The organism is Mycobacterium sp. (genome assembly GCF_050700595.1).
Lineage (GTDB): Bacteria > Actinomycetota > Actinomycetes > Mycobacteriales > Mycobacteriaceae > Mycobacterium.
In genome coordinates, this window is the sequence record NZ_JBOHHI010000058.1 from 1 (window position 1) to 55952 (window position 55952).

Consider the following 55952-nt stretch of genomic DNA (forward strand, 5'->3'; position numbering starts at 1 on the left):
GCTGCGGCCCGCGCCCTCGCTGGGCCTCCCGGCTCCGTTCACCGAGCTGGCGGTGCGCTCCGAGGAGTTGGCACAGCTGCGGGTTGAGCCGCGAATGGCGACAATCGTCGAGAACGAGATCAGCTATCTGAGTGTCGAGGTCCCCGACGACGGTGTTGTGATCTGGGGGAAGGGCTTCGACGTCGACAGCGTAGGCCGGCTGCGATGGCTGGCGGATGCCGACATCCTGTACTGGGGAGATATCGATACCCACGGATTCGCCATTCTCGACCGTCTACGGGCGTGGCTCCCACGAGCACGCTCGGTGTTGATGGACCGCGAGACACTGCTCGCCCACCGCGACCGTTGGGTGACCGAAGACCGTCCGGCCAAGTCGGTTCTCACACGATTGACGCCTGACGAGCAGGACCTCTATTCGGAACTTGTCGGGGACGGATTGGGGGAACGAGTGCGGCTCGAACAGGAGCGAATCGACTGGCATTGGGTCGAGCAGCGGCTACCAGGTGTCGACAGCGCGCGGATTTCGAATTGATGTCAGACGATGGGTAAGCATTCAGATGGCGCTCGGCGGCGGGCTTCCCGACCTCAGCGTGATAGGCCGCAGCTTGGAGGACCATCGCGGCGTGGACGTCGGGCCGGATGATCGAACCGGCGATCCCGTTGATGCTCACCGTCTGGCGCGGTTCTCGCGACTCACGTGCGGTCATCCCGCGCGCGCTCGAATGATCCCCTCGGCGATGCCGACAGCGCGGGGGTCGCCTTCGTCGAGCAGGTCCATCGCGGCGACCACCTCGGCGGCGGCATGCTCGTTAGCGGGGTTGCGCGGCACGGCGTCTAGGTCCGACACCGCCCACACGATGGCATTCGGGAGCTTGTCGCCGTTGACCCTCCTTAGTCCGTAGTCGGCGATCAGATCGTCCACATCGGCGGCGTTGGCGTAGACGCGGAGCTGGCCGGACGGTTCCAACTGAGGGACGATGCGGTCACCACTGACGACGACACGGTCATCCTCCTGTAACCGGTCGAGAGCAGGCTTGAACGCCCAGACGCGCACAGGCTTACCGCGGGCGGACACCCAGGACCGGAGGCGCTGCTGAGCGGCCGGGGCGTCGTCGAGGACCTTGATGCGGTTGCGCAGGCGCGCGGGTAGCGCAGCCTTCGGTTCCTCGTCGGCCAGGTGCTGCATCACCGACCACACCGACCGTTCCGCCATGGGACGTCCCACGATCTTGGAGCGGTACGCGGAGACGGCATCTGCGGGAATGATCCAGCGACCCATCATGCGCTGTGCGGGGAGCTGGCCACTGGCGATCATCGCACGAACACGACGCTCGCTGACACCGAGGTGCTTGGCCACCTCCCGTGTGCTCCTGACGTTGTCCATGAGCACAATGGTTCCGTTAGCGGAATAATTGTGTTGGAACCCGCGCGTGCAATGTGGCTGGCCGGGGTATTGATTTCTGCCGGCTGCCTACTGGCGACGCGGCGTCAGGAAGAAGGCGCGCCGGTGCGTTCGCTGCCGCATCAGTCGCGGCGTCCGCCCAGACCACCGCACCCAAGCGCGAGATATGCGGGCCGCAGGAGCTCGGCCAGCCGCCGACCGCGCACCGCGATGGTGAGATCGGGAAGCTGATCGAGCAGGGCCGTCGTCGAGGTCGCCGGCGGGCTCGGCGTGCTTGTGTCGGCCTGTCTGGCGAAGTAGGAGTCGAGGCAGTCAGCGAGCGGTCGGCCCGGCAGCTCGGCCCCGTCGGCAGCTGGGGCGCCCGAACGGGCCGCCTGTAGGTTGTCCAGCAGGTCCTCGCGCTCGCGTCCGCGCCAGGCAAGGATGGCGAACGGGTCCTCGTCGAAGGACTCGGCGAGCAGATAGAACGTCGCGGCCAGATGCTTGCACGGCACCGCATGGTCCGGGCAGGAGCAATCGAGTGACAGTTCCCGCGCGGTCATCGGGAACAGTGAAATCCCAAGCGCGCCAAACACATCCTCGATGTCGTCGGGCATCTCCCCGGCGAGCAACGTCGCCGTGTACCAGGCGTTACTAGCCAGGGCACGTTCGGCCTGTGCCCACTCCGTCTTGTCGAACGCGGCGATCCCGATCCGAACGCGGTATGGGCGCGCCCTGCTGCCCTGAACCTGCGCGGTGACCGAGCCCGGGCCCACATCCATCGAGATCACTTGTCCCTTGCGGGCGTAGTTTCGGCCGCGTTGCAGCCGGTTGCCGATCCCGATGTCTTCCAGCACCTCGATGAACCGTTCGGACCACCACGTCTGGGCGATTGCTCCACGCGTGCTCCTGGCCCTCAGTCCGCCCTCGACGTTACGTGGGCCGGACGGCGGCGGGAACCAGTTACTCACCGACGGCTCCCTCGGACAGCGCGAACACCTTGCGCAGATCGCCGGTGGACAGTTCCGTCAGCCATCCCTCGCCGTCGCTGACCACAAGATCGGCCAGCGCCTTCTTCTCTTCGATCATGTCGTCGATCTTTTCCTCGAGGGTGCCCGTACAGATGAACTTGCGCACTTGCACGGTCCGCTGCTGCCCGATCCGAAACGCGCGGTCGGTAGCCTGGTTCTCGACGGCGGGATTCCACCATCGGTCCAGGTGCACAACGTGATTGGCCGCGGTGAGGTTCAGACCGGTGCCGCCGGCCTTCAACGACAGCACGAAGATTGACGGACCGTTGCCGGATTGGAAGCGCACCACCATTTCGTCCCGCCGTTTCTTCGGGGTGCCACCGTGTAGATACAGTACGTCCTGACCGAAGCGAGCAGCCAAGTGCGGCACCAGCATCTCGGCGAACTCGGTGAACTGGGTGAAGCACAACACCCGGTCCCCCTCGGCGTGAATCTCCTCCAGGATCTCCTCGAGCCTTATGACCTTCCCGGACCGCGCGCCGATGGGAGACCGGTCGTGGAGCAGTTGTGCCGGATGGTTGCAGACCTGCTTGAGCTTCGCCATCGCTGCGAGCACGTTGCCACGCCGCTCGATTCCCTTTGTGTTCTCGATCTTTTCCAGCATGTCGTCGACGATGGACTGATACAGCGACGCCTGTTCGGTGGTGAGCTGGCAGTATTGCTTGATCTCGATCTTCTCGGGCAGGTCATCGATGATGGTGGGATCGGTCTTGAGTCGGCGAAGGATGTAAGGGCGGGTGATCGCGCGTAGCCGCTCGGCCGGCTCGGTCTGGCCGTGCCTTTCGACTGGGATCGCATACCTCGTCCGGAACAGCTCGGACGAGCCGAGCAATCCTGGGTTGAGAAAGTCCATGACGGACCACAGCTCGGCGAGCCGGTTCTCCACCGGGGTTCCGGTGAGTGCCACCCGGTGTCCCGCCTCCAGCCGCCGCACTGCCTTAGCTCCTTGGGACAAGCTGTTTTTCACCGCCTGCGCCTCGTCGAGCGCCACCCGGTTCCACTCGTGTCCGCAAAGTTCGTCGATGTCGCGGGTGGCCGTGGCATAGGTGGTAACCACCAGATCGGTATCCGCGAGTTGCTCGCGCAGCGCGTCGCCGCACAGCCGGGTGCCGCCGTGGTGGGCGTAGACCCGCAAGTCCGGAGCGAACCTGGCAGCCTCCCGTTGCCAGTTGCCGACCAGTGACATCGGACAGAGTAGCAGCGTGGGTCCGATATTCGGATCCTGGTGGCGCTGAAGCGATTCCATGGCAAGCAACTGCACGGTCTTGCCCAGCCCCATGTCGTCGGCCAGGCAGCTGCCCAGCCCCAGCGAGGACAGGAACGTCAGCCAGGACAGGCCACGCTGCTGGTACGGGCGCAGTGTCGCGGTGAATCCAGGCGGCGGCTCGACAGGTTGCAGCGATTCGACCGCGCCGCCGCTGAGCAGGTCGCCAAGCCAACCGTCGGCCCGTACCGTGGTGACCTCCAGCGGGGTGTCGGTGTCGTCGGGATGGCGGGCCGCCAGCACGAGGATCTCGGCAGCGGTCGCCTGCCCCGGGGGTTCGCGCGCCAGGAACTCCAGCCCCCGCCGAAGCTGCTCTGGATCCACCGCCACCCACTGGCCACGCAGCCGGATCAGCGGGGCTTTGGTCTCGGCGAGTGCGGCGATCTCGTCAGCGGTGAGGGTGTCGTCACCGACGGCGAGCTCCCAGCGGAACTCGACCAGCTGATCCCGACCGAACCTGCTCTTCTTGCCGACTACACCTTCGACCGGGGTGTACGCGGACAGGGCGAGCCCAAGCTTGCGGCGGCGGTCCCACCAGGACGGCAATAGAACACCGAACCCCGCCTCGTCGAGCAGCGGAGCCGCGATCGCCAGGAAGTGGTAGGCGCCTTCGGTGTCCAAGCACAGCTCCGACGGGCGAGCCGTACGCAGCGCAGTGGCAAGCTCGGGGTAGACGCGGGCGGCACGACCGAGCTCGGCCAGCAGCAGTTCCTGCGGCCGGTCCAACCACCGGCGCAGGCCGCCGTCGTCGTGCCAGGCCTGCTCGCCGGGAACGAGCAGGCTGAGGTCCGCCACGGATTGCAGCAAGAACTCCAAGCGCCACCCCGACGCCTCCTCAGCATCGGGATCCGTCTCGTTCTCGGTCAGCCGGAACGTGGCCCTGGCCGGGCCCTGCGAATCCATCCCGACCTCGTCCCACGGAGCCAGCGCCTCGACCAGCGTGTCGAACTCGCCGGGATCCGCCTCGAACCGGCCGTCCGGTGTAGTCAACGCCGTCAACCACGCCTCGGTGGCCGACACGCGTTTGGCGCGACGGCCACGTCGCGGCGGCAGCAGATCGATGCCTTTCGGCAACGCCGCACGCGCGGCCGCGTCCACCAAGGCGTGCAGCGCCGACGTGGCGAGCGCGTGCGCGTCGTGTGCGCCCGACTCGGCCCGGCACACCGGCGGCAACGCGGCGATCAGCGAATGCATCGCCACAATGTCGGGGCCCTGGAGCACCGGACGCCACAACGCAACGGGCCCATGCGCGTCGGACGCACACGCAGGCAGGATCCGACCGCGCTCGACCAGCTCCCGCGCGAACGCCGCGAGGTCGGCCAGGTAAGTCACGGACGCGCCGTAGCGCACATCGGCGGCGGGCTCGTTGAGAGCGGTCATCGCCGACGCGGCGTCGATGCACACCACGGGAACCGTCCACTGCAGCAGAGCCGGGTCCGTGCGTGGTATCGGCCGTGGCGTGAGCCGGAACAGCTCCGGCGAGTCCAGCGGCGCCATCCGCAGCGACGGCAACAGCAGAGCCGCGGTACCCGGCTTGCCGGCATGGATGCCGGCGATCACGTCGGCGCGCGCGGCGAACGGATGCGGGCGGGCGGCGCGCAGCGCCTGGCTCGCGCTCTTCACGGCGAGGGCGGAATCCTCCGCCCACCAACACAGACCGTTGGAGGCGGACCAGAACCCGTGCAGGACCAGCATTCAGTTCCTCTTTCGCGGGACGCGGCGCCAGGTTATCGGGCGAGGGACGACGGACCACGCAGCCACGCCGACGCCTACGGGAAGTCAGTGAACTCGTCGTCGTAACAGCCGAATGGAGCACCGCCGGGTGTGTAGCCGACGACAAATATTCGCCGGTCACCTGCCCAGACCCAGTCAGGGTCAGCGTCGTCGACCTCATCAGTGCGTCGGCGACGTTTGCGCGGCACAGGCGGTGGTCGCTGCGCCCATTTCTCCGCGCTGGCTGGCAGCGGAAACCCGATTGCGGTGAGTTCGTCGTGTGCCGTGTATCGGTCGACGCCATAACGCTTTCCATATGCCTCAACGGTGACCTGGGCCCCGGAGCGAACCCACTGCCGCGCGGAGTCCGAGCGGGCCGGCTTGCGCATACGACGACGGCGCGGCTGCATGTTCACGATCCTGGGATTGTGGTGGTTGCCAGGCGGCAGCGACGATAACGACACGGTGAAGCGGCGACGAAGCTGCCAGAGAGACTTTACAAGCGGGCAAACCGATCATGTCCACGACTGGCTGCCCCACTCCATGGATCCTTGGCCCGCGGCGCCGTTCCAACCTTGCCGTTGCCGTAAGGCAATTGGGTATGCGACTACAGGCCGGCGACGGATTGTCCGTTCCAGAGGAGATTGATGGGTAGAGCCATCAATCGGTCGCCGAACGGCAGTGCCCGGGCACCGGTGTAGAAGACAACGCCGGTGACGAACTGGTCGCCGAGTCGGTCACGCGCGAATGACAGGTGTCGAAAGTCATGGACGTTCACTGTCGTCGAGGCTTTGACCTCGACACCGACGACGCGACCGTCTGGTGTCTGGAGGATGCAGTCGATCTCCCGACCGTCTCGGTCGCGAAAGTGATATAGGTCAATCTCGATATCGGCCGCCGCGCGCAACTTCATCAGCTCGTTGATCACGAACGTTTCCATGATCGGGCCCGCACCCTCCGCGGTTGGCCTGGCCAGAGAGTCGGCACTTTGCCCGCGTAACCAGGCCGCGAAACCACTGTCGACGACGTGGATCTTGGAGCGCTTCTTGATCTTCGCGGTCAAATTCTGCGACCAGGCTGACAGGCGGTGCACCAAATAGACCGTCTCGAACAACGCGAGATCCGAGCGGATCGTCCCCGCGTCGACCCCGATGACCCGCGCCGCTTCGGCCAGGTTCAGCTCCTGCGCGGTGATCGCGGCCAGATAGCGCATGAACCGAGGTAGGCGCTCCATCTGTTCTATCTGCTTCAGCTCACGCACGTCGCGCTGCGTCACCGTGCGTAGATAGTCGGAGAACCACCGGCTGCGGGCGCGACCCGCGGGCCGCTGTACAACTTCCGGAAAGCCACCGGCGCAGGCTAGCTGCAGATACTCATGGCGCGTGACGGGCGCGGCCTCGACGCCCAGGAACGTTTGGGGTTTGGTGAGCAGTTGCGCAATGATCTCGGGCCGGACCCCTGCCCGCTCGGCGACAGATAGCGGCCACAGGTCGAGGATCGCTACCCGTCCGGCCAGTGACTCCGACAGCGTCGGCACCGTCAGGAACCGGGTCGACCCCGACAGGAAGAACTGTCCGGGCCGGCGGTCACGATCGGTCGCCGTCTTGATCGCCAGAATCAACGCATCCCCGGCGCGCTGGACCTCGTCCAGGAACGTCGGGCGCGGTGCGGACATGACATATCCCTCGGGATCGGCTCGCGCAGACGCGCGTTCGACGTCAACATCCAACGAACGCAGCCATCCACCCAACTCGGTGTGGAGCTGTTCGAGTAGCGTGGTCTTACCAGCCTGCCGTGGACCATTGATCAGCACGACACGGGTGTACTCTGCAACCTCGCGTAGCTGTCCTAGCATATGCCGCTCAATCAGCTCGTGACCAGCAGCATCTAACATCATATTCGACATCCTACTCCTATTTTGCCGACTGAATGATCCTGATTTATTGACAGGTTTATCCTGTTCTGCCGGGTTGCGGTTCTTGTTTTGTCGCCGCCGTGATCCTGATCTGCCGACCGTCGTCGGCTTGCGGCCGCTCGGGTGGGTGGCCACTGGCCGCTCGCGCTAGCCGTCGTGTGGTGGAGTGGCATACCCAGCTGTTGGGCGCGCTCTTTGCGCGGCGCGCCCGTCGGGTCAGCCCGATACGTGACGGCGCGATGGTGCGCCTGCCGAGCGCGTTGGTTGGCGTCGAATCTGTCCGCCGATTATCCGCCGTCAGTATCGGAACCGGTGGCACAACGAACTCTTGCTGGCCCAGTTCGTCCTGCCTGGCCAGCACGAACGGGCTGTCCCGCGAACCACTCCCGCCTGAAAAGCGGAAGGTCGGCGGTTCGATCCCGCCCCTGGCCACCACGGTAGGTAAACCATGAGCGTTACGGGCTGGGTTCGGCTTCGCACCCGACCGGCGGGCGATTCCCCGGCTGGTATTCCTCAGTTCTCCACAAGGTCGGGCAACGGCTCCGCACCCGTCAGCCAGTGGCGGCCGGCCTGGCGGGCCGCCTCCCACTTGGGGACGCTCACCGCATCGTCCTGGCCCAAGTCCTCAGGGGTCGGACCGATGCGCTCGGCCAGCGGAGTGAGAGCACCCAGATCGAAGTTGTACAGCTCGGCCGCCGCCAGGCCCAGCATCTGCCGGGTCTCCTCGACGGGGACGTCCCAGAACGAGCGGCGCAGCCATTCGCGGGTGTGCGGCCAGGTCCCCTCCGGATGGGGAAAGTCGTTGCCCCAGAGCATGTTCGACACGCCGATTTCGTAACGCCGCGCCAGCTCTCTGCGCTCCGTGGTGGTCGCCCCGATAAAACAGTTCCGGTCGAAGTAGGCCGAGGGCGGCATCGTCAGATCGCCCTCCATCAGATGGCTCATCTTCTTGGCCGAGTGCTCACGCAAGTACCGCGTGTCCATCAGCCAGAGCAGGTCGTTGGCCCAAAACGCACCGCACTCGGTGACCCCCCAGCGCAACCGGGGGAAGCGCTCGAACACGCCCGACCACAACGCGAACCACAAGGGCCGGGCCCCCCACCAGCGCACCTCGGTCACGTAGATGCCCAGGTACTCTCCGTACTCCTCCTGCGGGGCGGGACCGGAGTGGGTGTGTACCGGCATCTGCAGGTCCTGACATGCCGCCCAGACCTTGTCGTAGCGACGGTCGTGGTAGGGCGGGTAGCCAACCCAGCGCGCCGGGATCAGGATCCCGCCCCGCAGCCCGGACTCTGCGGCTCGAGTGATCTCGGCCACCGCCGCGTCGATGTCCGCCAGTATCGGCACGACCGCGACCCCGGCCCGCCGCTCGGGGCTGTGGCTGCACAGCTCGGCCAACCAGCGGTTGTGGGCCCGCGCCCCGGCCATGGCACGCCCCGGGTCGAGGTCGCCCGACTGGCCCAGGCCGGCCCCGAACGGCGCCCCGGCGACCCCGCTCACGGCGTCGGCGTCGGGGAAGATGACCTCGCCGACTACCCCGTCGCCGTCGAGCTCTTTGTCCCGCAGCGCGACATCCCATCCGCCGGCGATACCGTCACCATGCTCGGCAAACCACTGCTCGGCGAACTGCTCGTCGATGAATCCGCCGGCCTGCGACGCAGCAGCCTTCTCGGCCAGGTAAACCTCAAAGTCCTCCCGGTATTCGGGGTCGACGTATTCGCGGTACCGCTCGGTCGGGAGCTCGGCGTGACAGTCTGCGGAGATGATGACGTAACGGTCCACGGTGGTCCTTTCGCTACCAGGTACGGATGGGGTCGGGCTCGAAGACGGTGCTGCTCGCGTCGGCGGGCACGGCCGCCAGCGGCTCGGCGACCTCGGCCGCGGTCGGGCCGATGCGGTCGGCCAGCGGTGCGAGGGTCTCGAGGTCGAAGCCGTAGACGGCCGCCGCAGTCCCGCCGACCATGGTCGCCACCTCGGCGGTCTTGACGCCACTGAAGGTGTGACGCAGCGCCTCCCGGGTGTAGGGAGCGGTCCCCTCGAAGTGCGGGTAGTCGCTTCCCCACATGATCCGGTCGACGCCGATTCGGTGGCGCTCGGCACACTCGACGGGTCGCATGAAGCTGGCACCGACGTAACACTGGCGGGACCAGTACTCGCTGGGCTTGTGGGTCAGCGAGCCGGCGGTGGGCCCGGCGAAGCGGGCGATCGCCGAGTTCGGTCGCGCGTAACGGGCCGCCGCGACGTCGAGTGAGTCGAGGGTCGCCGGTATCCACCCGGCGCCCTGCTCGGTGAAGACCACGGTGAGGTCCGGATGGCGATCCAGTGCGCCGCTGAAGATCAGGTGCCACAGCGCCCGGTGCGCAAACCAGTGTGTCTCGTACACCCACACCGCGAACGAGCTGCCCCAGCCGTCGGTCGGGGTCGGTCCGGCGTTGCCGCCGTGATGGTTGACCACTACGCCCGCCTCGTCGCACGCTGCCCAGAGCGGGGCCCAATGCTCGGCGTAGAGCTGGGGGATGCCGGCACCGGGGGCGACTCCGGGCAGCAGCACACCGCCGCGCAGCTCCAGCTTGGCGATCTGCGCTACCTCGGCGATGGCTTCGTCGAGGTCTTCGAGCAGGATCTGGCCCACTCCGGCACGCCGCTCGGGCGACAACGAGCAGAAGTCGGCCAGCCAGCGATTGTGCGCACGCAGGCCGGCGCAGCGCAGCTCGACCTCCCGGGCGGTCTCCGGCGGCGGGGCGACCAGGCTCGCCTGGGGAAAGAACGGCGGCACGGTGTTGGGGAAAATCACCTCCCCCGCGATGCCTTCGGAATCCAGATCAGCGTTGCGTCGGTCGCTGTTCCAGTTTCGCTCGGCGTCGGGCTCGGTGAGATCGCCGAACGGGTTGACGTATGTCTTTGCCCAGCCGTCGAATTCGTCGCGGTACTGCGGATCGAGGTACTCGCGGTAGTCGAGCAGGTCAGCGCCGGCGTGGCAGTCCGCCGAAATGACCGTGTAGCGATCCATGCGCTATGCCCGCGCCGGCTCGGGCCTGGGGGCCGCGAGCAGGGCCACGTCGTCGTAGCGCTGGTGCACGTACGGCAGCAGCCAGTCCTGCGGCACCCGCGCCGCGATCCGCCCCACCTGGACGGTGCGCCGGCGACACCAGGTGATCGACCTGATCTGGCGGATCACGATGTCGGCCACCGGATCCAACGGCGACTCGCCCAACTCGAGGGTGCCGTCGATGCTCTCCAGCAGCTCGTAGTGCCGGTGGTACTCGCCGTAGACCAGGTGCGGGTCGGTGATGCCGCTGCCGTCGGGGGCACGCAGGAACTTGAAGTAAAACTCGGTGTTCATCTGGTCGGGCGGCAACTCCGCCGGGCCGGTGATCTGGCCGTGCACTCTGATGAGCTGATAGCCCAGCCGATCAACGGTGGCGGTGACGCGATCGCGGTCGCGTTCCACCTCGATGTGAGCCAGTTTCTTTGGCTCGCCGAATGTTTCGCGCCCGCCCGTCACCGACTGTTCGGTGGACTGCGGCATGAAGAGGGGATAGTCGCCCTGGAGTTCACCGTGCTGCGCGGTCACCGAAAACACCGCCGACCCGAACGGCGGCATGCCCGCTATCCGGACCCGCTGCAGCTGGACTCGCACCAGTGGTTCGGCCGCCGGCTCCAGCGGCTTGGGCAGCACGGTCGCGACAATCTCCGGATCGGTGAGGTACGTGACGGTCACCGCCTCGGTGGCGATGGGCGCCTTGGTGGCGTCGATCTCGTGGTCGACTTGCGCCTCGGGTGGGCGAGGACCATAACGAACTACGTTGGTGCTCAACGGTTTCCTCCTTCGGTTTCCGGTTCGCTCCCGGCATGCTGGGCGAGGACGTCGACCAGGTAGTCGGGGGTGCCGCGAGCGAGGATCGACGCCGCCTTGCGGCTCACGACCTCCTCGGCGGGTGTGGGTGGGCCCATCATCCAGAAGCGGTCCGCCCGAATTCCGTCCACCACCTGGTCAGCGACCGTCTCGAGCGGGGTGAACTCGACACGTGCGCCGGCGGCCTCGAAGCGGGCCACAACTTTTACCAGTGTCTGGTCGGGGGTGCGACGTTCCTGGGTCGCGGCGTAGCGCTCCGGCCGGTGCCGCCACGACTCCCAGATGCCGGTGTTCAAAAAGCCGCCGGGGAAAAGGACGTGCGCCCGAACCCGCGTTCCGGTCATCTCCAGGTGGGTGTAGAGGCTTTCGGTCAGGCAGAGCACCGCGGCCTTGGTCATCGGGTAGACCGCCGTTGCCGGTCCGCCCATGGCGCCCCGGGCGATCGGCGCGAACCCGCCGTTGCCCGAGCAGGTGTTGACGATGTGTCCGTCGCCCTGCTCGAGCAGGATGGGCGCGAAAGCCTTGATGCCGTGGATGACACCCAACACGTTGACGTCGATCCCCCAGCGCCAGTCGGCCAGGTCGTGTTCCCACATGTAGCCCTCGGAGACCCCGCCCGTACCGGCGTTGTTGCACACCACGTGCACCGCGCCGAAGCGATGGAGCGCCTCCTTGGCCAGCGACTCGACCGAGGAATAGTCGGTGACGTCGGTGAGCACGCCGGCCACCTCGATGCCCTCGCCCGCGAGTGCCCGGGTCGCGTCGTCCAGTGGTTCGGCGAGGACGTCGGCCAGCACCACCTTCATGCCCTGCTGGCCGAAACGCCTGCCGATGGCCTGGCCGATGCCCCCGGCTCCGCCGGTTACGACCGCCACCTTGCCTTGAAGGTCTTTCATCAAGGGCAATGGTCACATGGTCGCGTATGTCGACTCAAGAGGTCGCATTATGCGACTACAATCCGGACCGATGGCGCCGCGTCCCTCCCCGCAGACCGAACGGGTCGTGAACCTGTTCGAGCATCTGGCAGCCGACGGGAGCTTGGGGATGACACTGGCCGAGGTGTCGCGCCACTTGAGCGTCCACAAGGCCAGCTGCCACTCGATGCTGTCAGAACTGCTCCGGGCCGGCTGGCTGCTGCGCGACCCGGTTCGCAAGACCTACCACCTCGGTCCCGCGCTGGTCCGCCTCGGCCGAGAGGCGGCGGGGCGCTTTCCGGCCCTGCTGTTGGCCCGCCCCGCGATGGCCGAACTGTCGGCCGCGACGGGCGCCCACTGCATTGCCTTCTCGGTAAGCGATGACTACTCCACCGTGGTCGATCAGATCCGGAGCCGTCGCGGCGGCGGTCACCCGATGCCGATCGGTACCCAGTTCCCGCACCGCCCGCCGTACGGGGCGTCGATCATTGCCTGGGCCGCGCGAGATGTTCGGGAGCGCTGGCTGGCCGCCCTGCCCGAGGACGTGCGCGATCGCTACCGGCAGGCCCTGGCCGCTGCCAAGCGGCGTGGCTACGCGGTCGGTCTACACATCCTGCCCAATCTGCGCCTGCAGGAACTGGCGCTGATCGTGCGTAGTGCCGAGGTACGTTCCACCCGGCTGAGCCAGCTGGCGCAGGCGTTGACCGACGAACTGGTCCACCGGGAGGAGTGGTTCCCCGTCAGCCTGGCCCCGGACCGCACCTACGAGGTGAGCCACGTCGACTCCCCGGTGCTGGAACCCGAGCGCCGCATCGCCCTGATGCTGAGCCTGGTCCCCAGCGCAGAGCCGATGAGCGGCGCGGCGGTCACCCGCCTGGGGGAGCAGCTCGCTGCTGCGACCCGACGACTGAGCGCCGCTTTGACCAAGGAGTCCGCGGGCCGGCGGGCCAAATAGACGCGCATCGGCCGGCAGCTTTAGTGTGCGACAGTTAGCACATGGCTTCGGTCGGTGTCCGTGAGCTCCGTCAGCGGGCCTGCGAACTCCTCCGGCGCGTCGGGGCCGGCGAGACGATCGAGATCACCGACCGCGGTAGGCCTGTCGCCCTGCTTTCGCCGATGCCAGAGGGCGGTCCCTACGAACAGATGCTGGCAAGCGGCCAGATCGAGCCTGCGACACACGACTTCGATGATCTGCCGGAACCGTTCGAACTCGAACCAGGCGTTGAGCTGCCGTCTGTGACGCTTGCGCGCCTGCGTGAACGCGAGGGTTGATGGCGGCCATCTATCTCGACTCGTGCCCTGGCGCGCACCGAGGTCATGCGAGCTCTTCTCGACAAGGGGGGATCAGCGCGGAAAGCCGGACGCCGGGCGCTCGCTGATCTCGACCTGATTCGCATCGACAATCGGGTGCTCGAACTCGCCGGTGGACTCCTGCCATTCGAGTTGCGCACGCTCGACGCCATTCACCTGGCGACAGCGCAGCGGCTCGGCGTCGATCTCGGCCGGTTGTGCACGTACGACGACCGGATGCGCGAGGCCGCCGGGGAGTCCGGCATGGCCGTGATCGCGCCGTCTTGATCACGTACCACGCGTGGGATAGCGATCAGACGCGCTCTGTCTCGGCGATCTCGGGCTTGGGGGCGTGGTGCAGCCAGCCCGTCACAAGGGCGGTGAGGACTATCCACCCGGCGACGGTCATCGGGATCGCCCATAGGCGGCGAATCAGCAATGCGGTGCCGCATTGTGCGACCAGACCGTCGCTGCCCGCCTGAGCGGCCTGCGAGGTGTTTGCGGTGTAACCCCTCCCACAACCGATCTGGATGCCGTACTGGTCGTACTGGCTCAAAAAGACCGGCCACCAGAGCGCCAGAAGTCCGATCAGTACCAGGAGTGCGCCGGCGATACCGAGCAACAGGTGGTGATTCTTCACTGTGCTCCTTTCACGTCCTCTCAAAGCAGCTTGCGGCGCCGGCGAATTCGTCTGCGCACGTCAGCCAGCAACACGTAACTCCCGCCTTGGCGGATGAACCTGGGCAAGAACCGATTGACGAACGACACCAGCAGGAACAGATATTCGAACCGGCGCTGTTGACCCGGTGTCCAGTCGACCTGAAGAGCTTCCCGGAACACCGGCGCCAAGAACCCCACGGTCAGAAACCGCAGCAGCGCGACGAAGGGTCGCAGCAGCGGAGTGACCATCCGCAGGTTGATCAGATCCTGCAGATATCCACGCACCGCGTCGTCGATCGCGACGCGGCGGCACGCGCTGTCCCAGTACCGGTCGAATTCCGCACGGGTGGGCGGCCATTGGTCCTCGGTGACTTGCAGAGTGGTACCCAGCGTGAACGCTGACCGGTAGAAGTGCTCGGCGAGCTCATCGGTCAGCTTGCCGCGCAGCAGCTGGTAGGTATCTTCGATACCGACGAAAAGGCATGCCGCAATCCACATTTGCAGATCACGGTCGAAAGCGCTGTAGCGCACCGGGCTATCAGGTCCGGAGCGGACCTCTCGATGCGCGACGTCGACGGCGTCGCGGAAGGCGGCCTGGTCTTCCGGGCTGCCCAGAACAGCCACCGCCAGATAGCTGAAGGTGGTGCGGGCCCGCTTCCACGGGTGTTTCATCAGGCTGCCGGATTCCACCTTGCTCTCGACCACGCCATAACCAACCTCGGGCCAGGACAGTTGCATGACGACGTTGGCGGCGCCGGCGGCGAAAGACCAGAAGTCCATCGCATCGGCCACCGTCGCCGGGTACGAGTCCCAGCGCGGGGTGCGCCGGGTGATGTTAATGCGGGTATCGGCGCTCATGTCATGCACACGTCGGCGAACAACAGCACCGGCCACGACACGATCGACCCGAGGAATGACACCACCAGGTCGGCGCCGTGCATCTGGTGCAAATGCTCGGTATGGGTCGTCGACCAGACCAGTCCGACCAGCAAATACGGGGTTCCCATGATCAGCCCGAGTCCGATCAGCTCGGCGATGGTGAGCTGGAAGCCAAGAACCTGGCGAACCCTTGCCAGCATGTGCGATTTCCTTTCGACACCAACCCCCCAGGCTGCATCGACCCTTACTATGTTAATGGACATTCTGGTAGACCGGTATGTTTTTCCGGAGCCGGATCTGAGGTTAGGGTGAGGCGGTGACGACAGCCGAGGTGCGGCGGCGGCCGAAAGACCGCAAGGCGCAGATCGCCCGGGCCGCTGCCGAGGAGTTCAGCGCGCTGGGGTATCACGCGGTCAGCATGGAAGCCATCGCAGCCCGGGTGGGGATCTCCGCGGCGGCGCTGTACCGCCACTACCCGGGTAAGTACGACTTGTTCCGCGGGGCGGTGCTGGCGCTCGGTCACCAGTTGGTCGACTGCACCGACTTCGCCGATGCCGACCCCTCGGACACCTCAGCTGTCGACCCGGCCGCAACGCTGGACCGACTGGTCGATGCGCTGATCGAGGTCACCCTGGTCAATCGCGAGTCCGGCGGCCTGTACCGGTGGCAGGCTCGTTACCTGCATGGCGAAGACGAGTCCACACTGAAAGATCAACTGCGGACGGTCAACCGTCGCATTCAACGACCGCTCACCGCGCTCCGGCCGACACTGACCTCGTCGCAGCGCTGGATGCTTTCGTCGGGACTACTCAGCATCGTCGGCAGCATCGTCGACCACCACGTCCGGCTGCCGGCCGACGAGATTCGCACGCTGATGGCCGAGGCCGCCGCTGCGTTACTCGCCACCGAACTTCCGCACCCGGACGACGTCGTCACCCGCCCGCCGGTCTGGCGGATTTTCGCCGCGGACACCGGCGTCTACGAAGCGCTACTGCACGCCTCGATGGTGCTGTTCAACCACCACGGCTACCCCGAGACCAGCATGGCCCAGATCGCCTCGGCGGTCGGCATCCCGGTATCGGCTATCTACCGGTACTTCTCGGGTAAGTGCGAGATCCTGAGCACCGGGTTGGTGCGGGCGGCCGACCGGGTCGCGGGTCACTTCGCCGCAGTCCTCAGCGACCTGACCGAGCCGCGACAGATGTTGATCATGCTCATCGAGGCCTTCGTGGCGACGTCGTTCGCCAATCCCGAACTGGCCGCGATCTACTACACCGAGGCGGTCAACCTGACCCCGGCCGACCAGGAGTTGCTGCGCAGTGTGCAGCGGTCAACGATCGACTCCTGGATGCGGCTGCTGCTCTCGGCGCGACCAGCGCTGACCGCGACGCAGGCGCGGTTCCTGGTGCACGCGGCGATGGCACTGGTGGTCGACGTGGGGCGGTTGGTGCACTATGACGTTGCGGGGGAGGGGTCCGCCGACAACTCCGCCTACTCGCAAGCATGCGTGCGAAAGTTGATGCGGGCTACGCTGTTTGGGCGCTGCGAATAACGGTGCCGACCAGGTAGGCCAGGTAGCCGATCAACCCGACGATCGCCAGGCTGCGGGTCCGCCGGGAACTGAAGCCCAGGCCCAGCATGGTCTCGATACCGCCGTTGGTGTAGATGTGCTGGCGAGTGGCACGCGGGAATACCGGCTTGCTGATCGGCTCCCACAGTTGCGGGCTGGTGAAGTGGGAAGCCCCGGCCCCGGCCAAAGCCAAACCGGAGAACCGGGCGAAGCGGTTGCTTTTCCGAGACACGTCGCTCCTCAGGCGATCGCGTAGTCGTCCAACGGGAACCGCGAGCCGTCGCGTATCGCGTTGCGCACCGAGGTGGGCCGCAGCAGTGTCGCCTCGCCGCTGTGGTTGAAGTAATACGACCGCGACGTGGCACAGTCACCGGCGTAAAACACCGAGTTGTCCAGGCGCCGGGTCATCCGATCCAGGAAGCGGGTATTGGCCTCCTCGGTCACCTCGAATGTGGTTGCGCCCCTGCGCTTGACCTCACCGAACAGCCGATCCATGTGCCGCATCTGGTATTCCATGGTGTTGAAGAACGACAGCCCGGCGAAGGCGTATGGGCTGGCCAGGCCCAGGTAGTTGGGGAAGTACGGGATGGAAATGCCTTGGTAGGCCTGGAACCTGTTCTCCCGCCACCACTTCCCCAGGTTGCGGCCTTGCCGGCCCACCACCTCGATGGCGGGGAAGTTGGCGTCCCACAAGTCGAAGCCGGTGGCCAGTACCAAGGTATCGATGGCGGTCTTGTGCCCGTCATCGGTGACAATGCCATCGGGCTCGATGCATTGCATGCCGTTGGTCTCCAGATGCACATGCGGTTTGGTGAAGCTGCGGTAATAGTTGTTGGACCAACTGGGCCGCTTGCAACCGATGTCGTAGTCGGGCGTCAGTTTGCGCCGCAGTTCCTTGTCCCGAATCTGCACGAACCGGTGAAATTTGCATATATCCATCCCGCCGACGGAGAACCGCCGTAAGTAGCGGTAGTTCAGCACGCCGGTAACGGTGATGAACTCGAGCAGGTTGTCGGTCGCCCAGCGCAGCGCCCGCTGGGTGAGCGGCACCCGGGCGAAGAGCCGCTGCACGGCGGGGGAGATCCGGAAGTCCACCTTGGGAGCTATCCAAATCGCGGTGCGCTGATAGACCGTCAAGTCGGCAGCGGTCTTTGCCAGCTCGGGGATGAGTTGGATGGCGGTGGCTCCGGTGCCGATCAAGCCGACGCGACGGCCCTCGAAGTCGTAGCTGTCGTCCCACGCCGTGGTGTGGATGACCTTGCCCGCGAAACTGGCGATACCCGGGATATCCGGGGTGTGCGGTTGTGACAGGAAGCCGGTGGCGGTGATCAAAAAGCGTGTGGTCAGCGTCTCGCCGTCGGCCAGCGCAACCTGCCACAACCGCGTTTCCTCGTCCCAGCGGGCGCCCTCCACCTGGGTGTTGAACCGCATGCGGCGGCGGACGTCGTACTTGTCGGCGACATGGTCGACGTACTGTTTGAGCTCGGGTCCGGTCGCGAACAGCCGTGACCAGTACGGGTTGGGCTCGAACCAGTACGAGTAGGTGGTCGACGGGACATCGACGGCCAGGCCGGGGTAGCGGTTGACATGCCAGGTTCCGCCCAGGTCGGCCTCGCGATCCAGGATGACGATGTTGTCGTAGCCGAGCCGGGTGAGCTGGATCGCCGCGCCGATGCCGCCGAAACCCGCCCCCACGATGACGACATCGTATTGCTCCGCAGTCATAGAAAAACCGTCCCTGACGGGTGGGTAAGTTTGCTGTTGGTGGACTTGTGACTCAATGATATCGGGTTACGTCGCAGATACCGTCGAGGCCGGCGTGTCCAATGTTTAAAACCGACCTCAGCCCAGCAGCCGCAGTGCGGCGTCGACTGCCAACGCGGGCACGTCGAGGGTCTTCGAGCTCAGGTCGTGTCGGGCCCCGGTGATCCCGACGATCTCGGTCGGCGCGGGAATCAGCGCCGCGGCGTCGCGCAGCTCGTCGAGGGTGCCGAAGGGATCCGATGTGCCGTGGGCGAACACGGTCGGGACCGTGATGCCCGGCAGATGTTCGGTGCGGGCGCGGTCCGGCTTGCCGGGCGGATGTACCGGATAGGAGAACAGGCTAAGAAGGTCGATCGCCTGGCCCTCCGCCACCACCATGGAGGTCTGCCGGCCACCGTAAGAGTGTCCGCCGGCGATCAGCGGGCCGTCGGCAAGCCCGCGGCAGACGGTTATCGCCTCCACGATGCCGGCGCGGTCGGTAGTCCCGGAACCCGACGGCGGACCGGTGGGCCGTCGTCGCCGATACGGCAGGTTGTAGCGCACCGCCAGCCAGCCGCGCCGCGCCCATTCCTGGCAAACCCCTCGCAGCAACGCTGATTCCCGGCTACCTCCGGCGCCATGCGTCAACACCACCACACCGGCCGGGGTGCCGGCTGGTTCATGCGCGATACCGGCGATCCGGCTCAAGCTCATGTGCGCCGCTCCTCCTCATCGCTGCGCTCTGCATCGTCGCCGGCGCAGGCTCATGACAGCCGGAACAACGGCGACACCGGGCCGTGTCCGTGGCCGAGCGGGTAGGACGCGCGCAGACACTCGGTCACCCAATCCTTGGCGAACGCGACCGCATCCGGAACAGGGTAGCCGTGCGCCAGCGCACAGGCTGTTGCGGCGGCCAGTGTGTCGCCGGAGCCGTGGTCGTCGATGGTGTCCACCCGTGGTGACCCGAACTCGCGAAAGTCGTTGCCGTCGAACAGTAGATCGGTGCTGCGGGCCGAATCGCGCAGATGCCCGCCCTTGACCAGCGCCCACTTCGGGCCGAGCGCGTGCAGGGCACGGGCAGCCTCGGCCTGCGATTTCGAGTCGATGACGTCTATATCTACGAGTAGCCGCACCTCGTGCAGGTTGGGTGTCACCAGCGTCGCGAGTGGAAACAGTTCGGTGCGAAGCGAATCCAGTGCGCTGGGGTCGAGCAGTGGGTCGCCGTGCATCGACGCGCAGACCGGGTCGACGACCAGCGGCACGTCCTTGCCGTGGTCGCGCCATGCGCCGGCGACGGCAAAGATGATCTCGGTGGACGCCAGCATGCCGGTTTTGGCGGCCTGCAGCCCGATATCGTGGCACACCACCTCGATCTGGGCGGCGATCACGTTTCCGGGAACCTTGTGAAAACCCCGGACTCCCACCGAATTCTGCACTGTCACAGCGGTCACCGCGCACAATGCATGCAGGCCGAGCAGGGTGCAGGTGCGGATATCTGCCTGGAGGCCTGCGCCGCCGCCGGAGTCCGATCCGGCGATGGCCAGAACCCGCAGCGGTGTTGCCCCTGGCGGTGCCAGCGGCAGGTAATTCACTGGGGCAGCGGCAGATACACCCGATTGCCGTGCTCGGCGAACTCGCGCGACTTCTCGGCCATTCCCTCGGCCAGTGCAGCTTCGATGTCGGCTTCCGTCTCCAGCCCATGTTCGGCGGCGTAGTCGCGGACATCCTGGGTGATGCGCATCGAGCAGAACTTCGGCCCGCACATCGAGCAGAAGTGCGCGCTCTTAGCCGGTTCGGCCGGCAGCGTCTCGTCGTGGAATTCCCGCGCGGTATCGGGGTCCAACGACAACGCGAACTGGTCGTGCCAGCGGAACTCGAACCGCGCGGTGGACAGCGCGTCGTCACGTTCCTGAGCCCGCGGATGACCCTTGGCCAGGTCCGCCGAATGCGCGGCGATCTTGTAGGCGATCACCCCGTCCTTGACGTCCTTGCGGTCCGGCAACCCCAGATGCTCCTTGGGTGTCACGTAGCACAGCATCGCGGTGCCGGCCTGTGCGATGATCGCCGCGCCGATCGCCGAGGTGATGTGGTCATAGGCCGGGGCGATGTCGGTGGCCAGCGGACCCAGCGTGTAGAACGGGGCCTCCTCGCACAACTCCTCTTCCAGCCGCACGTTTTCGACGATCTTGTGCATCGGAATATGCCCGGGTCCCTCGATCATCACCTGGGCGCCATGAGCTTTGGCGATCTTGGTCAGCTCGCCCAGGGTGCGCAGCTCAGCGAACTGCGCGGCGTCGTTGGCGTCGGCGATCGACCCCGGCCGCAGACCATCGCCGAGTGAGAACGTCACGTCGTAGCGGGCGAAAATGTCGGCCAGTTCCTCGAAGTTGGTGTAGAGGAACGACTCCTGGTGATACGCCAGGCACCAGGCGGCCATGATCGCGCCGCCGCGGGACACGATGCCGGTGACCCGCTTGGCGGTCAACGGCACATACCGCAGCAACACCCCGGCGTGCACGGTCATGTAATCGACACCCTGCTCGCACTGCTCAATCACGGTGTCGCGGTAGATCTCCCACGTCAGCTCGGTCGGGTCGCCCTTGACCTTCTCCAGCGCCTGATAGATCGGCACGGTGCCGACCGGCACCGGTGAGTTCCGCAGGATCCACTCGCGGGTTTCGTGGATGTCCTTGCCGGTGGACAGGTCCATGATGGTGTCCGCCCCCCAACGGGTGGCCCACACCATCTTGTCGACCTCCTCGGCGATCGAGCTGGTCACCGCCGAGTTGCCGATGTTCGCATTGACTTTGACCGCGAATGCCTTGCCGATGATCATCGGCTCGCTCTCGGGGTGGTTGTGGTTGGCCGGGATCACCGCGCGGCCACGGGCGACCTCGTCACGCACCAGCTCGGCGGGCATGTCCTCGCGTGCCGCGATGAACGCCATCTCGGCGGTGATTTCTCCGGCGCGCGCCCGCTGTAGCTGCGTGCCGTGGTCGCGCAGCACGCCCGGGCGGGGCGACAGCCCACGGTGCACGTCGATCACCGCGTCCGGGTCGGTGTAGGGCCCGGAGGTGTCGTAGAGGTCGAAGTGTTCGCCGTTGGTCAGGTTCACCCGCCGGAACGGCACCTTGGCGGCGGGTCCGCCGGGGACGGCGTCGAGCTCGCGGTAGATCTTGCTGCTGCCGGCGATCGGGCCGGTGGTCACGGATGGTTCGACAGTTACGGTCATGTGTCATCTCCCTACGCCGGCATTACCCGGTCAGGTTCGTACGGTCGACGGCCCCGAGCCGTCCTCTCAGCGCACTGGGCGTACGCTCCCGCGTGGATTGGTGGGCGGTACTCGATCGTCCGGCTCCTCCTCATCTGCGCATCCCCAGCTTCGCGGGGACCCCACTGCATCGTCGCCAGACCCCTCACGCTAGCGCAGCGCGACGCCGGTGTGCAGAACCAAAGGTAATGAGAGCCGACAGCGGGTTGCCCCCGTTGCCCGAGTTAACTCGAGAGTGGAATGATTTCTACCGTGCATGCGCAACCAGTGGCCGTCGGCGCCGAGCACGCCGCCAACGTGGGTACGTTCCGGTTCTGGTTCGTCGGTCAGCGCTGGGAATGGTCCGACGAGGTGGCTCGGATGCACGGCTATGAGCCCGGGTCGGTGGTACCGACGACGGAACTATTGCTATCCCACAAGCATCCCGACGACCGGGCCCACGTCCAGGAGCTTCTCGACCGCGCGTTGTATTCGAAGCAGTCGTTTTCCAGCCGTCACCGGTTCGTCGACACCGCCGGCGGGGTGCACGACGCGATCGTGGTCGCTGACCGGATGACCGACGAGACCGGTGCGGTGGTGGGAACCGAGGGTTATTACATCGACCTCACCGACACCTTCAACGAGACCCGTCAGGACCTTCTCGACGAAGCCTTGCCGGATTTGGTCGAGGCTCGCGCAGTGATCGAACAGGCCAAGGGTGTGCTGATGGCGATCTACCGGGTTAATGCCGATCAAGCCTTCGGTGTGCTGCGCTGGCGCTCGCAGGAGACCAACACCAAGCTGCGAGCGCTGGCCGCGCAGTTGGTCACCGACGTGGTGACCCTGCCGCCGCCGTCGGCGGAAGTCCAAAGTGCGTTCGATCATCTGTTGCTGACAGTCCATCAACGTTTGCCCACCGACCCCGACACCTAGGCCGGTGGTCACGTTAGGCTCGATCCGCCAAGGCCGGACGTATCGAAGCGGGTGAACCGATGAAGTTGTTGGCGGTCGACTGCGAGGTTCTTTCAGACGCGGTCGTCGTACGCGCCAAGGGCGAGGTGGATTCTAGCACCGTCCACGAGCTCGTTTCGCAGCTCGGTACCGCGCTGCACGAGGCCACGGCCCATCCGGCGCGACTGCTGATCATCAACCTGCAGGCGTTGACCTACTTCGGCAGCGCGGGCCTGAACGCGATACTCGATTGCCATCGGCAAGGGATCGAAGCCGGGGTATCGGTACGGGTGGTTGCCGACAACGACCTGGTGATTCGCCCGATCGAAGTGACGGACCTGGACAACGTCCTGCAGCTCTATCCCACGCAGGCCGACGCGCAGGGACGCCCCGAGAAGGGACCGTGACCGACTCACTGACCCTGCCACCCGACCTCGCCGCAGCGGTCGCGCTGGGCGGTGAGATGGGTCGGCTGTTCGCCGAATTCGACTGGGCCGCGCACCCGTTGGGTCCACCGACGGAGTGGCCGGCCGAGATGCGTGGCGCGGTGGCATCCGCGTTGACGTCGCGGTTTCCCATCGTGTTGTGGTTCGGGGCCGAGGACCTGTTTTTGGTGTACAACGACGGCTACATTCCAATGCTGGGCGACAAGCACCCGGCCGCATTGGGCCAGCGCGCCCGGTACGTGTGGTGGGACATCTGGGAATCGATCCATCCGATGCTCGCCGGTGTCATCGCCAGCGGGGAGGCGACCTGGTCCGCCGACTTGATGCTGCCGATCATGACCGGTGATCGCCGGCGGGAACGGTACTTCACGTTTACCTATAGCCCGTTGCTAGACATCAGCGGAGACGTCTACGGGATCTTCTGCGCGGTCACCGAAACCACCGAACGGGTGCTGAGCGAACGACGCCTGCACCTGCTCAATGCGGTGGCATCCGCGACCATGGAAACTCGCACGATCGACGACGCGGTGGCGGCTGCGGTCGCAGTCTGCGCCGACCAGCCGGCGGATCTGCCCTTCGTCGCCGCGTACGTCGGCGACGGGGATCCCACGCTACGGGGCGCGACGCCATCGGTGCTGCCGCTGCTGCCGCGAACGCTTTCGGAGTTGACCGATTGGGATCCGATGAGCCAACCCCGGGCCGAGGCGCACGCCGTCGACGAGTTGGCGTCGGTCATCGACGGTATCGATGATGTCTTGGGTGTCGATTGCCCGGATCAGGCACTGGTGGTGCCGCTTGATGAGGAGGGCTCGGCCGCCGGGGCGCTCGTCGTCGGAACGAACCCGCGCTGCCCGTTGAATGCCCAGTACCGCGGCTTTGTTCAGTTGCTGGCCGACCAGTTGACCTCGGCGCTGGTCTCGGCTGTCTCCTATGCGCAGCAGCGACAGCGAGCTGATGCGCTGGCCGAGCTGGACCGAGCGAAGACGGCCTTCTTGGCCAATGTCAGCCACGAGTTCCGCACCCCGCTGACCCTGCTGATGGGTCCGCTCGACGATGCGCTGTCCGAGGATCACACGGATGCGCTGCTGACGCATCGGCTGCGCACCGCGCGGCGGAATGCGCGGCGCCTGCTGCGTCTGGTCGACTCGTTGCTTGATTTCTCCCAGATCGAAGCCGGTCGCGCGACCCCCAATCTGGTATGCACCGATGTCGGTGCGCTGACGGCGCACATCGCGTCGTCGTTCAGCGAACTGTGTCAGCGGGCCGGCCTCGATCTCGTCCTGGACTGCCGCCCGGCGCTGGCCGACATCGATCCGGCCATGTGGGAAACCATCGTGCTCAACCTGCTGTCCAACGCGGTCAAATACACGCTGGACGGCACGATTTCGGTTGAGGTGCGCGATGAATCGGACCCGCCCGGCGACGATGCGGGCCGTGCAGCGGCCCGAGGAGGAGCCGGGCAATCGGACCGATGCGGGATCAGCATCCGCGACACCGGAATCGGCATCGCCGAGGCGGATCTCAAACGGCTGGGCCAACGCTTCTTCCGCGCTGACACCGCACGCGGCCGCAGTGTGGAGGGCACCGGGATCGGGCTGTCGCTGGTTCGCGGGCTCGTCGAGCTGCAGCACGGCACCCTGCAAATCGACAGCGAACTCGATGGTGGCACCACCGTCACCATCTGTGTGCCCCGGTCGGTCGCCGGCACCCCTATCGACCACGCACCGGCCGGACTGGACGACAACCCGTACGTCGCCGAAGCCAGTCAGTGGTTGGCAGCACGGCCGACCGGCGCTGTGCCCGACGACGACGGTCGCGAGTTGGTGCTGATCGCCGACGACAACGCCGACATGCGCGCCCATCTGAAGCAGGTGCTGTCACCGCACTGGAGAACGGTCCTCGTCGCCGACGGTGAGGCCGCCCTGCAGACCACCCGTGAGCTTCGGCCCGACGCCGTGGTGAGCGATGTGATGATGCCCCTGCTCGACGGGTTCGACTTCGTCGCGGCCATTCGCGCCGACCCTGAGCTGGCGGGCACCCCGGTCCTGATGCTGTCGGCCCGGGCCGGCGCGGAGGCCGTCCGCGAAGGCTACGCCGGCGGCGCCGACGACTATCTGCCCAAACCGTTTCGCTCCCAGGAACTGGTCGACCGGCTCGCCGCACGATTGTCCGCCACCGCTCGCGACCGGGCCAATCGGCAAGCCGGTGACGTGCAGGCGCGCGCTGCTCTTGATTTTGCGCAGCTCAACGCAGCTTTGCAGGCCGCCGATTCGGTCACCGCGGTCGCCGAGGCGCTGCAGGATTGTCCGCTGCTGTCGGGCGATGGCACCGTCGTCTCGCTCGGTGTGCTCGACGCCGAAGAGAAAAACGTCCGGTTCGAATACGCCGGTTTCGTGCCCACCGAATTCCGCGACCGCTACCACGTGGTCGCACTGGACACGCCGCTGGTGCCGGTCGACGTCATCAAGACCGGTGAGCCGATGGTCGTCACCGACACGTTCAGCCTCGACCAGCGCTACCAGCACGTGGTGCAGGCGACGGCATACAGCGTGCGGGCATGCATCAGCCAGCCGTTGCGCGGCCATGACGGACGCGTCATCGGTTCTCTGGGGTTGTTGTGGCCCACGCCGCGACAGTTCGATCCCGCGGAACTCGGTACGGCCGCGCGTATTGCCGAGATGACCCAATCGGCCGTCGACCGGATGCGCAACATGCAACGTGAACACCGGATCGCGGTCGACTTCCAAGAGCACCTGCTCGATCTGGACCGCGGGTCGACCGCCGCCGTCGTGGCCGCGGTGTATCAACCGGCCGGCGAGGCGATGCGGGTCGGCGGCGACTGGTATCTGGTCACCCCGTTGGACCGCCCGGGACAGGTCGCCGTATCGGTCGGTGACGTGGTCGGACACGGCCTGCAGGCCGCGACCGTGATGAGCAGGCTGCGGGCCGTCGTGGCCGCGACCGCGCTCACCGACCCCGATCCTGCCGCGGTGCTCACCGCACTGGACCGGTACGCAACGTCGGTCCGCGGTGCCCGCTGCGCCACGGTCAGCTACGTCGTCATCGACACCGAAGCCACCGGGGACGACGGAGTCGTCAACCTCCGCTATGCCTGCGCGGGCCACCCGTATCCACTGGTAGTGGGGCCCGGGCAGTCGCCGGCCTTCCTGACGGACGGCCGCCGTCCGCCGGTGGCGGCCTGGGAAAACCACCGCCATCACAACACCGCGACCCGCGAACTGTCGCCGGGCAGCCTGGTGCTGCTCTACACCGACGGGCTGATCGAGCGACCGGGGGAGTCCCTCGATCAGGGATTCGTGCGGCTGCAGGGCGCTGCCGCCCACTGCGCGGATCTGCCGGTGGGCGACGTGTGCGCGGCACTGCTCGGCCGGATGCGCCCACCCGGCGGCTACACCGACGACGTCGTCGTGTTGGCGTTACGGGCCGCCCACAGCACGGCGCGCAGTTTCGTCACCGTGTTGCCCGCCACGTCGGCCTGTATCGCCGACGCGCGGCACCGGCTCGGCTGCTGGCTCACCGGCATCGAGGCCGGTCCGCGCCGTGCTGCCGACATCGTGCTGGCCACCGGGGAAGCGGTCACCAACGCCGTCGAACACGGCAGCCGCGATGAGCCGGGCAGCACCGTGTCGATCGAGGCGTTCCTGCACGGCGACAGCGTCATCACGACCATCAGTGACGCCGGCCGGTGGACGGGGGATTCTTCGGCCAGCCTGCGCGTCCTGCAGCGCGGACGCGGGCTCACCCTGATCAACGGGCTCGCCGATCACGTCGACACCACCCGCACCAGTCAGGGCACGCGGCTCACGCTGCGGTTCGACCGGGTGGTGGAGGGCTAACCTCGATCTTTCGTGGTTGAGTCGATGATGGTGTGATTGTTCGGCGTGTGATGCACGGAAGTGCCTGTCCAGCAAGGGAAAATGGCCTTGCCGAAGGTCCAATTTCCGGATAGCTGAAAGGCACTCCGTAGGTGAAGCGTAACCGTTGTGGTGCAGTTGGTGTTGAATCGGGCGGCGAGTCGTTGATTTCGTCGGCCGGTGCGGCGTTGTTGTTGAAGTCTGCCCAGGTCAGCGGCCTGTCCGAGGAGCTCTCACGCGTGTTGAGGCCGTGGCGGCTGGCGCGATCGATGCATGATCCGGGCAAGACGGTGCTGGATCTGGCGGTGACGATCGCGCTCGGCGGTGATTGCCTGGCTGATGCTGCGCTGGTGCGCGCCCAGCCGGAGTTGTTCGGCATGGTGGCCTCTGACCCTACGATCAGCCGGCTCATCGACACCTTGGGTGAGGATTCGGCGGCGGTGATCACCGCGATCCGCCGAGCACGGGCTGCTGCGCGAGCCAAGGTCTGGGGTCACTGCTCGCCGGTCGCGCTTGCCGGCCCGGTGATCATTGATCTGGATGCCACCCTGATCAGCGCACACTCGGAGAAGGAAGGTGCGACGCCGAACTTCAAGCGTGGCTTCGGGTTTCACCCTCTTCTGGCCTTTGTTGACCACGGCGACGGCGGCACCGGCGAGCCGCTGGCCGCCATGCTGCGTCCCGGGCGGGCCAACGCCAACACCGCCGCCGACCAGATCACGGTACTCGACGCCGCACTGGACCAGCTGCCCGAAACGCTGCGCGAGCGGGTGCTGGTGCGCGGCGACTCCGGCGCCGGCGTGCAGCCGCTGCTGTGGCACATCACCACCCTGGGGTTGGCCTACTCAGTGGGATTCTCGGCGCGCCAACCCGTGCAAGACGCGTTGGCCGCGCTACCCAAGCAGGCCTGGCGGGCCGCACTGGATACCGACGGGCGCCCCCGCGCCGGCGCCCAGGTCGCCGAGCTGAGCAGGTGGATGCCGGCCACCTTCACCGGGTGGCCGCCCGGGATGCGCATCATCGCCCGCCGCGAACGCCCGCACCCCGGCGCCCAGCTGCACATCACCGACGACGACGGCTGGCGCATCACCGTGTTCGCCACCAACACCGTCGGCGGCCGGATCGCCGATCTGGAGGTCCGCCACCGGCTGCGCGCTCGCGCCGAAGACCGCATCCGCGGACTCAAGGACACCGGGATGACCAACATGCCACTACAGGCCTTCGCCAAGAACCAGATCTGGCTCGAATTAGCCTGTCTGGCCTACGAATTACTCACCTGGACCCAGATACTGGCCTGGCATGACCTACCCGCCCGAACTTGGGAACCCAAACGCCTGCGACTGCGACTGCTGTCCATCGCCGCGCGTCTGATCACCACCAGCCGCCGCCGCATCTTGCGCCTCTCGAAGCGATGGCCCTGGACCGAACTGATCACCAGCGGCCACCAACGCCTCGTAGCACTCGCCTGACCCCGACCCACAGCACCGACGACCAAGGACCACAGGAGAGCCGGCGACACAGCGCCGGCAACCACCCACGCACCAAACACCCCGACACCAAAGCCAGCCCAGACACCACCGGTCCGAGCTCACTCACGAAAGATCGAGGCTAAATCTCCTCCATGGCTTCGCCGAGTTCCTCGAGAAGCCGGTTGTGGTGGTTACTGGCCAGGATGTGTCCGGTCGCGATAACCAGCGCGACGGGCCAGTCGATCAGCTCAAATGCGGCCAATGCCGCCAGCCCGCCGTAGTAGGCCAGCTGCTCGGGCCGCGGAATTTCCACCTGTCCCACCATAGGCAGATTGATGAAGAACGTTTCGCCTTCGCGAACGTGTTCGACCGCCACGCGCTGGGAAGTGCTGCGGCGCGACTTCTTTTCCACCATCATTTGCCTTTCCGTAACGAAGGATTTGCCGCCGCGCCGAGTGCTGCCGTCAGTGTCGGACGTATGTCGACGACTGATGCTCTGGCTGACCCACTAGCCGCAGCGCTGGCTTGCGTGCTGACTGCTCCGGTGATCGAGTTGTACGCGGTGCTGTGGCGCGCCGGCGTTGTGGAGGTTGAGCAGGCTCAGGCTGATCAGACTCGGAGCGCCGATCAGACAGCAGCCGGTTCGCGGCGGCCAACGCGACGGTTGCCACTCCGGCTGCTCCCAGCCCCTGCGCCCAGGCGACGGGCCCCAGCGGCGTACAGCCGAGCAGTTGGCTGACCCCTGGAATGCTGATCACTGTTCCCATCACGACCAGTGAGCCGGCGGCAGTGAACACCACCAGCGGGGCGTGCGAGTCGAGCACGGTTTGACCCAGCTGGGCACCCACCAGCGCGACCAATGCCACCGTGGACGCGCGCTGCGGTCGGCCGGTGAAGCCGGCCATGGTCCAGGCAGCGGTTGCGGCGGCCGCCGTCGTCGCGCCGCGGATCGCCACCGCGCGCCACAGCGCGCGCTGATCGGGACCACGTCCGTCGCGGTCGCCCGAACCGGTCGTCGGACTCACGGCGAGCGCGGCGGCCGGCAGCGCGTCGGTCAGCATGTTCACCAACAGCAGCTGTCGGGTATTCAGCGGCGAGCGCCCGGTGATCGCGCTGCCGATGACGGCGAAGCCCACCTCGCCGGCATTGCCGCCGAGCAGCACCGACACCGCCGCCTGCACCCGTCGCCAGAGTTCACGACCTTCTTCGATGGCGTGCAGCAGCGCCTCGATGCGGCCATCGACCAGCACCACGTCGGCGGCGGTGCGGGCCGGGTCGCTGCCGCCCGCGACGACGGCGAGGCCGACGGTGGCGGCCCGGATGGCGGCGGCGTCGTTGGAGCCGTCCCCGACCATCGCGCACACCCGCCCGGCACGTTCCAGCGTCTGCACGATCTGCACCTTGTTCTCCGGTGACATCCGGGCGAAGATCACCCGCTCGGCGACGACGCGCTCTTGCTCCTTGCGCGACATGGCATCCCACTGCGCGCCGGTGATGACCTGCTCCGGGGTGACCGGCATGCCCAGTTCGGCAGCGATCGCGGTGGCGGTAATCGGGTGATCACCGGTGATCAGCCGGATATCCACCTCTCGCTGGCGCAAATTCGCCAGCAGCTCCGGCGCTTGGGGGCGCGGGGTGTCGGAAAGCCCGACGAACCCGGCCAGCGACAATCCGTCGTCGCACAAATCGTCGATGGCGTCCTCATCGTCCTGCACCGCCTGAGCCTGCTCCGGGGTCAGCTGGCGTCGTGCCACCGCGATCACCCGCAACCCGCCGGCCGCCAACTCAGCCACCCTCGGGTCGATGCCGGGGCGGGTGTCTCCGCAAGCGGCCCGCACCACTTCCGGCGCGCCCTTGACGGTCAGCTCGTCGCCCGACACCGAGGCCGAAAACGACCGACCGGAACGGAACGGCAGGTGGGCGTCGGGTTCTGCGGAGGGAGCCGAGCCGTTCGTGGCCAACGCCGCCTCGATGATGGCCCGGTCGGTGGCATGCACCTGCGGCGCGCCGTTGGCGATCGGCGCCGCATGCGCCGCGTAGCGCAACACGTCCTCGGCGGAATATCCCGCCAGTGGATGCACCTGTGCGACTCGCAGGCGGTTCTCGGACAGCGTCCCGGTCTTGTCGAAGCAGACGACGTCCACCCGGCCGAGCGCCTCCACCGAGCGCGGGATGCGCACCAACGCGCCGAATTTTGTCAGCCGTCGCGCCGACGCCGCTTGCGCGAGGGTCGCCACCAGCGGCATGCCTTCGGGGACCGCCGCCACGGTGACGGCGATGCCGCTGGCCACCGCCTGGCGCAGCCCGGTGCGGCGCAACAACCCCAGCACGCTGACCAGTGCGCCGCCCGCCATGCTGACCGGGAACGCGCGGTTGGTGAGTTGGCTCAGCTGATGTTGCAGCCCGATGGTGGGCAGCTCGCCGGACGCCAGTTCCGCCGCGCGGCGCTCCTGGGTGTCGGCGCCGACCGCGGTCACCAGCGCCACCGCCGAGCCCGCCACGACGGTGGTGCCCCCGTACAGCATGCAGCGGCGCTCGGCCAGCTCGACGCCGGGTGTGGCCTCGATCTGCTTTTCCGCCGGCAGCGACTCGCCGGTGAGCGTCGATTCGTCGACCTCGAGGTCGTCTTCCTCGATCAGCCGCGCGTCGGCGGGAACCACCTCGTGGGTTCGCACCTCGATCACGTCGCCGGGCCGCAGCTGCGCCGCGACGACGTCGGTGTATACCGGCGCGCCGTCGGGGCCGGTCGTCACCTTCCGGGCCGGCGGGATCTGCTGGGCCAGCAGCTCGTTGAGGCGGCTCTCGGCGCGCAGGCGCTGGCTGGCGGCGAGCACGGCGTTGCCGCTGAGCACCGAGCCGACCAGCACGGCGTCGACCGGCGAACCCAGCACCGCGCTGGCCGCCGAGCCGAGCGCCAGCACCGGAGTCAACGGATCGGACAACTCGGCGCGCACGGCTCTGAGGAACTGCCACACCGCTCTACTTGGTCGTCCGGTTATCTCCGCACCGCGTTGGGCCGTCCCCAGTGCGCGCGCGGCCAGCGGCCGACGGCCGGGCTCGGCCGATTCGGCGGAGTCCGGCGGGGGCAACATCTTGCGGACCTGTTCGACCGACATCGCGTGCCACTCGTGGACCGGAGCCGGCAGCGGAGCAGGCGCCCGCACCACCCCGCGGGCCAGCAAGTAGCCGGAGAACAGACCGGCCGCCGCGCCGGTGGTGACCGGGCCGGGTCCCCGGCCGCGAACACCCGGCAGCATGAACAGCGCACCGAGCGCCGACGCGCCGACGGATATCTCCACCCCGCGCCGGCTCGCCGACCTGGCCGCGGGCAGCGCATGCAGCACCCGCCAGGCGCCCGCAAGATCGGTCAGTATCAGATCCGCAGTCCACGGCGGCGGTGCGACATCGGAGTTAGGCATGACGCCCAGCCCCAGGTCGGCCGAGGAGAGCGCTTGTGCGCCGTCCGACGACAACACCGCGACGATGCGGCCTGACTGCTGCAGGTCGGCCAGCGTGGCGGTGAGCGCATCGTCGACCGACTTGTCGTTCAGCGATCGCAGCTCGTCGAATGCGGGACACAGCTCGCCGAGCACGTCGACGTCGACGGAGATCAGATCCAGCTCGCACCGGCGCGCCTCGGCCAGCACAGCGGTGGCGAGCGGGTCGTGTGCCGGACAGATCAGCGCCTCGACCGTCGAGCCCGCTCGTCGGCCCGGGATGCCGGCGACCGGGTGCCAGCCCGACCGCAGATCGGCGTGGTCGAGCAACACGTGCGCGCGGTTCCATGCCGCGGTCAGCTCGTCGTCGCGGACGCCGCGGACCCGCACCACCCGCAGGGCGTCGGTACACAACACCCTCGGGTCGATGAGCAGCGCATCGACCCGGTCAAGCCGGCGCAGACTCTCCGGCCGCAACGGCAACACCGCATGCTGATCGGCCAGCCCCTGGCCGAGGGTCGCGGCGAACGACTCGCGAGTGGTGCGCATCGCCTTCGGTGCGGCGACCAATGCCGCCGTCGACGCCATGTCGATGCTGCGGGTGGTCGCACCGACCACCACGGCACCAACGGCCTGCACCAGGGCGCTGCGCCGAGCGTGGCGTTCAACCAGTCCCTCCGGAGCCGGTATCGGGCGCGTCGGCGGATAGGTATCCGGATGGTCGGCGTGGGCGGCCAGCGCCGGCTCGTACCGGCGCCACGCTTGCGCTTCGGCGCGGCATTCGGCCGCCTTGACCGTCTCCATCATCAGGTCCACCGCCAGCGACGCCGGTGAGAGCGAGACGACGTGCGCGGCGGTCATGGCAACGGTCAGCACGGTGTCGGTCGCCGGGTGGCCGATCCGGTCCTCGAGCAGCCGGCGCAACCGGGGTTGGTAGTCCACGACCGCCACGGCCGCTTCCACGCTCGCGGGTAATCCCGGCCAGCGCAGCGCCCGGCCGGCAAGCGCGAGACCCATGCCGGTGGCGGTGGCGCCCACCGCCACCGCTTTGGTTGCCAGCAGCAGGCCGTCGCCGGGCAGCGGCTTCGGGCGTGCGGAGCGGTCGCTGCGTTGTGCGCCGGTGCCCGGGGCGAAGCCCGTTACTTGCTTTTCTGTGTCATCGACGACCTTGCACAGGTCCCGCAACGACACGCGATCGCCGTCGAGGTTGACGACGATCCGCGACAACGGGCGGTTCAGGGTCGCCGAGGCGACCCCCGGATACGCACGGACGGCGTCGAGCACCGCGCGACCACGTTCGGCGGCATGCGGACCGTCCAGGCCACGCACCTCGATCCACGCGCGGTTATCGCCCTGCCAACAATGCCGGCTCAGCGGCGGCGGGACGGGCAGCTCGCCCGACATCGCCCGGACGCCTTCCCGAACCGGAATGGCGGCAATGCTCAGACCGGTGGACGCGACGGAGCCCAACGATTGGATGCCCATCGTTACCGCGCGCAGCGGCATGGATCGTCGCACGGATCCGACAGTACTCAATCGGGGGAGCTAACGACGGCTGCGCGACTGGGCGCCGCGCGACTGCCGTGCCGCTGTCTGCCTGGGCGGAGAGTTGCGCCGCGGCCCGGATCGTGTTGACCGCGTCGACTTCGTGGGCGCGGACTTCGCCGGTGCGGATTTTGACGGTGCGGGCGAGCCGTTCTGCCGATGGCTCATCTGCCGCAACAACAACGCACCGCCGCCGACAGCCAACAGCACCGGCCACTCGACCAGTCCGGTGACGCCCAGCGCGCCGATGGTCAAAGCGGCTGCCGGCATCGAGTGACTGCCCTTGCCGATACCCCGCTGCACACCGGCCGCCACGCCGGTCACCCCGCCGACAATGCCGTTGACCGCGGCGCCCCCCACCGCGCCTGCGGCCTCGGTGGTCATCTCCGCAGCACGGCTCACCGTTCGGCTCACGCTACGCACCGCGCCGTCAACGACACCCATCATGACTCCTGAGGTTCATTGTTCCCCCCTTGGTGACAGTTGTATACCCGCAAACTGGCAAAGTCACGGAATAACAGGACAGAACGCACAGCGAACCCACAGCCTGCGTGTCGGTGACCGACTAAGACACCTCACTGCTGCGCACGTCGACCAGTACCGGCGCGTGATCGCTGGGAGCTTTGCCCTTGCGCTCCTCGCGGACGATCTGGGCGTCGACGACCCGCCTTGCCAGTGCGGGTGAGGCGAGGATGAAGTCGATGCGCATACCCCGGCCTTTGGGGAAGCTCAGCTGGGTGTAATCCCAGTAGGTGTAAACCGCGGGCCCCGGCGTGAAAGGCCGCACCACGTCGGTGAATCGCGCGTCGACGATCGCCTTGAACGCTTTGCGTTCCGGCTCCGAGACATGCGTGTGGCCCAGGTAGTACTCGACGCTCCAGATGTCGTCGTCGGTCGGCGCGATGTTCCAGTCACCGACCAGTGCGATCTGCGCGGAGGGATCGTCGCGCAACCAACCTGCAGCGGTATCCCGCAGCGCGGCAAGCCAATTCAGCTTGTAGGTGTAGTGCGGATTGTCCAGAGCGCGGCCGTTGGGCACGTACAGGCTCCATACCCGCACGCCGCCGCAGGTGGCGGCTATCGCGCGGGCTTCCGCCGCGGCCGCCACATCCCGCGGCTTGCTGCTCCAGCCCGGCTGGCCGCCGAAGCCGACCTCGACGTCGTCCAACCCGACCCGCGATGCGATCGCCACGCCGTTCCACTGATTGAACCCGCAATGCGCCACCTCATAGCCGCGCTCGAAGAACGGCAACGTGGGGAACTGGTCGTCGGCGCATTTGGTTTCCTGCATCGCCAACACGTCGACCTCGGCGCGGGCCAACCAGTCCAGAACGCGATCAAGGCGCGTGCGAATCGAGTTGACGTTCCAGGTCGCCAGCCGCATGTCTACAGCGTATTGGCTTGCAGATAGCGGCAGCGGTGTTGCGACGTGAACCCAAGTGAGTGGAAAAGGCCGAGTGCGGCCGTATTGCCGTCGACGACTTGTGCGTAGCCGCGGACCGCACCGCGATCGGTGCCCCACGCCAGTAGTGCTGCGCACACCGCCGTGCCGTGACCCTGGCGACGGTTGTCGTCGGCGACTCGCACCGCGGACAGGCCGACCCAACGGGTGCCGTCCGGTGCCCGGGTGACCGCCGCACGGGCCACAGCGACGCCGGCGCGCATGCCGAACACGACGTCACCGTCGACGACGGCGGTCAACACGTCGACCGGGACGTCACGGGCGTAGCAGTGCAGCCATTCTCGGCTCGGACGTGACGCCAGCGTGACGCTCGGGTCTGACGGTTGCTCCAGCGTGGCGTTCGCCAGGTCACAGACCACCATGCGGGTTTCGCATTCGACCGGTGTGTCGATCGCCAGCGGGATCAACCGGTCCGGGACGGCCAGCCGCGGCGTGAGGTCGCGCGCCAGGTACCAGTCCACGATCGTCGGCACCGTGGCCATCGACGCGCTGATCTCCAGCGGCACAGCCGAGTTGGCGCGCATCGTGGCCCCATGCCCGGCGCGCAGCAGCCAGCCGTCAATCCACTGCTGCCGCACTCCGGGCCATGCCAGCGCCGCGGCGTGCTCAACCGCGCGGATCTGCGAATTGCGCACCGGCACATCGGTTAGCCGGCGCACCGTCAGCACGTCGGCGGCGGCGAATTCGACGACGTCGCCCGCCTGGGTCTGGACCCGTACCACCGGGTCGACCTGCAGAAGATGGCCCACCGCATCGGACAATGCCGGCACCGACCCCGGCGGCCGGCGGTAACGCACGCTCACCCGGGTGCCGACGCTGGGCAGGGGGACCATCAGTGCGCGAACGGATCCGGGCCTTCGCCGGGTGTCCACGACAATCCGGGAACGCCCCAGCCGTGCGATTTGACCGCCCGCTTCGCGGCGCGGGCATGCCGGCCGATCAGCCGCTCCAGATAAAGGAGGCCGTCCAGGTGCCCGATCTCGTGCTGCAGCATCCGCGCGAACAACCCGGTGCCCTCGATCGCGACCGGGCCGCCGTCTGCGTCGAGTCCGGTGGCCCGGGCCCACTTTGCCCGTCCGGTCGGAAACGACTCGCCGGGCACCGACAGGCACCCTTCGTCGTCGTTGTCCGGGTCGGGCATGGTCTCAGGCACCTCGGAGATTTCCAGCACCGGGTTGACGACCACGCCGCGACGCCGCGCCGACCGCCCGTGGGCGTCGGGGCAGTCGTAAGTGAATACCCGCAACCCCACGCCGATCTGATTGGCGGCCAAGCCGACCCCATTGGCGGCGTCCATCGTGTCGTACAGCGTAGTGATCAGATCCTTCAGGTCGCCCGGCAGTGAACCGTCGGCGCTCACCGGCACCGGTTGAGTAGGGGTGCGCAGGACCGGATCTCCCACGATTCGAATCGGTGCGACAGCCATGGTCGGCAAGCTTAAAGCGTGTCGCGAAGCGGCGAGCGATTTGACCAGCTGAGCGACTCGCGGGCCGGGGTTACCGGCCAACACTTGCAGGCATGGTTGAATATTCGCCGACACAGCGAGCATTCGAGAATTCGCCGGAAGGGTCGAGGAAGCGATATGGACAGCGCCATGGCGCGGGCTAATCGATCGGGGGACGACTCTGAAATCACCGATGGGCTGACCCGCCGCGAACACGACATTCTGGCATTCGAGCGGCAATGGTGGAAATACGCCGGCGCCAAAGAAGAAGCCATCAAAGAATTGTTTTCGATGTCGGCGACGCGCTATTACCAAGTGCTCAACGCGCTCGTTGATCGGCCCGAGGCGTTGGCGGTCGACCCGATGTTGGTGAAACGGCTGCGGCGGCTGCGTGCCAGTCGGCAGAAGGCACGGGCCGCGCGGCGGCTCGGCTTCGACGTCCCGTGAGATTCGGCCGACCCGAGCGCCTGTAACGGTTCTGGCGAACTCCTGGATACAGTGGCCTGAAATGAACGAACGCGTTCCGGACTCATCCGGGCTTCCGCTGCGAGCCATGGTGATGGTGCTGCTGTTTCTCGGCGTCATCTTCCTGCTGGTCGGCTTCCAGGCGATGGGGTCGAGCGGAAAATCCAACAACGACGATTCTTCGGCGCCGACCGTGTCGACGAGCACCATGCCGCCGAAGACGTCGGCGCCGGGCGCACCGAAGGCCGAAGTGCGGGTATATAACATCTCCGGCCAAGAGGGTGTCGCCGCGCGCACCGCCGACCGGTTGAAGACGGACGGCTACAACGTCACAGACGTCGGAAACCTGTCCCTGTCCGACGTCACGACCACCACGGTGTACTACAGCGATGCTCCCGGCGAGCGTGAGACCGCCGACGCGGTGGGCAAGGCGCTGGGAGCCCCGGTGCAGCCGCGAACCCCCGACCTCGCCGACCAGCCGCCCGGCGTCATCGTGGCCGTCGCGGGCTAGTCTGTCTCCCATGTTTAAGCCCGCCACTCGCCGCAAGGCCGTCGCAGCCACCGCATTAGGGATACTCACCGCACCGGTCGGCCTCCTGAGCGCGTGTTCGCCGCCGGGCGAATCCCCGGCCACATCGCCGGGGACCACACCATCGATCTGGACCGGGTCGTCGGCGCCGGCCAACACGCCGCCCGAAGGCGGCCCGGTGCCGCCGGAGAGCCTGACCACCCACCTGAAGGCACCCAACGGCGACACGGTTGCGACGGCCAAGTTCGAGTTCGACAGCGGGTACGTGACCGTCACCGTGCAGACGACCGGCCTCGGCCAGCTGACCCCCGGATTCCACGGCATGCACATCCACAAGGTGGGCAAATGCGAGCCCAACTCGGTGGCCCCCACCGGCGGCGCGCCGGGCGATTTCCTGTCCGCCGGCGGGCACTACCAGGCGCCCGGGCATACCGGGGACCCGGAAAGCGGCGACCTGACCTCGCTGCAGGTCCGCAAGGACGGCGCCGCGCTGCTGGTGACCACCACCGACACGGTCACCAAGGACGACCTGATGTCAGGTAGCGGGACCGCGCTGATGATTCACGCCGGTTCGGACAACTTCGCCAACATCCCGCCAGAGCGCTACACCCAGGTCAACGGTGCCCCCGGCCCCGACCAGACCACGATGTCCACCGGTGACGCGGGCAAGCGGGTGGCGTGCGGTGTCATCGGTGCCGGCTAGCACGCCGGTAAACCGGACAGCCGCCCACATCGATTTCGCCGGCTCAGCCCGGCCGAGCGTCGGCGTCGAATGGGAATTCGCGCTCGTCGACGCGCAGACCCGCGACCTGAACAACGAAGCCACCGCCGTCATCGCCGAGATCGGCGAAAACCCGCGTGTGCACAAGGAATTGCTCCGCAACACCGTCGAAATCGTCAGCGGTGTCTGTGACTGCACCGCCCAGGCGATGGAAGATCTCCGCGATACGCTGGGCACCGCGCGCCAGATCGTCCGCGCCCGCGGCATGGAGCTGTTCTGTGCCGGCACGCACCCGTTCGCGCGGTGGTCCACCCAGAAGCTCACCGACGCACCGCGCTACGCCGAGTTGATCAAGCGCACCCAGTGGTGGGGACGGCAGATGCTGATCTGGGGGGTGCACGTGCACGTCGGAGTGTCGTCGGCACACAAGGTGATGCCGATCATGACGTCGCTGCTGCAGTACTACCCGCATCTGTTGGCGCTGTCGGCGTCCTCACCGTGGTGGGGCGGCGAGGACACCGGATACGCCAGCAATCGGGCGATGATGTTTCAGCAGCTGCCGACCGCCGGGTTGCCGTTTCACTTCCAGACCTGGGCCGAGTTCGAGGGATTCGTCTACGACCAGAAGAAGACCGGCATCATCGACCATATGGACGAAATCCGTTGGGACATCAGACCTTCACCCCACCTCGGCACCCTGGAAGTACGGATCTGTGACGGAGTGTCGAACTTGCGTGAACTTGGCGCGCTGGTGGCGCTGACACACTGTCTGGTCGTTGATTTGGACCGCAGGCTCGACGCCGGTGAGACGCTACCGACCATGCCGCCCTGGCATGTCCAGGAAAACAAATGGCGGGCGGCCCGCTACGGGCTCGACGCGGTGATCATCCTCGACGCCGCCAGCAACGAACGGCTGGTTACCGAGGATCTGTCCGATCTGCTCAACCGCCTGGAGCCGGTTGCCAAGTCGCTGCACTGCACCGATGAGCTGGCCGCGGCCGCCGACATCCCCCGGTTAGGGGCCTCATACCAGCGCCAGCGCCGGGTCGCCGAGGAACATGACGGAGATCTGCGCGCGGTGGTCGACGCGCTGGTCGGTGAGCTGGATATCTAGCCATGGAGTTGGCGATGTTTCCGCTCGAGTCGGCGCTGCTGCCCGGCGAAGATCTTCCGCTGCGCATCTTCGAGCCGCGCTACACCGGGCTGGTGCGGGACTGCATGCGCGACGCGGATCCCCGGTTCGGTGTGGTGCTGATCTCCCGCGGTGGCGAGGTCGGCGGCGGTGATGCGCGCTGCGACGTCGGCGCCCTGGCCAGGATCACCGAATGCGTGGATCTCGGGGGTTCGGGCCGGTTTGCGCTGCGCTGCCGGATGGCCGAGCGGATCAGGGTGTGCGACTGGCTGCCCGACGATCCCTACCCGCGGGCGATTGTGCAGACCTGGCCCGACGAACCGGGTCATCCGGTCAGTGATGCTCAATTGCGCGAGGTCGAAGACCGGGTGATGGCGTTGTTCGAGCGGATCGCGGCCGCGCGTGGCGTTCTGCTGCCCGGCCGCGACGCGGTGCTGGGTTCCGGCTCCGACGACGCCGGTACGCGGTTGTACGCGTTGGCGTCTCGGGTGCCGATGGGTCAGGCAGACCGCTACGCGGTACTTGCCGCACCGTCGGCGGCGCAGCGCCTGACGGCGCTTCGCGAAGCCGTCGACTCGGTGGCCGCGATGGTGGAGTTTCAGCTGTCGGAGTGATCTTGTCGCGAAGCAGAAGCCCGGGTGGTGATCTCGGCTCAATCACAGCCATCCGTTCTGCCTCGCGGAACGGGCCGCAATGCGTTTCAGCGTCCATCGCACCGCGACGCGGTGGCCGCCGGTGCCGATGACCAACGCGCGATAGATCTTGCCGTGCAGACCCGGAAACGCCGCCCAGGTCTGCGAACGCACCCGTGTGCGGTCCGGCCCGTCGGAATCCAACTCGAACGCCCACCGGTACACCGCGAACGGGTGGCGGCCCTTGAGCGCAAACCGCACGAGCGGGCGTGCCTCGTCCAGGACGAAACCGGTCGGGGCGGTCGACGGGTCGTGCGGGTCGCGACACATCACCCGCAACAGCGCCGACCACGTTTCTTCGCGATTGGCAGCCACGGTTATGGCATGCTCATCGATATAGGGCAACCGTTCCATATAGAAGGACTGTACTAGATCGTGGCACCTCCGCGGAAGCACCAAACCGATGTGATCCTCGACGCAGCGCGGGCGTTGGTGCTCGCCGACGGGCCGCGCGCAGCGAGCGTGGCAGCGATTGCGAAAGCGAGCGGTGCGCCCCCCGGCACGCTGTATCACCGGTTCGGCAACCGCAACGGCATCTTGACCGCGGCCTGGCTGCGGGCACTCGAACGGTTTCAGGCGCGGGCGATGGCCGCCGACGCCGATAGCGCGGTGGCGAGCGCCGTCGCGATGGCCGTGGCGGCGGTCGGTTTCGCGCGGGAACTCCCGGCGGATGCGCGGTTGCTGTTGACGATCCGGCCGGGTGACCTGCTCGACGGCGAGCCCGATGCGGCATTCTCCGGGACGCTTGCCGCGATGAACGCGCCGCTGTTGCAACGGGTGCGCCATTTCGCCCGGCAACTGTACGGGCGCAGCGATGCGCGGTCCATCGATGCCGTGACCCGCGCGGTTGTCGATCTGCCCTACGCCGTGGTGCGTCGCCACGGCCACGACGACCCAATGCCTGCCTGGCTGGAGGACGACGTCGCGGCCGCGGCGCGCGCGCTGCTGACTGACTACCGGCCGCCCGGTCGCCAGCCGAGTGAAAGCAGCAAGCCGAGGTCGTCGCGCACGGCGCGGTGATGGGTGATCCGGGCGTCGGTGATGCCGAAAATGTGGACCTGCTTGTGGTTGATCGGTCGCCCGGTGGGTTCGATTCCGTTGAATACTCCGGTGTGTTGACCCGTCATGGTGGCGACGGCGATGACCGTGTTGCCCTCCGTGAGGGTTTCTTGAAGTTCGAATCGCAGATTCGAAAACGCATCGCGCAGCCATTGCCCTGTCGCAAGAAAGCCTGCGGGTCCGCGTTGTTGACGCTCGACGTCCTCAGGATCATCGTCCGCTTCGGCGTTGATGAAATCGGGCGCAATGATTTGTTGCGCCAGCTCCTCATTACCTGTCTCCATGACTTGGAAAGACTGGCGTGCAACACTTTTCGGGTCGACCACGATGATTTTCCTCCTGATAGTTGATGTTTGATCGTGGTTGTATCAGCCGAAAGCCGCGGCGCTGAACGCGGCGGCCCACGCATCGTGCTCGTAGGAGTCAAGGCCGGTCAGAACGCGTTCAACGTCGTGGGCGGGCGTGAACGTAAACGGGTGGATGCCCGCCATGGCCCGGTCCCGCCACAAGGGCCAGAGCTCGGCCAGCGGTCGGGTGTATCGCCTCACCCGGAAAGGCTATGGCGACCCGTCTTTCGCGGTATTGGACGAAACGGACATCTCACCGAGGCCACCGCCGGGTAGTGCGGTAGGCGTTACCCCTGCCAACGCCACGCATTCGTTGACCATGTGGGACTGATCGCTGTATCCGGCTGCCACGGCGATCTCCGCCCAACGAACGGAGCCACCAGCCGCGTGAATCAGGTCCAGCAGGTGCTGGAAACGAAAGATGCGACCAAGTCGTTTGGGACCGTAGCCAACTGCGGCCTGGATACGACGGCGCAGCTGCCGTTCGGTGAAGCCGACCGCGTCAGCCAAGGCCGACACCGGCCGGTCCGGTCGGACTCGCAGCATCTCAATCACCCGCGCAACCGGCCGATCGACCGACGGATCGACGCCGGTGACGTGAGAGGTCAGCATGCCTTGCAGCAGAATCATACGTTGGCTGGGAATGGTTGTGCTGCAGAATATCTCGGTTATCCAGCCGGCGGGCACGCCCAAGACCGAATCGATCGGGATCCGGATATCCCGGAATTCATTGGCGGGTGCCCCGATCACGGCGCTCGCCGCGCCGGGCCGCAACCGAAGACCGGCCAGCGACCCGCCAGACATCTGGTAGGAGGTGGTGGCCGGCCCTGCGATCATCACGTCGCCCTCCGCGGTCACGAACAAATCGACGCAACCGTCGGGCATCACCCGCATCGACGGTACCGTCGACGCCGACCGCACCCAGCCGCATTCCACAAATGGCAGAAGCGCCGGACCGGGGCGAAACTCGCGGTACACGGCGATCACGGCGGTTCAGCGTACGCGCGCAGCGCGGTCACCTGCTGGGCTTACGCAAACCCAGGCGTGCCATCGACCGGCGGTTGGGCTGCGCCCGGCGGATCGCCCGTCGCGCGGCGCGCCGCTGCTTGGGTTTGTCGCCCCAGACTTCCGGGTGCACGGCCAGCCAGCGGTGACTGCGCACGGAGAACGGGATGTGGCACAGGTATGCGGCGATGGCCACCAGGACCAGGATGTAGGGGAACAGGAACGCCGCCGCCGCGACGATCGCCAGCACCGCGAGCAGCACGGCCGCCAGATTCGGCGGCACCGACACAGCGTGCATTTTCTTCATCGGGAGCCGGCTGACCACCAGCATCGAGCAGACCGCCATCCAAACGCACACCACCCACGGTGACGTCCACCAGCCTTGGCCGAACTGCAGTTTGGCGGCCAGCGGGCCCAGCGCCGCGATCGCGCCGGCCGGGGCCGGCATGCCGACGAAGAACTCCCGCGCGTAGGCCGGCTGGGTGCCGTCATCGAGCAGCGCGTTGAACCGGGCCAACCGCAGCACGATGCACACCGCGTAAAGCAGCACCACTACCCAGCCCGCCGACAACGACGACAGCAACGACACGTACACCACCACCGCCGGCGCCACGCCGAAGTTGACCGCGTCGGCCAGCGAATCGATCTCCTCACCCATCCGCGACTCGGCGTCCAAGATGCGGGCCACCCGGCCGTCGAGGCCGTCGAGGATGGCGGCCGCGGCGATCAGCGCCATCGCCGCGTTCGGTTGGTGTTCGAGCGCGAACTTGATCGAGGTGAGGCCCGCGCAGATCGCCAGCACGCTCATCGAGCTGGGCAGGATGCGCAGGTTGACGGTTCGCCTGGTTCGAGGTTTGGTGATCATGGCAGTTCGGCCAGCACCGTTTCGCCCGCGACCGCGCGTTGGCCGACCGCGACCAACGGCTCCGTCCCGGCCGGGAGATAGGTGTCCAGCCGCGACCCGAACCGGATCAGGCCGTAGGTGTCAGCGATCGACAACTTGTCCCCGCGGTGGGCGTCGCAGACGATGCGCCGCGCCAGCAGGCCCGCGATCTGCACGGCGATGATTTCGGCGCCGCCGGAAGTGCGGATCCGCAAGCTGGTCCGCTCGTTGTGTTCGCTGGCCGCGGCCAGGTCGGCCGAGCCGAACTGGCCCGGCCGGTGCTGCACGTCGATCACCTCACCGCTGACCGGGGCGCGCTGCACGTGCGCGTCCAGCAGCGATAAGAAGATGCTGATCCGCGGCAACGGCGCAGCGGGGAGACCCAATTCGGCGGGCGGCGCCGCCGAGTCGACGACGCAGATCAGGCCGTCGGCGGGTGCGACGACGACACCCGGCCGGCTCGGCGGCACCCGCGGCGGGTGGCGGAAAAATCCTGCGCAGGCGCCGGCGGTCAGCAGGCCGGCCCGGCGCAGCCACCGGTACCGTCGTCCGGCCACCGCCACGGCCAGCCCCGCCGAAATGAACGGCAGCCCGGCCGGATGCACCGGCGGAACGGTCGACCGCAGCATCGCGACCAGGCGCTGCGGACCGGACGTCAAGTCGTCGGTGGGGTGGGGACGTCGTGCCACGCGGTCATCTTACGGAGCAGAGGTGAGATCCCAGATCTGCAGCTGTGATCCGGCCGGGACCTCCGTGACGTCCTGGGCGATGTCCAACAGGCAGTTCGCCGAGGCCAGCCAGCGCAGATGGTGCGACGCCGGTGGGCCGTAGCTCATGACGGTGCCGGCGTCCGCGTCGAACACCCCGCGGCGAAACTGGCGCTTGCCGGCCGGCGAGGTCAGCGTCTCGGTGAGCACGGCCACTCGTCGCGGCCGGTCCGGAGTCGGCAGGCCCATCGCCGCGCGTAGCGCCGGGCGGATGAACACCTCGAAGGACACCAAGGCGCTGACCGGGTTGCCGGGCAAGGTGATGATCGCCGTGCCGGCCACCCGACCGGTGCCCTGCGGCATTCCCGGTTGCATGGCCACCTTGACGAACTGGACCCCCTGGTCGCCGTCGCGGCCGAACGCATCCTTGACCACCTCGTAGGCGCCGGCGCTGACCCCGCCGCTGGTGATGATCAGATCGGATTCGGCGGCGTATCGGTCGAGCACCGCGGCGAACTGCGCGACGTCGTCACCGGCGGTCGGGGTGGCGACCACGTCGGCGCCGGCGTCGCGGACCGCGGCGGCCAGCATGATCGAATTGGACTCGTAAATCTGCCCCGGCCGCAGCGGGCTGCCCGGCGACACCAGCTCGGAGCCGGTGGACATCACCAGCACCCGCTGCCGCGGGATCACCGGCAGCTCGGGCAGCCCCAGCGCGGCGGCCAGCCCGACCACCGCCGGGGTGATCGGCTGTCCGGCCCGCAACACGGTGGTGCCGGCCGCGACGTCCTCGCCGGCGCGGCGGATGTGGCGCCCCTCGGCGGCCGCGGCGCTGACCGTGACGACGTCGGTGCGCCCGTCGGTGGCCTCAACCGGCACCACCGCGGTGGCCCCGTCCGGTATCGGCGCACCGGTCATGATCCGGTGCGCGGTACCCGGCGTCAGCGTGGGGATGTCGGTGCGCCCTGCCGGGATGTCCTCGGCGACCGGCAGTTTCACCGGATGCTCGGGCGACGCCGAAGCTACCTCGTCGGCACGCACCGCGTAGCCGTCCATCGCGGAGTTGTCGAAAACCGGCAGCGAGACCGGCGCGGTGACCTCCTCGGCGAGCACCAGGCCGACGGCGTCGGCAAGGGCGGCGGTGGTGGCGGGCCGAGGGGTGATCAGCCCGGCGACGACGTGTTGGTGTTCCTCGACCGAGCGCATCCCGCCATTATCGGTACCCGCCGGTGAGCTACCCGGACACCCCCACCGACTGCCGCTCCGCCAGTCGACGCTGCGCGTACGCGCGGCCCTGCTCGGCATCGCCGGTCACATAGCCGACGATGTCTGCCAGAGTATGGATGCGTCCTGCAGCACCCCAGGTGCCGTCGGGAATTTCGTTGGCGAACACCCACACCCGCTGTGGGTCAGCCGGATACGCGCCGTCCTCGGCAGCCAGGACCGCGTCGGTGACTTCGCGGACCATGGCCGTGCGCCGCTCGGCATCGAACTGGCCTTCCGGGACCGACGCGACGAACCGATAGCGCGGTTCGGGTGCGCGCTCCCCGGCGACGAACACGGCGGCGGGCCGGTGCAAGAACACCCACGCGATGCCGCGCACCCGCGGATCGGCGGGGTCCGCACCCTCGTTGCGCAACAGGATGTCGGTGAGCTGAGACAGCAAGCGCACCTCGGCCCCAGCCGAAAGGGCGCCGTCCGGGATGAACGCGTCAAGCATGGGCATCGAACTACCTCCTGGGTCGAGTGTGAGTTTATTTTCGCAACCTACGATAGTGGGTTTTGATTGTCAACCCAGCTAGGCTGTCGGCATGCACCCGGACCGATTGCGCTACAGCTCGTCGAACTGCTCGATCGCGCGAACGCTTGGGGTGGTCGGCGAGAAATGGACGCTGCTCGTGCTGCGGGAGGCGTTCTACGGCGTGCGTCGCTTCGACGACTTTCACGCCACGCTGGGATGTGCGCGCAATCTGCTGTCGACGCGGCTGAAGACGCTGGTGGCGAACGGGCTGCTGGAGAAGCAGGAGTATCGGGACGATCGGGGTCGTCGCCGCGACGAATATCGGCTGGCCGACAAGGGGCGCGAGCTGCTCCCGGTCGTCGTCGCGCTCATGCAGTGGGGTGATCGCTGGGCCGCCGACGACGCCGGTCCCGCCGTGCTGCTTCGTCACAGCGACTGCGACCAGCCGGTATCGCTCCGGTTGTGCTGCGAGGAAGGGCACGGGCCGCTCGTCGCGCGGGACGTGCACGCGGTGCCGGGACCGGGCGCATGCTCGGTCGCCTGAACTATGCCGGGAAGGTGACGCCGGTGAGTTCTTCGGAGACCGTCCACAGCCGGTGCTGCAGCTCCTCGTCGTGGGACTGCGCGCTGGAGGACACCAGTTTCGGATGGCCGCGCTGCTCGCCGAGACCGTCCGGGCCGTAGTACTGTCCGCCCTCGACACCCGGGTCGGTGGCGGCCCGCAAAGTCGGCAGCGCGCCCATCGCCGCGCTCTGGAACAGCACCGGCCCGAGTAGCGCGACCGCCGGCTTGAAGATCGCGGGCAGATTGCGGGCCAGCTCGGTGTTGGAGCCACCCGGGTGGGCGGCGACGGCGACGGTGTTCTGCTGCCGATCAGCCAGCCGGCGCTGCAGTTCATAGGTGAACAGCAGATTGGCCAGCTTGGACTGCCCGTAGGCGCCGACCCGATCGTAGCGACGCTCCCACTGCAGGTCGTCGAAGTGAATGCTCGCGCGGATCCGGTGACCCATGCTGCTGACCGTCACCACCCGCGATCCGCGCACGGGAAGCAAGTGGTCCAGCAGCAGCCCGGTCAGCGCGAAGTGGCCCAGATGGTTTGCGCCGAACTGCATTTCGAATCCGTCGGCGGTGACCTGCTTGGGTGTCCACATCACGCCGGCGTTGTTGATCAGCAGATCGATGCGAGGGTAACTCGCCCGCAGCGCGTCGGCGGCGGAGCGCACCGAGTCCAGCGAACTCAAGTCGAGCTCCTGCAGGGTGACGTCGGCCCCCGGATGGGCGGCCACGATGCGCGCCAGTGCGGCGTTGCCCTTCTCCGGGTCGCGCACCGCCAGCACGACATGTGCGCCGTGCTGGGCGAGCACCGCGGCGGTGTGGTACCCGATGCCGGTGTTGGCGCCGGTGACGATGGCGATGCGGCCGCTCTGATCGCCCACATCAACTTCCGACCACTTGCGGTTGGAGCTCATGGCGCCAAACGATACCGAGAACAGCCGATGGCATCCTCAATGGCGTGGACAACGCAGGCGTCGTCGGCATGGCCGAACCCGCTCATCCGCCGAGCCGGCGGGCGCCGTTGGTGTGGGCGCTCGGCGGTGCGATCCCGTGGCTGGTGCTGGCCGTCGCCCAACTGGTGTGGGTGACGGTGGATCAGCGCCTTGTGTGGCTGCACGTGCTGTGTGCGGTCGGCACCGTGGTCGGCGCGGCGATCGCCGTCGTCGTTGTGCCGTTGTGGCGGTATCGGGTGCACCGCTGGGAGATCAGCCCGCAGGCGGTGTACACCCGCGCCGGGTGGCTGGTCCAGGAACGGCGCATCGCGCCGATCTCGCGGGTGCAGACCGTCGACACCTACCGCGGCCCGCTGGACCGGCTGTTCGGGCTCGCCAGCGTCACTGTCACCACCGCGTCGTCGGCCGGTGCGTTGCATATCGTTGCGCTGGACTCGGCCGTCGCCGACCAGATCGTCGCCCAGCTGACCGACATCGCCGCGATCGGCGCCGAGGACGCCACGTGACCTGGCAGCGGCTCAGTCCGCGGATGCTGTTGGTGCATCCGGTGCATGAGCTGCTGCGCCAACTGCCGCTGCTGATCGGCGCGATCGTGCTGGGTTCGACCACCGGCAATCCGCTGTGGACGGTGGCGGCGCTGGCGGTGACCGCGCTGCTCGGGGTGGCGCGCTGGTTCACCACCAGCTACCGCATCGAGGGCGACGAGATTCAGCTGCGCGCCGGTCTGCTGCAACGCAAGGTGTTGTCGGTGCCGCGCAACCGGATTCGCTCGGTGCAGACCGACGCCCGGCTGCTGCACCGGCTGCTGGGGCTGGCGGTGCTGCGGGTGAGCACCGGCCGGGAAGCCACCAGGGACGGCGTTTTCGAGCTCGACGCCGTCGAGGTTTCGCAAGTGCCGCGATTGCGGGCGATGCTGCTGGCCGAATCGCCGCAACCGGCCGAGCAGGCAGCGTCAACGCCCGGCGTGGTGCTGGCGCGCTGGCACCCGTCCTGGCTGCGGTATGCGCCGCTGAGCCTGTCCGGCCTACTGACGATCGCCGCCGCGGCCGGCGCGCTGTACCAGACCGGATTTGCCGCGCCGCTGGGCCAGTTGGGGTCGGACACCGTTGCGCGGTTCGGTGTGGCGGCCATTGCGGCGGCAGTGCTGGTGGTGTCGGTGGTACTGGCGGTGCTGCGGTCGCTGGTCACCTACGGCAACCTGGTGTTGGTCCGCCGGGCCGATTTCCTGCACCTGCGGCACGGCCTGCTGCGGGTCCGCGAGCAGACCTACGACATGAGCCGGTTGCGCGGCGGGACGCTGCGGCAGCCGCTGCTGGTGCGCGCGCTCGGCGGGGCCCGGCTGGACGCGGTGATGACCGGCGTGCACGGCGGCGGCGAGTCATCGGTGCTGTTGCCGCCGTGTCCGGCCGGGACCGCCCAGTCCGTGCTGACCGAGCTGGTTGGCGACCGCGCCGTGGTCACCGGGCCGCTGCGCGGTCACGGCCGCCGGGCGGCACTTCGGCGGTGGACGCGCACCCTGGGGCTGCCGGCCGCGGCGGGGGTGGCGCTGCTGGTGGCGACCGTGCTGGTGGGTACGCCGGCCTGGCTATGGCCGGCGTGGGTGGCGGTCATGGCATGGTGTGCGTTGCTGGCCGCCGACCGGGTCCGCGCGCTCGGGCACCGGGTGGATCAGCATTGGCTGGTCGCCCGTGCCGGCAGCCTGCAGCGGCGCCGCGACTGCCTGGCCACCGCGGGCATCGTCGGCTGGACGGTGCGCCAGACACCACTGCAGCGCCGGGCCGGGGTCGCCACCCTGGTCGCCGCCACCGCTGCCGGCGTCAAGCGTTACCCACTGATCGACGTGCCCGCGGAGCTGGCCTGGTCGATTGCGGCAACCGCATCGCCCTGGGTGGCCGACAGCGTCTGGGCGATCAGGTAGGCGGCTAGACGAAGAAGTTGTCGTGGCGGATGAACCACTCCCGGCGCTCGTCGTCGGTCAGGTCGGCCAGCGCGGCGAAACCCTCGAAGTAGGCTTCCCGCGGCGCACCCGGAGCGAACAACATCAAGATCGACGCGGGTTCGTCGACCTCGTTGCGGAACCCTTGAAGAAGCCCAGCTTCCGCCGCACATCGAGGAAATCGCCCTGATGGCCGTCGAGCCAATCGCTGCCGTCGTAGAGCTTTATGCTCCCGGACAGCACGAAGAACGCCTCCGACATGGCGCGGTGGTAGTGCGGTCCGGGCCCGCCGCCCTGTGGACTGATGTCGAGGCGATACAAGCTGTAGTCGCCGCCGGGGGCCTGCTGGTTGGCCAAATAGTGGTATTTGACGCCGAACGTCTCGTAGTCGGGCGGCGCATCGGCCCGCTTGAGCACGGGGCTCCGGATAGGGCGGGACGACGAGCGACATCGCCCCAGTCTGCCGGAGTCGTGCCTTGACGGCGCGTTCTTGCACTCGGCATGGGCGAGTGCTAAGAAGGACGTTGGCACTCGCGACCGGTGAGTGCTAGGTCGGGACGGTGAGGCCCAGCCACCACGGCTGTGGTCGTCCGTCGCGGGCACTGCGCCCGGCCAGGACGTGTCATCCCCAATCCGGAGGAATCACTTCGCAATGGCCAAGCAAATTGCGTATGACGAAGAGGCCCGCCGCGGCCTCGAGCGGGGCCTGAACAGCCTCGCCGACGCGGTACGGGTGACGTTGGGTCCCAAGGGCCGCAACGTCGTCCTGGAGAAGAAGTGGGGCGCTCCCACGATCACCAACGATGGCGTGTCCATCGCCAAGGAGATCGAGCTGGAGGACCCCTACGAGAAGATCGGCGCTGAGCTGGTCAAGGAAGTCGCCAAGAAGACCGACGACGTCGCCGGCGACGGCACCACGACGGCCACCGTGCTGGCCCAGGCGCTGGTCAAAGAGGGTCTGCGCAACGTCGCGGCCGGCGCGAACCCGCTCAGCCTGAAGCGCGGTATCGAGAAGGCCGTCGAGAAGATCACCGAGACGCTGCTCAAGGAAGCCAAGGAGGTCGAGACCAAGGAGCAGATCGCTGCCACCGCGGCCATCTCCGCCGGCGACCAGGCGATCGGCGATCTGATCGCCGAGGCGATGGACAAGGTCGGCAACGAGGGCGTCATCACCGTCGAGGAGGCACAGACCTTCGGCCTGCAGCTCGAGCTCACCGAGGGTATGCGTTTCGACAAGGGCTACATCTCGGGCTACTTCGTCACCGACCCCGAGCGGCAGGAGGCTGTGCTCGAGGAGCCCTACATCCTGCTGGTCAGCTCCAAAGTGTCTACGGTCAAGGACCTGTTGCCACTGCTGGAGAAGGTCATCCAGGGCGGTAAGCCACTGCTGATCATCGCCGAGGACGTCGAGGGTGAGGCTTTGAGCACCCTGGTGGTCAACAAGATCCGCGGCACCTTCAAGTCGGTTGCGGTCAAGGCGCCGGGCTTCGGTGACCGTCGCAAGGCGATGCTGCAGGACATGGCGATCCTCACCGGTGGCCAGGTGGTCAGCGAAGAAGTCGGCCTGAGCCTGGAGACCGCCGACGTGAGCCTGCTGGGCAAGGCCCGCAAGATCGTCGTCACCAAGGACGAGACCACCATCGTCGAGGGCGCCGGTGACACCGACGCGATCGCCGGGCGGGTGGCCCAGATCCGCAGCGAGATCGAGAACAGCGACTCCGACTACGACCGCGAGAAGCTGCAGGAGCGGCTGGCCAAGCTGGCCGGCGGCGTTGCGGTGATCAAGGCCGGCGCCGCCACCGAGGTGGAGCTCAAGGAGCGCAAGCATCGCATCGAGGACGCGGTGCGCAACGCCAAGGCCGCCGTCGAGGAGGGCATCGTCGCCGGTGGTGGGGTGACGCTGCTGCAGGCGGCGCCGTCGCTGGACGACCTGAAGCTGACCGGCGACGAGGCCACCGGTGCCAACATCGTCAAGGTGGCGCTGGAGGCTCCGCTGAAGCAGATCGCGTTCAACTCCGGACTCGAGCCCGGCGTGGTCGCCGAGAAGGTGCGCCACCTGAAGGCGGGTCACGGCCTGAACGCCGCCACCGGTGAGTACGAGGACCTGCTGAAGGCCGGCGTTGCCGACCCGGTCAAGGTCACCCGTTCGGCGCTGCAGAACGCCGCGTCGATCGCGGGGCTGTTCCTGACGACCGAGGCGGTCGTTGCCGACAAACCGGAGAAGGAGAAGCCCGCCATGCCCGGTGGCGGCGACATGGGCGGCATGGACTTCTAAAGTCGCCAAACGAGGAAGCCCGGTCCCGTTGGGGGCCGGGCTTTTTCGCGGCGGCAGCGCCGAGTGTGTAGGTTGTGACCGTCGAAATTGCGAAATCGCGTCCACAACCCACACACTCAACGGCCTAGATCGGGCAGCCGGCCGCCCGAAGCTTCTGCAGAACCCGCTCGACGATTACGTGGGGCCGGCTCAGTATCTCGGCGCTGACCCGGACCACGACCCAGCCCATGGCTTCGAGAATCGCGATGCGGTCGATGTCCCACGACCGCTGATTCCGGTCGGACCAATGCTGAACGCCGTCGTACTCGACGGCCACTTTCCAGTCCCGCCAACCCATGTCCACCCTGATGCGTGCGACGCCGAATTCGTCGACGAACTCGATCTGGGTTTCCGGTGGCGGCAACCCTGCCCGGATCAGTAGCAGGCGCACCCGGCTTTCCTGCGGCGATTCAGCGCCACCGTCCACCAACGGCAATACCGAGCGCAGTCGACGAACACCCCGGGCCCGATGTTTTTCATTGGCAAGCGAAACCACTTCGACGAGCTTGAGGTTGGTCGCGCTTACCAGCGCATCGAGGATGGGGATCGCGCGATCCGGCCACAGCGTCCGGCCGACATCGAACGCCGTGCGTTCTGGCGTGGTAACACGAATCCCGCCGACGATGCATGTTTCTCGGTCATCCAGGTCGTAGCAGTGGGCGATGATTCCGGCCGGGCAGTGCCGGTCGACTCGGCTCAGTTCGGCCGGGCAGTCGGCGTCAATCCATTTCGTACCCAGCACCGCCGCCGCGGACAGCCCGGTCAGCGTCGCATCACCGCCGGACCACAGCCAGGCCGCGCGGGCTCGGGTGAGCGCTGTCAACGTCGTCCCTTCAGCGACGTAGACATTGCGATAGACAGCGCAGTAGTTCTTCTTCAGTTGGTATTTCGAAATGTCGCCGCGCCGCACGGCCTGCCGCCCCAGGAACGGCCAGTCATCCCCGCCCACAGCTGCATGTTCGCCGTGGGCCCCGAAAGCCGCATACAGTTATCCACATGGGCGCCAAGAAAGTCGATCTCAAACGCCTGGCCGCGGCTTTGGTCGACTTCCCGTTCGCCTACCTCGTCACCGTCGACGACGACTACCACGCACATACGGTGACGGTCGAACCGGTGCTGCGCGACGGCGTGCTGGATGTCGGGCTGATCGGCGGGCGTACCACCAAGAACCTCGCCAAGCGCAGCGACGCCACCTTGCTCTGGCCGCCGGGTGAGCCGGGCGGGTATTCGCTGATCGTCGACGGCCGCGCCGCGGTGAGCGACGCGGGTGACGAGATCGTCCAGCTGGAGATCATGCCCACCCGGGCGCTACTGCATCGCAACGCCGACCCGGCCTCACCCACGGTCGCTAAAGGCTGTCTGCACGACTGCATTGTTTTTGCGGAGGCCTAGCCTCCGATCGCGTCGACTGTGTGGGTTATGGACGCGATTTCGCGATTTCCTCGGCCACAAGCCACACGCTCAACGTCAGGCGGGCGCGGGCTGACGGCCACGCACCAGCCGGCCCGGTCGGGCGTCGGTGGGCACGCCGTTCTCAGCGATCACCTCACCGAACACGATGGTCGCCACATACCCGTCGGCGGTCTGGTCGAGCCGACGCCCGCCCGCCGGCAGGTCGTGGGTGACTACCGGCTTGTGCAGCCGCAGCCCGGCGTGGTCGATCACGTTGAGGTCGGCCTTGTAGCCGACGGCGATGCGGCCGCGGTCGCCCAGCCCGGCGACTCTGGCCGGCACCGAGGTGAGCGCGCGGATCGCCTCGGGCACCGACAGCCGCCCGGACGCCCGGTCGCGTGTCCAGTGGGTCAGCAGATACGTGGAATAGCTTGCATCGCAGATCATTCCGTAGTGAGCGCCGCCGTCGCCGAGGCCCAGTACGACATCGTCGCGGCGGATCAGCTCACCGACGGTGCTCAGCGAGTTGTTCTGGAAGTTGGCCATTGCGCCCAGCAGGATCGCATGGCCGTCGTCGTCGAGCAGCCGGTCGTAGGCCTCCTCCAGCGGCGAGACACCGCGCGCGCGTGCCCGCGCGGCGATGCTGTTCGACGCGGGCGGCTCGTAGTCCGGGTCGTCGCCGAGCGGGAAGATCCAGTCCCACGCCTGCGCCAGGTAGAACAACGGGTTGATCGCGGCCTCGGTCGGCTTGTCGGCCAGAATGCGGGCACGCATGTCGGGTGTGCGCATCTGCGCGACCCGCTCGGCCAGCGGCAATTCCGCGATCTCGCGGTAGCTGGGATACAGCATGAACGGGTTAACGGTCAGGTTCAGGCCGATCATCAGGCCGATCGGCCTCGGCAACACCTGCGCGGTGATATCGGCGCCCGCGCCGTTGGCCTTTTCCACCATCGTGATCGCGTCTTCCCATAGCGGGTCGCCGGCGTTGCCGACCGCCAGTGTGAACGTCACCGGCAGCCCGGTCTCACCGGCGGCGTCGAACACCTGCTGCAGCACCGGCTGATATCCGCCGGCCGGGATGTCGGGCACGAACTGGACCAGCCCGCCGCCGCCCTCGACGATGCCGCGTCCGATCTCGAGGATCTCGTTGTAGGCGGCGTCGTAACTGGGTATCTGCCGACCCCCCTCGGTGCGATGCGTCGCCAGCCGCGACGACGCGAACCCCAACGCCCCGGCCTCGACGGCCTCCTTGGCCAGCGCCCGCATCTTGGCCAGATCCTCGGCGGTGGCCGGTTCGCGGTTGGCGCCACGCGTACCCATCACGTAGACCCGCAGCGGCGAATGCGGCAGATAGGCCGCCACATCGATATCGAGCTGTCGCGCCGCCAAGGCGTCCATGAACTCCGGAAAGGTCTCCCACGTCCACGGCAGCCCGTCGGTCATCACCACATCGGGAATGTCCTCGACGCCGGCCATTACGTCGACCAGCACGTGGTGATCCTCGGCGCGGCACGGCGCGAAACCCACTCCGCAGTTGCCCATCACCACCGTCGTCACGCCGTGCGCCGACGATGGATTCAGCCGGCCCGACCAGATGGACTGCCCGTCGTAGTGGGTGTGCAGGTCAACGAATCCGGGCGTGACCAGCAGCCCGGTCGCGTCGATCTCCCGCTCGCCGGTGCCGTCGACCGAACCGACGGCGGTGATCACGCCGTCGCGCACCCCGACGTCAGCGACGTACGGCTCACCCCCCAAACCGTCGACGATGGTGCCGTTGCGAATGACGAGGTCGTAGCTCATCTAACAAAGCCTACGACCGCGTTGGTGCCTCGTGCCAGCGCGTAACGTCGCCGGGTATGCCGACCACTCAAAATGACGGGACCGCCGCTCAGGAATTGCTCCGGGATGCCTGCACCCGGTTGATCGAACACGTCGACGAGCTCACCGACGGGCTGACCGACGACCAGGCCAACTACCGGCCGGCCCCGAACGCCAACAGCATCGCGTGGCTGATCTGGCACAGCGCCCGCGTGCAGGACATTCAGGTCGCGCACCTCGCCGGTATCGAGCAGGCGTGGATCCGCGACGGGTGGTTCGACCGGTTCGCGCTGGACCTGCCACACCAGGACACCGGCTACGGCCACAGCCTCGATGACGTCGCGAAGGTGCAGGCCCCGGCTCGCCTGCTGGCCGGCTATTACCACGCCGTGCACAAGCTGACGCTGGAGTACATCGCCAGCATCACCGGCGACGAGCTGGCCCGCGTCGTCGACACCCACTGGGACCCGCCGGTGACCGCCAGCACGCGGCTGGTCAGCATCATCGACGACTGCGCCCAGCACCTCGGCCAGGCCGCCTACGTTCTGGGCATCACCCCGGGGCAGACTTGACGCCTGTCGATAGCATGAGCGGCATGACTGCCACCACATCCCTCACACCCGATTTCTCCGGCACCGGCACCGTCTTGAACCCCGCCACCGGCGCGGTCGCCGGCGAGGTGCACTGGACCGATCCGGCCGACGTCGCGGCCATCGCCGCCGGACTGCGCGCGGCCCAACGGGACTGGGAACAACGCGGCGCCACCGGACGCGCCAAGGCGTTGGCCCGCTTCGCGGTGTGGCTGGGTGAGCATCGTGACGAGATCGAAGAACTTCTGATCAAGGAGACCGGTAAGTCGGCGCTCGACGCGACCCAAGAGGTGCCGCTGTTGATCATGATCCTGTCGTACTACATCAAGACGATGGAGAAGGCGCTGGCACCCGAGCGCCGCCCGGCGGCGCTGCCGTTTTTGGCGATCAAAAAGATCACCGTGCACTACCGGCCGCGGCCGGTAGTCGGGGTCATCGCGCCGTGGAACTACCCGGTGGCCAACGCGCTGATGGACGCGATCGGGGCGCTGGCTGCCGGCTGTGCGGTGCTGCTCAAGCCATCCGAGCGCACGCCGCTGACCGCGGAGGTGCGGCGGCGCGGCTGGCTGGAATCCGGTGCACCCGAGGTGTTCGCGCTGGCGCAGGGCGCCCGCGAGGTCTCCGAGGCCGTCGTCGACAACGTCGATTTCGTGCAATTCACCGGGTCCAGCACGACCGGGCGCAAGGTGATGGAGCGTGCCGCCCGCCGGTTGACGCCGGTCAGCCTGGAGTTGGGCGGCAAGGACCCGATGATCGTGTGCGAGGACGCCGACATCGACCTGGCCGCCCACGCCGCGGTGTGGGGCGCGATGTTCAACGCCGGGCAGACCTGTGTGTCCGTCGAGCGGGTCTACGTGCTCGAGTCGGCCTACCGGCAGTTCGTCGACGCGGTGGTCCGCGACGTCAAGGCGCTGCAGGTCGGCGCCGGCGACGGATACACCTACGGCGCGCTGATCGACGACGACCAATTGGCGGTCACCGAACGTCACGTCGCCGACGCCAAAGCCAAGGGAGCGCG

55 protein-coding genes, 3 pseudogenes and 1 riboswitch (1 of these 59 running past the window's edge) are annotated in these 55952 nt (G+C 67.5%); of the genes and pseudogenes, 23 read left to right on the top strand and 35 right to left on the bottom strand.

Annotation, left to right across the window (positions count from 1 at the left end):
- A partial coding sequence (locus tag ACRDTL_RS05270) for a Wadjet anti-phage system protein JetD domain-containing protein (protein ID WP_431505668.1) occupies positions 1 to 532 on the top strand: 532 nt, incomplete at its 5' end.
- A gap of 171 nt (positions 533 to 703) precedes the next feature.
- Here ACRDTL_RS05270 and ACRDTL_RS05275 read toward each other — a convergent pair.
- The 9 genes from ACRDTL_RS05275 to ACRDTL_RS05315 all read right to left on the bottom strand — a co-directional run bounded on the left by ACRDTL_RS05275 (position 704) and on the right by ACRDTL_RS05315 (position 12056).
- Positions 704 to 1357 (bottom strand): helix-turn-helix domain-containing protein, encoded by a 654-nt coding sequence (locus tag ACRDTL_RS05275; RefSeq protein WP_431505669.1) that lies wholly within the window; start codon positions 1355 to 1357, stop codon positions 704 to 706.
- A gap of 167 nt (positions 1358 to 1524) precedes the next feature.
- On the bottom strand, positions 1525 to 2352 hold the full coding sequence (locus tag ACRDTL_RS05280) for an SWIM zinc finger family protein (protein ID WP_431505670.1): 828 nt from the start codon (positions 2350 to 2352) through the stop codon (positions 1525 to 1527).
- The gene (locus tag ACRDTL_RS05285) at positions 2345 to 5371 is read right to left on the bottom strand and encodes a DEAD/DEAH box helicase (protein ID WP_431505671.1); all 3027 of its coding nucleotides are present in this window, start codon (positions 5369 to 5371) and stop codon (positions 2345 to 2347) included. Before ACRDTL_RS05285 ends, ACRDTL_RS05280 begins: the two co-directional genes overlap by 8 nt.
- Before the next feature lie 74 nt (positions 5372 to 5445).
- The gene (locus tag ACRDTL_RS05290; RefSeq protein WP_431505672.1) at positions 5446 to 5799 is read right to left on the bottom strand and encodes a hypothetical protein; all 354 of its coding nucleotides are present in this window, start codon (positions 5797 to 5799) and stop codon (positions 5446 to 5448) included.
- Between the two features lie 197 nt (positions 5800 to 5996).
- Positions 5997 to 7286 (bottom strand): ATP-binding protein, encoded by a 1290-nt coding sequence (locus ACRDTL_RS05295; RefSeq protein WP_431505753.1) that lies wholly within the window; start codon positions 7284 to 7286, stop codon positions 5997 to 5999.
- Between the two features lie 531 nt (positions 7287 to 7817).
- The gene (locus tag ACRDTL_RS05300) at positions 7818 to 9086 is read right to left on the bottom strand and encodes an amidohydrolase family protein (RefSeq protein WP_431505673.1); all 1269 of its coding nucleotides are present in this window, start codon (positions 9084 to 9086) and stop codon (positions 7818 to 7820) included.
- Between the two features lie 13 nt (positions 9087 to 9099).
- Positions 9100 to 10314, bottom strand: a complete 1215-nt coding sequence (locus ACRDTL_RS05305; protein ID WP_431505674.1) for an amidohydrolase family protein — start codon at positions 10312 to 10314, stop codon at positions 9100 to 9102.
- Between the two features lie 3 nt (positions 10315 to 10317).
- Positions 10318 to 11121 (bottom strand): acetoacetate decarboxylase family protein, encoded by an 804-nt coding sequence (locus ACRDTL_RS05310; RefSeq protein ID WP_431505675.1) that lies wholly within the window; start codon positions 11119 to 11121, stop codon positions 10318 to 10320.
- A complete protein-coding gene (locus ACRDTL_RS05315; protein ID WP_431505676.1) occupies positions 11118 to 12056 on the bottom strand; it encodes an SDR family NAD(P)-dependent oxidoreductase in 939 nt (312 codons plus the stop codon). Before ACRDTL_RS05315 ends, ACRDTL_RS05310 begins: the two co-directional genes overlap by 4 nt.
- 70 nt (positions 12057 to 12126) lie before the next feature.
- On the opposite strand from ACRDTL_RS05315, the gene ACRDTL_RS05320 reads away from it, so the two are divergent.
- The 3 genes and pseudogenes from ACRDTL_RS05320 to ACRDTL_RS05330 all read left to right on the top strand — a co-directional run.
- Positions 12127 to 13029: an IclR family transcriptional regulator gene (locus tag ACRDTL_RS05320; RefSeq protein ID WP_431505677.1), complete on the top strand. Its 903-nt coding sequence runs from the start codon at positions 12127 to 12129 to the stop codon at positions 13027 to 13029.
- A 41-nt stretch (positions 13030 to 13070) separates the two neighbouring features.
- Entirely contained in the window at positions 13071 to 13346 is a 276-nt protein-coding gene (locus ACRDTL_RS05325) for a type II toxin-antitoxin system Phd/YefM family antitoxin (protein WP_431505678.1), read from the top strand.
- Between the two features lie 6 nt (positions 13347 to 13352).
- A pseudogene (locus tag ACRDTL_RS05330) lies at positions 13353 to 13652 on the top strand (type II toxin-antitoxin system VapC family toxin); the annotation flags it as partial.
- Positions 13653 to 13677: 25 nt separating this feature from the next.
- Here the strand turns inward: ACRDTL_RS05330 and ACRDTL_RS05335 are convergent.
- The 3 genes from ACRDTL_RS05335 to ACRDTL_RS05345 are packed head-to-tail and all read right to left on the bottom strand — an operon-like array spanning position 13678 to position 15103.
- The gene (locus ACRDTL_RS05335; RefSeq protein WP_431505679.1) at positions 13678 to 14004 is read right to left on the bottom strand and encodes a hypothetical protein; all 327 of its coding nucleotides are present in this window, start codon (positions 14002 to 14004) and stop codon (positions 13678 to 13680) included.
- 20 nt (positions 14005 to 14024) lie between these two features.
- The gene (locus ACRDTL_RS05340; protein ID WP_431505680.1) at positions 14025 to 14882 is read right to left on the bottom strand and encodes an oxygenase MpaB family protein; all 858 of its coding nucleotides are present in this window, start codon (positions 14880 to 14882) and stop codon (positions 14025 to 14027) included.
- Complete coding sequence (locus ACRDTL_RS05345) at positions 14879 to 15103, bottom strand: hypothetical protein (RefSeq protein ID WP_431505681.1); 225 nt, start codon at positions 15101 to 15103, stop codon at positions 14879 to 14881. The genes ACRDTL_RS05340 and ACRDTL_RS05345 overlap by 4 nt, the downstream gene beginning before the upstream one ends.
- A gap of 116 nt (positions 15104 to 15219) precedes the next feature.
- On the opposite strand from ACRDTL_RS05345, the gene ACRDTL_RS05350 reads away from it, so the two are divergent.
- Complete coding sequence (locus ACRDTL_RS05350; RefSeq protein WP_431505682.1) at positions 15220 to 16455, top strand: TetR/AcrR family transcriptional regulator; 1236 nt, start codon at positions 15220 to 15222, stop codon at positions 16453 to 16455.
- On the opposite strand, the gene ACRDTL_RS05355 is transcribed toward ACRDTL_RS05350, so the two are convergent.
- The 5 genes from ACRDTL_RS05355 to thiC form a co-directional block, all read right to left on the bottom strand.
- On the bottom strand, positions 16430 to 16705 hold the full coding sequence (locus tag ACRDTL_RS05355) for a hypothetical protein (RefSeq protein ID WP_431505683.1): 276 nt from the start codon (positions 16703 to 16705) through the stop codon (positions 16430 to 16432). The genes ACRDTL_RS05350 and ACRDTL_RS05355 overlap by 26 nt on opposite strands.
- Positions 16706 to 16713: 8 nt before the next feature.
- Positions 16714 to 18198: a flavin-containing monooxygenase gene (locus tag ACRDTL_RS05360; protein WP_431505684.1), complete on the bottom strand. Its 1485-nt coding sequence runs from the start codon at positions 18196 to 18198 to the stop codon at positions 16714 to 16716.
- A 117-nt stretch (positions 18199 to 18315) separates the two neighbouring features.
- Positions 18316 to 18930: an alpha/beta hydrolase family protein gene (locus tag ACRDTL_RS05365; protein WP_431505685.1), complete on the bottom strand. Its 615-nt coding sequence runs from the start codon at positions 18928 to 18930 to the stop codon at positions 18316 to 18318.
- Positions 18931 to 18980: 50 nt separating this feature from the next.
- Positions 18981 to 19808, bottom strand: a complete 828-nt coding sequence (gene thiD / locus ACRDTL_RS05370; protein WP_431505686.1) for a bifunctional hydroxymethylpyrimidine kinase/phosphomethylpyrimidine kinase — start codon at positions 19806 to 19808, stop codon at positions 18981 to 18983.
- A complete protein-coding gene (gene thiC, locus ACRDTL_RS05375) occupies positions 19805 to 21448 on the bottom strand; it encodes a phosphomethylpyrimidine synthase ThiC (protein WP_431505687.1) in 1644 nt (547 codons plus the stop codon). Before thiC ends, thiD begins: the two co-directional genes overlap by 4 nt.
- A riboswitch (TPP riboswitch) is annotated at positions 21440 to 21550 on the bottom strand. It overlaps the preceding gene by 9 nt.
- A 177-nt stretch (positions 21551 to 21727) precedes the next feature.
- On the opposite strand from thiC, the gene ACRDTL_RS05380 reads away from it, so the two are divergent.
- The 4 genes from ACRDTL_RS05380 to ACRDTL_RS05395 all read left to right on the top strand — a co-directional run bounded on the left by ACRDTL_RS05380 (position 21728) and on the right by ACRDTL_RS05395 (position 28207).
- A complete protein-coding gene (locus tag ACRDTL_RS05380) occupies positions 21728 to 22399 on the top strand; it encodes a PAS and ANTAR domain-containing protein (RefSeq protein WP_431505688.1) in 672 nt (223 codons plus the stop codon).
- Positions 22400 to 22458: 59 nt separating this feature from the next.
- A complete protein-coding gene (locus ACRDTL_RS05385) occupies positions 22459 to 22824 on the top strand; it encodes an STAS domain-containing protein (RefSeq protein WP_431505689.1) in 366 nt (121 codons plus the stop codon).
- A complete protein-coding gene (locus ACRDTL_RS05390; RefSeq protein ID WP_431505690.1) occupies positions 22821 to 26720 on the top strand; it encodes a SpoIIE family protein phosphatase in 3900 nt (1299 codons plus the stop codon). Before ACRDTL_RS05385 ends, ACRDTL_RS05390 begins: the two co-directional genes overlap by 4 nt.
- A gap of 131 nt (positions 26721 to 26851) precedes the next feature.
- The gene (locus tag ACRDTL_RS05395) at positions 26852 to 28207 is read left to right on the top strand and encodes an IS1380 family transposase (protein ID WP_431505691.1); all 1356 of its coding nucleotides are present in this window, start codon (positions 26852 to 26854) and stop codon (positions 28205 to 28207) included.
- A gap of 139 nt (positions 28208 to 28346) precedes the next feature.
- On the opposite strand, the gene ACRDTL_RS05400 is transcribed toward ACRDTL_RS05395, so the two are convergent.
- Positions 28347 to 28622 (bottom strand): hypothetical protein, encoded by a 276-nt coding sequence (locus tag ACRDTL_RS05400; RefSeq protein WP_431505754.1) that lies wholly within the window; start codon positions 28620 to 28622, stop codon positions 28347 to 28349.
- 63 nt (positions 28623 to 28685) lie between these two features.
- Here ACRDTL_RS05400 and ACRDTL_RS05405 point away from each other — a divergent pair, with 63 nt between their 5' ends.
- A complete protein-coding gene (locus ACRDTL_RS05405; RefSeq protein ID WP_431505755.1) occupies positions 28686 to 28946 on the top strand; it encodes an Rv1535 domain-containing protein in 261 nt (86 codons plus the stop codon).
- Here ACRDTL_RS05405 and ACRDTL_RS05410 read toward each other — a convergent pair.
- The 5 genes and pseudogenes from ACRDTL_RS05410 to ACRDTL_RS05430 all read right to left on the bottom strand — a co-directional run.
- Positions 28918 to 33150 (bottom strand): annotated as a pseudogene (locus tag ACRDTL_RS05410) (HAD-IC family P-type ATPase); the annotation flags it as partial. The gene ACRDTL_RS05405 and the pseudogene ACRDTL_RS05410 sit on opposite strands and share 29 nt — an antisense overlap.
- Before the next feature lie 39 nt (positions 33151 to 33189).
- Positions 33190 to 33633 (bottom strand): hypothetical protein, encoded by a 444-nt coding sequence (locus ACRDTL_RS05415; RefSeq protein WP_431505692.1) that lies wholly within the window; start codon positions 33631 to 33633, stop codon positions 33190 to 33192.
- Between the two features lie 121 nt (positions 33634 to 33754).
- Positions 33755 to 34573, bottom strand: a complete 819-nt coding sequence (locus ACRDTL_RS05420) for an exodeoxyribonuclease III (protein WP_431505693.1) — start codon at positions 34571 to 34573, stop codon at positions 33755 to 33757.
- A 2-nt stretch (positions 34574 to 34575) separates the two neighbouring features.
- Positions 34576 to 35484: an N-acetylglutamate synthase, CG3035 family gene (locus tag ACRDTL_RS05425; RefSeq protein ID WP_431505694.1), complete on the bottom strand. Its 909-nt coding sequence runs from the start codon at positions 35482 to 35484 to the stop codon at positions 34576 to 34578.
- Positions 35484 to 36077, bottom strand: coding sequence for a peptide deformylase (locus ACRDTL_RS05430; protein WP_431505695.1), 594 nt, complete (start codon positions 36075 to 36077; stop codon positions 35484 to 35486). Before ACRDTL_RS05430 ends, ACRDTL_RS05425 begins: the two co-directional genes overlap by 1 nt.
- Before the next feature lie 156 nt (positions 36078 to 36233).
- On the opposite strand from ACRDTL_RS05430, the gene ACRDTL_RS05435 reads away from it, so the two are divergent.
- From ACRDTL_RS05435 to ACRDTL_RS05455, 5 genes are all read left to right on the top strand, one after another.
- Positions 36234 to 36542, top strand: a complete 309-nt coding sequence (locus ACRDTL_RS05435) for a DUF3263 domain-containing protein (protein WP_431505696.1) — start codon at positions 36234 to 36236, stop codon at positions 36540 to 36542.
- A gap of 61 nt (positions 36543 to 36603) precedes the next feature.
- Positions 36604 to 37071, top strand: a complete 468-nt coding sequence (locus ACRDTL_RS05440; RefSeq protein ID WP_431505697.1) for a LytR C-terminal domain-containing protein — start codon at positions 36604 to 36606, stop codon at positions 37069 to 37071.
- Between the two features lie 10 nt (positions 37072 to 37081).
- The gene (gene sodC, locus ACRDTL_RS05445; RefSeq protein ID WP_431505698.1) at positions 37082 to 37792 is read left to right on the top strand and encodes a superoxide dismutase[Cu-Zn]; all 711 of its coding nucleotides are present in this window, start codon (positions 37082 to 37084) and stop codon (positions 37790 to 37792) included.
- Positions 37773 to 38924: a glutamate--cysteine ligase gene (locus ACRDTL_RS05450; RefSeq protein ID WP_431505756.1), complete on the top strand. Its 1152-nt coding sequence runs from the start codon at positions 37773 to 37775 to the stop codon at positions 38922 to 38924. Before sodC ends, ACRDTL_RS05450 begins: the two co-directional genes overlap by 20 nt.
- 2 nt (positions 38925 to 38926) lie before the next feature.
- Entirely contained in the window at positions 38927 to 39556 is a 630-nt protein-coding gene (locus ACRDTL_RS05455; RefSeq protein WP_431505699.1) for an LON peptidase substrate-binding domain-containing protein, read from the top strand.
- Positions 39557 to 39598: 42 nt separating this feature from the next.
- On the opposite strand, the gene ACRDTL_RS05460 is transcribed toward ACRDTL_RS05455, so the two are convergent.
- Positions 39599 to 39988, bottom strand: a complete 390-nt coding sequence (locus tag ACRDTL_RS05460) for a hypothetical protein (protein ID WP_431505700.1) — start codon at positions 39986 to 39988, stop codon at positions 39599 to 39601.
- 21 nt (positions 39989 to 40009) lie between these two features.
- On the opposite strand from ACRDTL_RS05460, the gene ACRDTL_RS05465 reads away from it, so the two are divergent.
- Positions 40010 to 40654, top strand: coding sequence for a TetR family transcriptional regulator (locus tag ACRDTL_RS05465; protein WP_431505701.1), 645 nt, complete (start codon positions 40010 to 40012; stop codon positions 40652 to 40654).
- Here the strand turns inward: ACRDTL_RS05465 and ACRDTL_RS05470 are convergent.
- From ACRDTL_RS05470 to ACRDTL_RS05500, 7 genes are read right to left on the bottom strand one after another with little or no spacing between them, the layout of a single operon-like run.
- Complete coding sequence (locus tag ACRDTL_RS05470) at positions 40588 to 41019, bottom strand: ester cyclase (protein ID WP_431505702.1); 432 nt, start codon at positions 41017 to 41019, stop codon at positions 40588 to 40590. The two genes, ACRDTL_RS05465 and ACRDTL_RS05470, sit on opposite strands and share 67 nt — an antisense overlap.
- Positions 41020 to 41061: 42 nt before the next feature.
- Positions 41062 to 41241 carry a hypothetical protein gene (locus ACRDTL_RS05475; protein ID WP_431505703.1) on the bottom strand — a complete coding sequence of 60 codons (180 nt, stop codon included), beginning with the start codon at positions 41239 to 41241 and terminating at the stop codon, positions 41062 to 41064.
- A 9-nt stretch (positions 41242 to 41250) separates the two neighbouring features.
- Positions 41251 to 42027 (bottom strand): AraC family transcriptional regulator, encoded by a 777-nt coding sequence (locus ACRDTL_RS05480; RefSeq protein WP_431505704.1) that lies wholly within the window; start codon positions 42025 to 42027, stop codon positions 41251 to 41253.
- A gap of 28 nt (positions 42028 to 42055) precedes the next feature.
- On the bottom strand, positions 42056 to 42910 hold the full coding sequence (gene pssA / locus ACRDTL_RS05485; RefSeq protein WP_431505705.1) for a CDP-diacylglycerol--serine O-phosphatidyltransferase: 855 nt from the start codon (positions 42908 to 42910) through the stop codon (positions 42056 to 42058).
- Positions 42907 to 43617: a phosphatidylserine decarboxylase gene (locus ACRDTL_RS05490; RefSeq protein ID WP_431505706.1), complete on the bottom strand. Its 711-nt coding sequence runs from the start codon at positions 43615 to 43617 to the stop codon at positions 42907 to 42909. The genes pssA and ACRDTL_RS05490 overlap by 4 nt, the downstream gene beginning before the upstream one ends.
- A gap of 9 nt (positions 43618 to 43626) precedes the next feature.
- Complete coding sequence (gene moeA, locus ACRDTL_RS05495; RefSeq protein WP_431505707.1) at positions 43627 to 44841, bottom strand: molybdopterin molybdotransferase MoeA; 1215 nt, start codon at positions 44839 to 44841, stop codon at positions 43627 to 43629.
- Positions 44842 to 44869: 28 nt separating this feature from the next.
- Positions 44870 to 45361, bottom strand: coding sequence for a tautomerase family protein (locus ACRDTL_RS05500; protein ID WP_431505708.1), 492 nt, complete (start codon positions 45359 to 45361; stop codon positions 44870 to 44872).
- A gap of 85 nt (positions 45362 to 45446) precedes the next feature.
- On the opposite strand from ACRDTL_RS05500, the gene ACRDTL_RS05505 reads away from it, so the two are divergent.
- Positions 45447 to 45920: a winged helix-turn-helix transcriptional regulator gene (locus ACRDTL_RS05505; protein ID WP_431505709.1), complete on the top strand. Its 474-nt coding sequence runs from the start codon at positions 45447 to 45449 to the stop codon at positions 45918 to 45920.
- 1 nt (position 45921) lies between these two features.
- Here ACRDTL_RS05505 and ACRDTL_RS05510 read toward each other — a convergent pair whose 3' ends face one another.
- Positions 45922 to 46845, bottom strand: a complete 924-nt coding sequence (locus ACRDTL_RS05510; protein WP_431505710.1) for an SDR family NAD(P)-dependent oxidoreductase — start codon at positions 46843 to 46845, stop codon at positions 45922 to 45924.
- Between the two features lie 68 nt (positions 46846 to 46913).
- On the opposite strand from ACRDTL_RS05510, the gene ACRDTL_RS05515 reads away from it, so the two are divergent.
- On the top strand, positions 46914 to 47390 hold the full coding sequence (locus ACRDTL_RS05515; RefSeq protein WP_431505757.1) for a PH domain-containing protein: 477 nt from the start codon (positions 46914 to 46916) through the stop codon (positions 47388 to 47390).
- A gap of 23 nt (positions 47391 to 47413) precedes the next feature.
- Positions 47414 to 48802 (top strand): PH domain-containing protein, encoded by a 1389-nt coding sequence (locus tag ACRDTL_RS05520; RefSeq protein WP_431505758.1) that lies wholly within the window; start codon positions 47414 to 47416, stop codon positions 48800 to 48802.
- A gap of 4 nt (positions 48803 to 48806) precedes the next feature.
- On the opposite strand, the pseudogene ACRDTL_RS05525 reads toward ACRDTL_RS05520, so the two are convergent.
- Positions 48807 to 49271 (bottom strand): annotated as a pseudogene (locus ACRDTL_RS05525) (cupin domain-containing protein).
- A gap of 201 nt (positions 49272 to 49472) precedes the next feature.
- Here ACRDTL_RS05525 and groL point away from each other — a divergent pair.
- Positions 49473 to 51095: a chaperonin GroEL gene (gene groL, locus ACRDTL_RS05530; protein ID WP_431505711.1), complete on the top strand. Its 1623-nt coding sequence runs from the start codon at positions 49473 to 49475 to the stop codon at positions 51093 to 51095.
- Positions 51096 to 51219: 124 nt separating this feature from the next.
- Here groL and ACRDTL_RS05535 read toward each other — a convergent pair whose 3' ends face one another.
- Positions 51220 to 52083, bottom strand: a complete 864-nt coding sequence (locus tag ACRDTL_RS05535) for an endonuclease domain-containing protein (RefSeq protein WP_431505712.1) — start codon at positions 52081 to 52083, stop codon at positions 51220 to 51222.
- Between the two features lie 47 nt (positions 52084 to 52130).
- Between ACRDTL_RS05535 and ACRDTL_RS05540 the strand changes: the two genes are divergently transcribed.
- Entirely contained in the window at positions 52131 to 52526 is a 396-nt protein-coding gene (locus ACRDTL_RS05540) for a pyridoxamine 5'-phosphate oxidase family protein (protein WP_431505713.1), read from the top strand.
- A gap of 75 nt (positions 52527 to 52601) precedes the next feature.
- On the opposite strand, the gene ACRDTL_RS05545 is transcribed toward ACRDTL_RS05540, so the two are convergent.
- Positions 52602 to 54326, bottom strand: a complete 1725-nt coding sequence (locus ACRDTL_RS05545; protein ID WP_431505714.1) for an N-acyl-D-amino-acid deacylase family protein — start codon at positions 54324 to 54326, stop codon at positions 52602 to 52604.
- 56 nt (positions 54327 to 54382) lie between these two features.
- Here ACRDTL_RS05545 and ACRDTL_RS05550 point away from each other — a divergent pair, with 56 nt between their 5' ends.
- Both ACRDTL_RS05550 and ACRDTL_RS05555 read left to right on the top strand, forming a co-directional pair.
- Positions 54383 to 54916 carry a mycothiol transferase gene (locus tag ACRDTL_RS05550; protein WP_431505715.1) on the top strand — a complete coding sequence of 178 codons (534 nt, stop codon included), beginning with the start codon at positions 54383 to 54385 and terminating at the stop codon, positions 54914 to 54916.
- Between the two features lie 23 nt (positions 54917 to 54939).
- A protein-coding gene (locus tag ACRDTL_RS05555) for an aldehyde dehydrogenase family protein (RefSeq protein WP_431505716.1) crosses the window boundary here: on the top strand, positions 54940 to 55952 show its 5' portion. Its footprint extends 511 nt past the window's final position; the window shows 1013 of its 1524 coding nt (coding positions 1-1013); the start codon lies at positions 54940 to 54942; its stop codon lies off the right edge, out of view.

Coding starts and splice junctions, on each gene's coding strand:
- ACRDTL_RS05550 (WP_431505715.1), top strand. CDS start 54,383: ATGCCGACCACTCAAAATGACGGGACCGCCGCTCAGGAATTGCTCCGG.
- moeA (WP_431505707.1), bottom strand. CDS start 44,841: ATGCGCTCGGTCGAGGAACACCAACACGTCGTCGCCGGGCTGATCACC.
- ACRDTL_RS05365 (WP_431505685.1), bottom strand. CDS start 18,930: ATGAGCTTGAGCCGGATCGCCGGTATCGCGCATGAACCAGCCGGCACC.
- ACRDTL_RS05435 (WP_431505696.1), top strand. CDS start 36,234: ATGGACAGCGCCATGGCGCGGGCTAATCGATCGGGGGACGACTCTGAA.
- ACRDTL_RS05290 (WP_431505672.1), bottom strand. CDS start 5,799: ATGCAGCCGCGCCGTCGTCGTATGCGCAAGCCGGCCCGCTCGGACTCC.
- pssA (WP_431505705.1), bottom strand. CDS start 42,910: ATGATCACCAAACCTCGAACCAGGCGAACCGTCAACCTGCGCATCCTG.
- ACRDTL_RS05430 (WP_431505695.1), bottom strand. CDS start 36,077: ATGGCTGTCGCACCGATTCGAATCGTGGGAGATCCGGTCCTGCGCACC.
- ACRDTL_RS05305 (WP_431505674.1), bottom strand. CDS start 10,314: ATGGATCGCTACACGGTCATTTCGGCGGACTGCCACGCCGGCGCTGAC.
- ACRDTL_RS05500 (WP_431505708.1), bottom strand. CDS start 45,361: ATGCCCATGCTTGACGCGTTCATCCCGGACGGCGCCCTTTCGGCTGGG.
- ACRDTL_RS05295 (WP_431505753.1), bottom strand. CDS start 7,286: ATGATGTTAGATGCTGCTGGTCACGAGCTGATTGAGCGGCATATGCTA.
- ACRDTL_RS05510 (WP_431505710.1), bottom strand. CDS start 46,845: ATGAGCTCCAACCGCAAGTGGTCGGAAGTTGATGTGGGCGATCAGAGC.
- ACRDTL_RS05380 (WP_431505688.1), top strand. CDS start 21,728: ATGATTTCTACCGTGCATGCGCAACCAGTGGCCGTCGGCGCCGAGCAC.
- ACRDTL_RS05285 (WP_431505671.1), bottom strand. CDS start 5,371: ATGCTGGTCCTGCACGGGTTCTGGTCCGCCTCCAACGGTCTGTGTTGG.
- ACRDTL_RS05515 (WP_431505757.1), top strand. CDS start 46,914: ATGGCCGAACCCGCTCATCCGCCGAGCCGGCGGGCGCCGTTGGTGTGG.
- sodC (WP_431505698.1), top strand. CDS start 37,082: ATGTTTAAGCCCGCCACTCGCCGCAAGGCCGTCGCAGCCACCGCATTA.
- ACRDTL_RS05415 (WP_431505692.1), bottom strand. CDS start 33,633: ATGGGTGTCGTTGACGGCGCGGTGCGTAGCGTGAGCCGAACGGTGAGC.
- ACRDTL_RS05320 (WP_431505677.1), top strand. CDS start 12,127: ATGGCGCCGCGTCCCTCCCCGCAGACCGAACGGGTCGTGAACCTGTTC.
- ACRDTL_RS05460 (WP_431505700.1), bottom strand. CDS start 39,988: ATGGAACGGTTGCCCTATATCGATGAGCATGCCATAACCGTGGCTGCC.
- ACRDTL_RS05440 (WP_431505697.1), top strand. CDS start 36,604: ATGAACGAACGCGTTCCGGACTCATCCGGGCTTCCGCTGCGAGCCATG.
- ACRDTL_RS05325 (WP_431505678.1), top strand. CDS start 13,071: ATGGCTTCGGTCGGTGTCCGTGAGCTCCGTCAGCGGGCCTGCGAACTC.
- ACRDTL_RS05540 (WP_431505713.1), top strand. CDS start 52,131: ATGGGCGCCAAGAAAGTCGATCTCAAACGCCTGGCCGCGGCTTTGGTC.
- ACRDTL_RS05340 (WP_431505680.1), bottom strand. CDS start 14,882: ATGAGCGCCGATACCCGCATTAACATCACCCGGCGCACCCCGCGCTGG.
- ACRDTL_RS05455 (WP_431505699.1), top strand. CDS start 38,927: ATGGAGTTGGCGATGTTTCCGCTCGAGTCGGCGCTGCTGCCCGGCGAA.
- ACRDTL_RS05400 (WP_431505754.1), bottom strand. CDS start 28,622: ATGGTGGAAAAGAAGTCGCGCCGCAGCACTTCCCAGCGCGTGGCGGTC.
- ACRDTL_RS05420 (WP_431505693.1), bottom strand. CDS start 34,573: ATGCGGCTGGCGACCTGGAACGTCAACTCGATTCGCACGCGCCTTGAT.
- ACRDTL_RS05345 (WP_431505681.1), bottom strand. CDS start 15,103: ATGCTGGCAAGGGTTCGCCAGGTTCTTGGCTTCCAGCTCACCATCGCC.
- ACRDTL_RS05385 (WP_431505689.1), top strand. CDS start 22,459: ATGAAGTTGTTGGCGGTCGACTGCGAGGTTCTTTCAGACGCGGTCGTC.
- ACRDTL_RS05505 (WP_431505709.1), top strand. CDS start 45,447: ATGCACCCGGACCGATTGCGCTACAGCTCGTCGAACTGCTCGATCGCG.
- ACRDTL_RS05315 (WP_431505676.1), bottom strand. CDS start 12,056: ATGAAAGACCTTCAAGGCAAGGTGGCGGTCGTAACCGGCGGAGCCGGG.
- ACRDTL_RS05405 (WP_431505755.1), top strand. CDS start 28,686: ATGTCGACGACTGATGCTCTGGCTGACCCACTAGCCGCAGCGCTGGCT.
- thiC (WP_431505687.1), bottom strand. CDS start 21,448: ATGACCGTAACTGTCGAACCATCCGTGACCACCGGCCCGATCGCCGGC.
- ACRDTL_RS05425 (WP_431505694.1), bottom strand. CDS start 35,484: ATGGTCCCCCTGCCCAGCGTCGGCACCCGGGTGAGCGTGCGTTACCGC.
- ACRDTL_RS05360 (WP_431505684.1), bottom strand. CDS start 18,198: ATGACTGCGGAGCAATACGATGTCGTCATCGTGGGGGCGGGTTTCGGC.
- groL (WP_431505711.1), top strand. CDS start 49,473: ATGGCCAAGCAAATTGCGTATGACGAAGAGGCCCGCCGCGGCCTCGAG.
- ACRDTL_RS05545 (WP_431505714.1), bottom strand. CDS start 54,326: ATGAGCTACGACCTCGTCATTCGCAACGGCACCATCGTCGACGGTTTG.
- ACRDTL_RS05520 (WP_431505758.1), top strand. CDS start 47,414: ATGCTGTTGGTGCATCCGGTGCATGAGCTGCTGCGCCAACTGCCGCTG.